The 57,671-nt window shown below is 39.5% G+C and carries 51 protein-coding genes (2 of these 51 cut by a window edge); 30 read left to right on the top strand and 21 right to left on the bottom strand.

From position 1 onward, the window contains the following. Window positions 1-1,255, bottom strand: partial view of a carboxylesterase family protein gene (locus L2567_RS19130; RefSeq protein WP_235299464.1) — the 5' portion only. It extends 1,328 nt beyond the left edge of the window; 1,255 of the gene's 2,583 nt are visible here — the first part of the coding sequence; its start codon is at window positions 1,253-1,255; its stop codon lies off the left edge, out of view. Window positions 1,256-1,396: 141 nt separating this feature from the next. Between L2567_RS19130 and L2567_RS19125 the strand changes: the two genes are divergently transcribed. The 4 genes from L2567_RS19125 to L2567_RS19110 all read left to right on the top strand — a co-directional run bounded on the left by L2567_RS19125 (window position 1,397) and on the right by L2567_RS19110 (window position 8,769). Next, window positions 1,397-3,085, top strand: a complete 1,689-nt coding sequence (locus L2567_RS19125; RefSeq protein ID WP_235299463.1) for a CehA/McbA family metallohydrolase — start codon at window positions 1,397-1,399, stop codon at window positions 3,083-3,085. A gap of 123 nt (window positions 3,086-3,208) precedes the next feature. Further along, window positions 3,209-6,178 (top strand): sensor histidine kinase, encoded by a 2,970-nt coding sequence (locus L2567_RS19120; protein WP_235299462.1) that lies wholly within the window; start codon window positions 3,209-3,211, stop codon window positions 6,176-6,178. Further along, window positions 6,168-6,926 (top strand): LytR/AlgR family response regulator transcription factor, encoded by a 759-nt coding sequence (locus L2567_RS19115; RefSeq protein ID WP_235299461.1) that lies wholly within the window; start codon window positions 6,168-6,170, stop codon window positions 6,924-6,926. The genes L2567_RS19120 and L2567_RS19115 overlap by 11 nt, the downstream gene beginning before the upstream one ends. A gap of 91 nt (window positions 6,927-7,017) precedes the next feature. Next, window positions 7,018-8,769 carry an FG-GAP repeat protein gene (locus L2567_RS19110; RefSeq protein ID WP_235299460.1) on the top strand — a complete coding sequence of 584 codons (1,752 nt, stop codon included), beginning with the start codon at window positions 7,018-7,020 and terminating at the stop codon, window positions 8,767-8,769. On the opposite strand, the gene L2567_RS19105 is transcribed toward L2567_RS19110, so the two are convergent. After that, window positions 8,770-9,831: a pyridoxal-phosphate dependent enzyme gene (locus L2567_RS19105; RefSeq protein ID WP_235299459.1), complete on the bottom strand. Its 1,062-nt coding sequence runs from the start codon at window positions 9,829-9,831 to the stop codon at window positions 8,770-8,772. Between the two features lie 248 nt (window positions 9,832-10,079). Here L2567_RS19105 and L2567_RS19100 point away from each other — a divergent pair, with 248 nt between their 5' ends. Together L2567_RS19100 and L2567_RS19095 are read left to right on the top strand one after the other, a co-directional pair. Further along, complete coding sequence (locus L2567_RS19100; protein WP_235299458.1) at window positions 10,080-11,147, top strand: DUF1611 domain-containing protein; 1,068 nt, start codon at window positions 10,080-10,082, stop codon at window positions 11,145-11,147. Further along, entirely contained in the window at window positions 11,144-12,226 is a 1,083-nt protein-coding gene (locus L2567_RS19095; protein ID WP_235299457.1) for a mandelate racemase/muconate lactonizing enzyme family protein, read from the top strand. Before L2567_RS19100 ends, L2567_RS19095 begins: the two co-directional genes overlap by 4 nt. 34 nt (window positions 12,227-12,260) lie before the next feature. Here L2567_RS19095 and L2567_RS19090 read toward each other — a convergent pair whose 3' ends face one another. Together L2567_RS19090 and L2567_RS19085 are read right to left on the bottom strand one after the other, a co-directional pair. Beyond that, window positions 12,261-13,448 carry a cation:proton antiporter gene (locus tag L2567_RS19090; protein WP_235299456.1) on the bottom strand — a complete coding sequence of 396 codons (1,188 nt, stop codon included), beginning with the start codon at window positions 13,446-13,448 and terminating at the stop codon, window positions 12,261-12,263. 100 nt (window positions 13,449-13,548) lie between these two features. Then, the gene (locus tag L2567_RS19085) at window positions 13,549-14,601 is read right to left on the bottom strand and encodes a zinc-binding metallopeptidase family protein (RefSeq protein ID WP_235299455.1); all 1,053 of its coding nucleotides are present in this window, start codon (window positions 14,599-14,601) and stop codon (window positions 13,549-13,551) included. Window positions 14,602-14,900: 299 nt separating this feature from the next. On the opposite strand from L2567_RS19085, the gene L2567_RS19080 reads away from it, so the two are divergent. Continuing rightward, the gene (locus tag L2567_RS19080; protein WP_235299454.1) at window positions 14,901-15,440 is read left to right on the top strand and encodes a DUF1697 domain-containing protein; all 540 of its coding nucleotides are present in this window, start codon (window positions 14,901-14,903) and stop codon (window positions 15,438-15,440) included. 231 nt (window positions 15,441-15,671) lie between these two features. Here the strand turns inward: L2567_RS19080 and L2567_RS19075 are convergent, their stop codons facing one another. Beyond that, window positions 15,672-16,151 (bottom strand): DUF697 domain-containing protein, encoded by a 480-nt coding sequence (locus L2567_RS19075; RefSeq protein WP_235299453.1) that lies wholly within the window; start codon window positions 16,149-16,151, stop codon window positions 15,672-15,674. A 43-nt stretch (window positions 16,152-16,194) separates the two neighbouring features. Here L2567_RS19075 and L2567_RS19070 point away from each other — a divergent pair, with 43 nt between their 5' ends. Together L2567_RS19070 and L2567_RS19065 are read left to right on the top strand one after the other, a co-directional pair. Further along, window positions 16,195-17,190 (top strand): sensor histidine kinase, encoded by a 996-nt coding sequence (locus L2567_RS19070; RefSeq protein WP_235299452.1) that lies wholly within the window; start codon window positions 16,195-16,197, stop codon window positions 17,188-17,190. Further along, the gene (locus L2567_RS19065; protein WP_235299451.1) at window positions 17,183-17,821 is read left to right on the top strand and encodes a response regulator; all 639 of its coding nucleotides are present in this window, start codon (window positions 17,183-17,185) and stop codon (window positions 17,819-17,821) included. The genes L2567_RS19070 and L2567_RS19065 overlap by 8 nt, the downstream gene beginning before the upstream one ends. 55 nt (window positions 17,822-17,876) lie before the next feature. Here L2567_RS19065 and L2567_RS19060 read toward each other — a convergent pair whose 3' ends face one another. The 5 genes from L2567_RS19060 to L2567_RS19040 all read right to left on the bottom strand — a co-directional run bounded on the left by L2567_RS19060 (window position 17,877) and on the right by L2567_RS19040 (window position 22,996). After that, on the bottom strand, window positions 17,877-18,035 hold the full coding sequence (locus tag L2567_RS19060) for a hypothetical protein (RefSeq protein WP_235299450.1): 159 nt from the start codon (window positions 18,033-18,035) through the stop codon (window positions 17,877-17,879). Window positions 18,036-18,299: 264 nt separating this feature from the next. Continuing rightward, entirely contained in the window at window positions 18,300-20,135 is a 1,836-nt protein-coding gene (locus tag L2567_RS19055; RefSeq protein WP_235299449.1) for a DUF6923 family protein, read from the bottom strand. An 85-nt stretch (window positions 20,136-20,220) separates the two neighbouring features. Continuing rightward, window positions 20,221-20,832, bottom strand: coding sequence for a hypothetical protein (locus tag L2567_RS19050; RefSeq protein ID WP_235299448.1), 612 nt, complete (start codon window positions 20,830-20,832; stop codon window positions 20,221-20,223). Between the two features lie 65 nt (window positions 20,833-20,897). Beyond that, window positions 20,898-21,311 carry an SRPBCC family protein gene (locus tag L2567_RS19045; protein ID WP_235299447.1) on the bottom strand — a complete coding sequence of 138 codons (414 nt, stop codon included), beginning with the start codon at window positions 21,309-21,311 and terminating at the stop codon, window positions 20,898-20,900. Window positions 21,312-21,955: 644 nt separating this feature from the next. After that, window positions 21,956-22,996 (bottom strand): aldo/keto reductase, encoded by a 1,041-nt coding sequence (locus L2567_RS19040; RefSeq protein ID WP_235299446.1) that lies wholly within the window; start codon window positions 22,994-22,996, stop codon window positions 21,956-21,958. A gap of 118 nt (window positions 22,997-23,114) precedes the next feature. On the opposite strand from L2567_RS19040, the gene holA reads away from it, so the two are divergent. From holA to L2567_RS19025, 3 genes are all read left to right on the top strand, one after another. Further along, window positions 23,115-24,116, top strand: a complete 1,002-nt coding sequence (gene holA / locus L2567_RS19035) for a DNA polymerase III subunit delta (RefSeq protein WP_235299445.1) — start codon at window positions 23,115-23,117, stop codon at window positions 24,114-24,116. Window positions 24,117-24,199: 83 nt separating this feature from the next. Next, entirely contained in the window at window positions 24,200-25,690 is a 1,491-nt protein-coding gene (locus tag L2567_RS19030) for a sulfatase (RefSeq protein ID WP_235299444.1), read from the top strand. 47 nt (window positions 25,691-25,737) lie between these two features. After that, window positions 25,738-26,280 carry a DUF4287 domain-containing protein gene (locus tag L2567_RS19025; RefSeq protein ID WP_235299443.1) on the top strand — a complete coding sequence of 181 codons (543 nt, stop codon included), beginning with the start codon at window positions 25,738-25,740 and terminating at the stop codon, window positions 26,278-26,280. A gap of 21 nt (window positions 26,281-26,301) precedes the next feature. On the opposite strand, the gene L2567_RS19020 is transcribed toward L2567_RS19025, so the two are convergent. Next, window positions 26,302-26,727 (bottom strand): hypothetical protein, encoded by a 426-nt coding sequence (locus tag L2567_RS19020; RefSeq protein ID WP_235299442.1) that lies wholly within the window; start codon window positions 26,725-26,727, stop codon window positions 26,302-26,304. A gap of 57 nt (window positions 26,728-26,784) precedes the next feature. On the opposite strand from L2567_RS19020, the gene L2567_RS19015 reads away from it, so the two are divergent. After that, complete coding sequence (locus L2567_RS19015) at window positions 26,785-27,777, top strand: Gfo/Idh/MocA family protein (RefSeq protein WP_235299441.1); 993 nt, start codon at window positions 26,785-26,787, stop codon at window positions 27,775-27,777. A gap of 3 nt (window positions 27,778-27,780) precedes the next feature. Here L2567_RS19015 and L2567_RS19010 read toward each other — a convergent pair whose 3' ends face one another. Both L2567_RS19010 and L2567_RS19005 read right to left on the bottom strand, forming a co-directional pair. Beyond that, complete coding sequence (locus L2567_RS19010) at window positions 27,781-28,155, bottom strand: 2TM domain-containing protein (RefSeq protein ID WP_235299440.1); 375 nt, start codon at window positions 28,153-28,155, stop codon at window positions 27,781-27,783. Between the two features lie 190 nt (window positions 28,156-28,345). Further along, entirely contained in the window at window positions 28,346-28,894 is a 549-nt protein-coding gene (locus L2567_RS19005) for a DUF1572 family protein (protein ID WP_235299439.1), read from the bottom strand. Window positions 28,895-29,136: 242 nt separating this feature from the next. Between L2567_RS19005 and L2567_RS19000 the strand changes: the two genes are divergently transcribed. Continuing rightward, entirely contained in the window at window positions 29,137-30,582 is a 1,446-nt protein-coding gene (locus L2567_RS19000) for a Gfo/Idh/MocA family protein (protein WP_235299438.1), read from the top strand. Between the two features lie 91 nt (window positions 30,583-30,673). After that, a complete protein-coding gene (locus L2567_RS18995; RefSeq protein WP_235299437.1) occupies window positions 30,674-31,102 on the top strand; it encodes a DUF1761 domain-containing protein in 429 nt (142 codons plus the stop codon). Between the two features lie 223 nt (window positions 31,103-31,325). Here the strand turns inward: L2567_RS18995 and L2567_RS18990 are convergent, their stop codons facing one another. The 3 genes from L2567_RS18990 to L2567_RS18980 form a co-directional block, all read right to left on the bottom strand. Beyond that, the gene (locus tag L2567_RS18990) at window positions 31,326-31,682 is read right to left on the bottom strand and encodes a DUF6970 domain-containing protein (protein WP_235299436.1); all 357 of its coding nucleotides are present in this window, start codon (window positions 31,680-31,682) and stop codon (window positions 31,326-31,328) included. 64 nt (window positions 31,683-31,746) lie between these two features. Next, window positions 31,747-32,541 carry a hypothetical protein gene (locus L2567_RS18985; protein WP_235299435.1) on the bottom strand — a complete coding sequence of 265 codons (795 nt, stop codon included), beginning with the start codon at window positions 32,539-32,541 and terminating at the stop codon, window positions 31,747-31,749. Window positions 32,542-32,680: 139 nt separating this feature from the next. Further along, window positions 32,681-33,316 carry a peroxiredoxin gene (locus L2567_RS18980; protein WP_235299434.1) on the bottom strand — a complete coding sequence of 212 codons (636 nt, stop codon included), beginning with the start codon at window positions 33,314-33,316 and terminating at the stop codon, window positions 32,681-32,683. Between the two features lie 581 nt (window positions 33,317-33,897). Here L2567_RS18980 and L2567_RS18975 point away from each other — a divergent pair. The 11 genes from L2567_RS18975 to L2567_RS18925 all read left to right on the top strand — a co-directional run bounded on the left by L2567_RS18975 (window position 33,898) and on the right by L2567_RS18925 (window position 46,640). Then, a complete protein-coding gene (locus L2567_RS18975) occupies window positions 33,898-34,233 on the top strand; it encodes a hypothetical protein (protein WP_235299433.1) in 336 nt (111 codons plus the stop codon). A gap of 138 nt (window positions 34,234-34,371) precedes the next feature. Beyond that, window positions 34,372-35,190, top strand: a complete 819-nt coding sequence (locus tag L2567_RS18970) for a helix-turn-helix domain-containing protein (RefSeq protein WP_235299432.1) — start codon at window positions 34,372-34,374, stop codon at window positions 35,188-35,190. Between the two features lie 273 nt (window positions 35,191-35,463). After that, window positions 35,464-39,033, top strand: coding sequence for an ATP-binding protein (locus tag L2567_RS18965; RefSeq protein ID WP_235299431.1), 3,570 nt, complete (start codon window positions 35,464-35,466; stop codon window positions 39,031-39,033). Then, window positions 39,030-39,689, top strand: coding sequence for a hypothetical protein (locus L2567_RS18960; protein WP_235299430.1), 660 nt, complete (start codon window positions 39,030-39,032; stop codon window positions 39,687-39,689). Before L2567_RS18965 ends, L2567_RS18960 begins: the two co-directional genes overlap by 4 nt. 39 nt (window positions 39,690-39,728) lie before the next feature. Further along, on the top strand, window positions 39,729-41,159 hold the full coding sequence (locus L2567_RS18955) for a sensor histidine kinase (protein ID WP_235299429.1): 1,431 nt from the start codon (window positions 39,729-39,731) through the stop codon (window positions 41,157-41,159). Window positions 41,160-41,165: 6 nt separating this feature from the next. Continuing rightward, on the top strand, window positions 41,166-41,543 hold the full coding sequence (locus L2567_RS18950) for a response regulator (protein WP_235299428.1): 378 nt from the start codon (window positions 41,166-41,168) through the stop codon (window positions 41,541-41,543). Next, entirely contained in the window at window positions 41,540-42,583 is a 1,044-nt protein-coding gene (locus L2567_RS18945) for an adenylate/guanylate cyclase domain-containing protein (protein ID WP_406626728.1), read from the top strand. The genes L2567_RS18950 and L2567_RS18945 overlap by 4 nt, the downstream gene beginning before the upstream one ends. Before the next feature lie 66 nt (window positions 42,584-42,649). Further along, complete coding sequence (locus L2567_RS18940) at window positions 42,650-43,810, top strand: aminotransferase class V-fold PLP-dependent enzyme (RefSeq protein WP_235299426.1); 1,161 nt, start codon at window positions 42,650-42,652, stop codon at window positions 43,808-43,810. 39 nt (window positions 43,811-43,849) lie between these two features. Continuing rightward, window positions 43,850-45,520 carry an energy-dependent translational throttle protein EttA gene (ettA, locus tag L2567_RS18935; protein ID WP_235299425.1) on the top strand — a complete coding sequence of 557 codons (1,671 nt, stop codon included), beginning with the start codon at window positions 43,850-43,852 and terminating at the stop codon, window positions 45,518-45,520. A gap of 149 nt (window positions 45,521-45,669) precedes the next feature. Further along, entirely contained in the window at window positions 45,670-45,987 is a 318-nt protein-coding gene (locus tag L2567_RS18930; protein ID WP_235299424.1) for a cupin domain-containing protein, read from the top strand. After that, window positions 45,951-46,640 carry an ankyrin repeat domain-containing protein gene (locus L2567_RS18925; RefSeq protein WP_235299423.1) on the top strand — a complete coding sequence of 230 codons (690 nt, stop codon included), beginning with the start codon at window positions 45,951-45,953 and terminating at the stop codon, window positions 46,638-46,640. Before L2567_RS18930 ends, L2567_RS18925 begins: the two co-directional genes overlap by 37 nt. Window positions 46,641-46,656: 16 nt before the next feature. Here L2567_RS18925 and L2567_RS18920 read toward each other — a convergent pair whose 3' ends face one another. The 5 genes from L2567_RS18920 to L2567_RS18900 are packed head-to-tail and all read right to left on the bottom strand — an operon-like array spanning window position 46,657 to window position 50,732. Then, window positions 46,657-46,815, bottom strand: coding sequence for a hypothetical protein (locus L2567_RS18920; RefSeq protein WP_235299422.1), 159 nt, complete (start codon window positions 46,813-46,815; stop codon window positions 46,657-46,659). 28 nt (window positions 46,816-46,843) lie between these two features. After that, a complete protein-coding gene (locus tag L2567_RS18915; protein WP_235299421.1) occupies window positions 46,844-48,532 on the bottom strand; it encodes a GMC oxidoreductase in 1,689 nt (562 codons plus the stop codon). A 2-nt stretch (window positions 48,533-48,534) separates the two neighbouring features. After that, entirely contained in the window at window positions 48,535-48,996 is a 462-nt protein-coding gene (locus L2567_RS18910; RefSeq protein ID WP_235299420.1) for a hypothetical protein, read from the bottom strand. Between the two features lie 57 nt (window positions 48,997-49,053). Beyond that, window positions 49,054-49,686 (bottom strand): copper homeostasis protein CutC, encoded by a 633-nt coding sequence (locus tag L2567_RS18905; RefSeq protein WP_235299419.1) that lies wholly within the window; start codon window positions 49,684-49,686, stop codon window positions 49,054-49,056. After that, a complete protein-coding gene (locus tag L2567_RS18900) occupies window positions 49,671-50,732 on the bottom strand; it encodes a PorP/SprF family type IX secretion system membrane protein (RefSeq protein ID WP_235299418.1) in 1,062 nt (353 codons plus the stop codon). Before L2567_RS18900 ends, L2567_RS18905 begins: the two co-directional genes overlap by 16 nt. A gap of 105 nt (window positions 50,733-50,837) precedes the next feature. Between L2567_RS18900 and L2567_RS18895 the strand changes: the two genes are divergently transcribed. The 4 genes from L2567_RS18895 to L2567_RS18880 all read left to right on the top strand — a co-directional run. Further along, window positions 50,838-51,704: a C40 family peptidase gene (locus tag L2567_RS18895; RefSeq protein WP_235299417.1), complete on the top strand. Its 867-nt coding sequence runs from the start codon at window positions 50,838-50,840 to the stop codon at window positions 51,702-51,704. A 6-nt stretch (window positions 51,705-51,710) separates the two neighbouring features. Further along, window positions 51,711-52,475, top strand: coding sequence for a class I SAM-dependent methyltransferase (locus L2567_RS18890; protein ID WP_235299416.1), 765 nt, complete (start codon window positions 51,711-51,713; stop codon window positions 52,473-52,475). Window positions 52,476-52,860: 385 nt separating this feature from the next. Beyond that, window positions 52,861-56,844, top strand: coding sequence for a PVC-type heme-binding CxxCH protein (locus tag L2567_RS18885; RefSeq protein WP_235299415.1), 3,984 nt, complete (start codon window positions 52,861-52,863; stop codon window positions 56,842-56,844). A gap of 56 nt (window positions 56,845-56,900) precedes the next feature. Beyond that, on the top strand, window positions 56,901-57,671 hold the 5' portion of the coding sequence (locus L2567_RS18880; protein WP_235299414.1) for an HAD family hydrolase. Its footprint extends 90 nt past the window's final position; only the first 771 of its 861 coding nucleotides appear in the window; it begins with the start codon at window positions 56,901-56,903; its stop codon lies off the right edge, out of view.

The following is a 57,671-nucleotide window of genomic DNA, read 5'->3' as shown; positions in this document are numbered from 1 at the left end:
TGAGATACCAGGTTCCATGCCCACCCATCGAATGACCAGTCAAATAGATGCGCTGTGGATCAGGCTGATAAATGCTCTTCGCATCCGCTAGTACTTCCAATGCATCCATTCTGCCCCAATCCTCCCAGGCAAAGCCAAAAGGTCGGCGATTAGTAGGAGCCACAAGTGTACCCCAGTCTTTTCTTTTGTATGCCCGTGCTTGATTTGTGGCCTCAACCGAAGCACCATGGACAGATAGAAACAATGCCTGGGTAGAAGAATCTTTGTTCAGAGAAGGTGCAACGCTGTAATATTGAACACTTCGATCAATATTACTGACAAAAGTCTTTTTATGATGTTCATATTTTGATTTGACATTTAGGGTGACTGTAGTTGAAGCAAGCTTTTGAGCATTATCATCCACTAATGTGAGGTCTATGTCAATGGTATCCTGGGTCATCCCGGAAATGGAAGGAGTCTCGAACGGAATCTTGGTCACTGATAAGGGAGCTAGGCTGATGACTTCAGATTCATTTTTCTTTTGACCAAGCACAGCAATAATGATTGGTGTATCAATAAAGGATTCACTGGCGTTGACCACTCTGATGGCGCCGTAATATCGCGCATTATCCTCACTTGAAACATCAGGAAGTGTCATATCTCTGGAAGTGAAGAGTAGGGGAGAACTTGGCTCAATAAGTCTGGCTCTTACCCTTGGAAACCTACCAATTTTGAGGACAAAGGTGTTTTGACCTTTTCGCAATTTAATGGGAATTAAGGAATAACCGAAGTCATAGTGGTCTCCTTCATGGGGATAACCGTTGATTAGGGCAATAGAATGACCAGATGCTTCAAAAAGTACCACTTTTTCCTCCGGCGATGGATAGGTCAGATATACATAAGCGGATCTCAAACTTCTTTGGCTAAAAGTCCCCGTGCTGTCAACTACGATTGGCTTCCAGGTGACAGGACGACCTTGACTGTCAATATCAAAAACGTCACTAGGTAGAGGTTGGTAATCGGGATGATTCAGGAATTGATTGAAGATTGGTTCGATGGGAAAATCAATGGGGGCATTAAAACCCTGATTAATTGAAACAGCTAAACCATCCTGGAAAACGTGAATCAGTTGACCTTCACTGATTTCATTTACTTTTTCTTTTCCAAAGTATTCGACGATATTGCCCTGTCGGTTCTGAGTTCGAGCTGACTGAAGAGCTAATACCATGAAGGAGATCGTGACTAATATGAATCTAATTGAATTGAATAATTTCATGATTGAGTATTTGACGAGAACTTCTGATGAATGGCTAAAAATAGATCATTTAAGGAGATGTGTTGGTTCGCTGATGAAAAAAACTGCTATATTGACAGAGCTAGTATTGGAATACCCCTTTAAACGAAATCAACTTCATCAATGGTCAAACCCTTATCATTAAGCATTACGAGCTGGATAATCATTCTGTTTTCTTTACCTAGTCTTTATGGCCAGAACAGTGAATTACAACTTAGTATTCTCGATTTGACCACTGGATTAGAGACGCCAGCACGTGTTGAAATAAAAGACAAAGCAAATAACTTTTACATCGCAGAAGATGCGCTCCCGGCAGGAGGTGATTGCGATATGAGTGACATTGGTGCCCAATTGACCGATCTCGAATCCGCATTACCTCTATTTAACAAGGAAATATTTAACCCTTATTTTAATTCAATTCAGTTCTATTCTGATGGTTCCTCTTTTATTTCAGAATTGCCAGACACCATTTACCTCACGATCATGAAAGGTTCCGAGTATCAAATTGCGATGGACACCTTATTTCTGAAGTCAGGATCAGTCAGCAATCATACCATCCGATTAGAAAGGTGGGTCAATATGCGAGAGGATCAATGGTATAGTTCGGATCTTCATTTACACATTCCACGGCCCACTGAAGAATTGAATCCATATATTTCGAAAATGATGCAAGCAGAAGACATACATGTGGGCAATTTGCTACAGTCAGGAAAAGTAAAAAACTTCAAAATGGCAGAACAATATGCATTTGGTAAAAGAAGTGTCTATGAAGAGAATGGGTATCTTTTAGCGGCGGGTCAGGAAAATCCAAGAACCCATGTTTTTGGACATACCATTACATTGGGGTCTGAAGTTCCAGTCTTTAATGAAGAAAAATACCTGGTGTATCGATTAATTTGGGAGCAAACAACTACTCATGGTGGACTGAACGGATTTGCACATGCCTGGCAAGATGAACCTGATGGCCCTTCTCCACAAAATGGAATGGCCCTTGTATTACCTCACGACCTCATGCATTTTATTGAAGTTTTACAGTTTAATCGGGCAGGATATAATGCCTGGTATGATGTACTTAATCTGGGCTTTGAAGTTGCTCCGACTGCTGGTTCTGACTATCCTTGCGCCGATCAAAGTATACCAGGTCACGAACGATTTTATACCCATGTTTCGGGAGAATTTAATTATGAAAACTGGCTGGAATCTATAGAATTAGGTAAAACATTCGTGACTACAGGTCCCGTACTGCAGTTTACCATAAATGATCAACAGTTGGGCAGTAAGTTGGAGCTTACCAACAGAGACTCCATTACGATTTCAGGCATGGTTAAGTTTGATCCTCATGCCGATAATATTAAATTTCTGGAAATTGTCAATAACGGGCAGGTGATCAAAAAGATTTCAAGAACGGACCATTCTGATTCTCTGGTCTTTAAGTTTAAACACCACATCGAGCATACCGGTTGGTTTGCTTTACGAGGATATGGAGATAAGCGATTTGAAAACGTATTTAACCAACCCATCCATTTTAATTTTTTAAAAGCTAGTACCAATTTTCATTCTGCCCCTATTTATGTCAATGTTGCAGGGAGCAAGAATCCTGAAACAAAACGGGTTGCCCATGCTTACCTTGCTAGAATTCATGATATCAGAAATCAACTAGATCTTAGAAATCTGGAATACCTTGCGGACCAGATTATGAATCCCTTTGATGGGGTCCCAAGGGAAGTGCTCATTAAAAGTAGAACATCATTGCTTAAAGAATTAGAACATGCTGAAGGCTATTTCGAGGATTTGATCCTTGGAAGGGAATAGGTCGGCTGAAGTTGACGCCGTTTACTTTATCATATTCCCATTGCTTCATTGCAAAGTACAAATCACTCATCTTCTCCTATATTTACGGAGATATATACCATATTACGAAATAAATTAGGGTGAATGAATAATTCTTCGCCTTTGAAGACATTTACACTGAAAGTCCTTTTATACATATCAATTTATCTCAGTACAGCACTTTTCACTGCATCAAACGCTCAATATGATTTCATCAGCTATGATTACACGAGTGGTCTTCCACTTGTAGAGGTAAATGTCATTGCTGAAGATAGTATGGGATTCATTTGGTTAGGGGGACCTGAAGGCCTGGTTCGTTTTGATGGTTCAAATTTTACACACTTTAGAAAAGGAAACGATCATTTATCATTGGCGGGCACTGCGGTTATGGACATTGAGATCACGCCTTCAGGTAATGTCTTTGTTCTTCATCAGGACAATGGTGTTAGTCTTTATAATCACGAAACAAATACTTTTAGGCGACGAAATTATGAACCTGAAGATGGTGATAAATTCCCTAAACAAGTTTTATATAAATCGCTGATCGTAAATGATTCTTTAGCTTACCTTTCATCTTACAATGAGGGTTTATATGTTTTGAATCTCAATACTTTTGTTTCCAGGCGACTACCAGTAAAGCTTTCTCCTAAAGATATGATTAAGGTGCCTGGTGAGAATAATCAATTGTATTTAGTCGATGAAGGTGTATTTCAGTTCAACACAGATACTTATGAAATAAATAGCTTAACGGAAGTGGGCTTCTACGGTCTTCAATGGTTGGACGGTGATTTATGGTTTAGTGATTATAGCCAATACCTGTATCGATATCATCCTGATAACAAAGACTTGGTTCAATACGCATCAACCATCAAGGGTGTCATTAGGGGATGGGAAAGGATTGGTGAAAATTTATGGCTGGCCATGTATTATGGTTTGGAAATCATCGATGCCAAAACAGGGGAAGTAGTTAAGATTCTTACCGCAGGTCCTGGTAAACAAAATCTGAACGGCAATTTTATTTATGACATTTTCAAAGATTCAAAGCAAAGAGTCTGGGTTTCCACAGATGGTGGACTCAATCTGTATGATCCCCACCAAGTTTCGGTTCAGAAAGCTGAAATGCTAAAACAACAAACCAGTTCTCTACATGAGCTAAATTCTGGTGCACTGCTTTCCCTGGACTTTTATAATCATACTGTCGTTTTGCATCCTCAAGACCAACCATCCTTTTCTTTAGCATTGCCAAAAGAGCTGCGAAACCCAATCAAAGTAATTGAACAAGAAAATGATCTCATCATAGTGTGCTATAACGGTATTGGTCGATTAGATCTGAAAAATCAAATGATTTCATATCTAGAAATACCTTTTAATAATGAGTTCAGAAAAGGCCTCTATGACTACACCATAGTTGAGGATCGGCATTTCGCAATGTATAGGCCTCAGCAACAATTCATTACCTGGAACAGTTCCAGTGATCAACAAGACACCTTCGAACTTCAAACAGTTCCGTTGTCCATTTTTGCAGACACAGAATATTTGTGGATTTATGGTGAAAACTCACTCGACAGATACGATATTATAAATGAAATAGTACATAGCTTTTCTCTCCTAGAAGGCACATTATCTAAAACACTGGGCAAAATCGTTGGAATTCAAAGATCAGGAAAGCACTACTGGATTTCTTCCGAGAAAAATGGATTATTCAAAGCGAGGCAAGTGGATGGTGAGTTTATTTTAGATAGGAATTATGGTATTGAAGAAGGTCTTGGTTACAGCTTGATAAGACAAATCGTAAAGGATTCTTATGAAGGTATATTGGTCTTGAGTAGAGATGGCATTTATCATTATAATGCAGAATTAGATCGTTTTTTAAGAATTGATCCTAAATATACTTTGAATCATCAAAAGATTGAATCCATTGAACTGGTTGACGAGCACTTATACCTTTTGGGATTTCAAAACTACAAGATTGACCTAAACTTTAATTATAAAAACCGAGAAGTACCGAAAGTTTATTTACATGAATTGTTGGTTAACAATCATAGAGTTGACCTTAGCCTAAAAGAAGAATTGATGTTTTCTCACAAGAACAACAACATTGAAATCAGATACAATACCATTTATTTTTCTGAGCCTTCCGCAGTTTCTATTCGTTATCGGTTAAAAGATGATCAACCATGGATGTATGTTTCTAACAGTAGTGAGCCTTTATTTTTAACATCACTTTCACCTGGTAATTATAGTTTTACTATGCAAAGTACTGTCGGATATATTCCGTGGAAAGACGAGATTTATTTGAAGTTCATGATTAAAAATCCATACTGGAAATCATGGTGGTTTTTCGTACTGGCATTGGCTATGCTTTTTTTTATTTTGTATATATTCTTTCAATATAGGATCCGTCAGGTCAGAAAACTTAACGACCTTAAGATAAAACTTGCCGAATTAGAGAGCGAAACTTTGAGAGCCCAGATGAATCCGCATTTTATTTTTAATTCTATGAATTCCATTAAGTCTTACATCATTAAGAATGATAAAGAAAATGCTGCAGACTACCTCACCATTTTTTCAGAACTGATCAGATCTGTATTGCGAAACAGCATGATGAAGGAGATATCGCTTTCTGATGAATTGGAAGCGCTTGAACTCTATATGCGTCTGGAAAATATTAGACTTAAAGATAAATTTACATATTGTATTGAAATAGGTGAGGATTTGAATCCAAACCAAGTGGCATTTCCACCGCTCATAATCCAGCCATTTGTAGAAAATAGCATTTGGCATGGCTTTATTAACAAAGTAGGTAAAGGGCATTTAAGAATTAAGGTCAGTCGTGAAGCAAATGTTATTCATGTTATGGTGAAAGATGATGGTATTGGAAGGATAGCCAGCAGAAAAATTGAAAATGTAAGAAAGCGAAAAAGGTCATTTGGAATATCAATCACTGAAACAAGATTACAAAACATTATGCAAAATTGTCACATTGATATTGAAGACTTAGAAGCAGAAAATGGAGGGACAGGAACGATAGTTAGAATGTCCTTACCTTTCAAAAAGATAACAAATGGAAAGTAAACTAACGGCCATCGCAGTCGATGATGAAGAGCACTGTCTAGAAACTTTGCGTTGGGAACTTGAAAGAAGTTGTCCACAAGTAGACCTGGTAGCCACAGCTTCTGATGAATTAGAGGCTAGACGTCTTATTAAGCGTAACCATTTCGATTTGTTATTTATGGACATCCATCTACAGTCTGCTTCTGGAATCGAGATGGTAAAAGAACTCCAGCCTTTGGATGGGGATGTTATTTTCGTTACCGCCTATGATCAATATGCACTTCAGGCTTTTGAAGCCGAAGCCACAAACTATCTTTTAAAGCCAATAAGCAGAGATCAACTTCGAAGAACGATAGAAAGAATTGAATTGCAGAGGCAAAGGCAAGCGAAAGCATCCGCAGAGATGATCGTTAATGCCATGTCTAAGCTATCAATAAATAAAAGGAGGATACCGATCAATGTGCATGCTTCCATAGAGTTCGTTGATCCCTCTGAAATCGTTTACGTGAAAGGTGATAGCAATTATTCCACTTTGTATTTCACTTCTGGGGAAAAACTTATTGTGAGTAAAACTTTAGGTACAGTTGAGGAATTGCTTGCCGATTATGCATTTTACAGGACACATAAATCATACTTGGCCAATCTTCAGCATGTCATCAGGTACGTTAAAACCAATGGAGGCTATCTTGAAATGAAGGGTGGTCACAATGTGGCAGTTAGTCGAGCGAAGAAGACCAATATACAGGAGATCTTTAAGTCGCATCAATAATTACACCATTTACTCATTCTATACTACCATTGCCTCAATGTTCATGGTCTGGTCATGAGATTAATCAGATATTTCATTAAAATCTGTATTTATGAAGCACTTAATAACAACACTATTGCTCATATCGCTGAATACCGTGGACGCGCAGAAGGTAGGTATCAACACCACTGATCCTCAGGCGAACTTTGATGTTCGAGCAGACCAAGAAACAGAGCAAGCAACCATACGCCTGGCTAATTCTTTAAATTCCATGTTCTTAGAATTCTCTAGTGGTGGAACTTCCTCCCCTAATCCATCGATCTTATTTCCATCATCTCAAAGCCTCCTTTTCGGTTCTGATGCGAATACTTTTACAGAGAGGATGCGTATTGGTGCAAATGGTAAAGTTGGAATAGGAGTAGTCAACCCTCAAGCCAATCTGGACCTATTAGGTGGTAATTGGGATTTAGCTGGCGGAAGCCAAGGGGATTTAAAAATTGGCAACGGACTCAACAACTTGCGAATAGGAGTTTCTACCGGTGGTAGTGGAGCAGGAGACACAAGAATTTATTCCTCTAACAATCTATTTTTGGGTGCCAATGGAGGCTTTCAGGTTTGGTTAGATAAGAGTGGTAATACTGGATTTGGCGCATCTAATCCCAGTCAAAAAGTACAGGTCAATGGAAAGATTAAAATTGGAGATGATGCAACTGCTCCATCCGCAGGCACCATCAGATTCAATACCTCAACTAAATCTTTCGAGGGCTATGATGGTGGGAAGTGGATTAATTTTGGGGGTAGTGGTGGAACAGGGGGGGCTTCCGCAGTGAGGCTGCCTGATAATAATTTCTCGCCCAGCGACTTGTTAACATCTTTTAGTAAGCTCAAAAGTATGGTCGCGGCGGGCCCTTTCCTAGCATTGAAATTTTTGATTGATGATGTTGGAAGCACTGATTATGCTTTTATTGTCCTGTACGAAGATATTGGTTCTGGCCAATGGCAGAGAAGGCTAACTTTGCAGTCGGAAGTTGCAGGATTTTCACCAAGTCTCGGAGACGATATGGCTTTATCAACAAATAGACTTCTTATTGGAGCTTACGAAGAAAGTAAAGCTTTAGAATACATTCCTTCTGGAGGATCTATGTGGACGCTAGGTCACACCTATAGTTCACCAAATGGCAGTACCAGTGATCGATTCGGTTTTTCAGTAGACCTTGACGGTGATCAGACCATTATAGGAGCTCCATTGGCCACTGAAAATACAGTTCAATCAGGAGCAGCATATATATTCAATGACATGAAAGCTTTACAAGCCAGACTGACCGGTCCGGCGCCAGCGTTTGGTCACCAATTTGGTAAAAGTGTAGCCATAAACACTACCAGAGCCATTGTCGGGGCACCTACAGATGAATCTGCTACGGTTTTTAACAAAGTCGGTAATTTTTGGTCTACCAATACTACTTTTAGAAATCAAAATCCGGGGTCAACCTTTGAATATGGAAGGAAAGTCGATATCCAAGGTGTAGACTTTATATATATCAGTGACTTAGATAGAAATATTGAATCATATGCAGTTGAAGATAGCTTTTGGGAATTGAAAGAAGTGATTTCTGCGACAGACCCCGATGAAGTTATTTTTGACTTTGAGAATGAAGGCAGCCAAACACTGCTAACGCTAAACATAGAGTCGCTTGCGAGTGAACCGGACTACATTAGGCTTTTCTCCAGAGCTGCAGACAATACATTTTCCGCCAGCGACATCATAATTGACGGTTTCGGGACCCTGAAAATGCTTTCTGTTTCTGCTTCAAGAATCTACTACGGCTCAGAAAACGGCGTTTTTTTTATCGATCTCAAAAAATAATTAATCTCGTGCTGTCAATATGGCTACAAATCGATCAGGTTCCAATGCATTTTCTTCATTGGCCTTTAGTAAACCAATCAAACCAGCAGTGGAGGCAGGTAAAATCTTTGAGCCTTCAGTTTTAAGTAGGAGTTGGCTCATTTCTCTCATTTCCTTGTCAGTGATATTATACGCAAACCCATTGGACTCATAAAGCGCTTGCAAAGCTTCCTCACCGTCGAAACTATGCCAATTTATTAGAGGTTCGTTCACGGAGGTCTCCTTAATCTTTGCAGGATTGAGATCTGCACAGTGGTTTAATCTTTTCTTAAAGGATTGTATGATTGGGTTTTTATTGGTGGAAGAAGCCGCGATCATTTGAGGAATCCTGGAGGTCTTTCCTCGTTTGTAAAGATTACTAAATCCTCTAAAAATGCCAGCGAACAAGGTGCCATTAGAAACGGGAACTGCGCATATCTTCGGAGCGTCTCTCATTTCGTCATAAATTTCATAGGCTATTTGGGCATAAGCATTGATTTGGATGACTGTGTTGTCTCCTCCTGGATTGGCGTCGTACCATTCATTTTCTGCTGCAATGAGCGAACTTTTTTCGACGACCTCCTCATAACTACCAGGAATTCTTCGAATTTCCGCTCCTAATTCCTGCATTTCATTGATCCTTTCCGTATGATAGCGTTCAGGTATAAAGATGACACACTCAATATGCGCTAATTGGGCAGCTAAAGCAACGGCCACTCCATAGTTTCCGCAAGTGGCCAATACGATCTTACTGAAACCTCGACGGATGGCATCATAAACTTGTGCAAAGGCAATTCGATCTTTTTGGGTACCGGTGGGATTGTGCCCCTCAAATTTAATGTAGATTTGGCGAAAATTAAATTGGCGCTCAAGTGATCTGGCTCTGGAGAGAGAGGTGTCACCTACTTCGAGGTTGATGATGTCTTCGTAAAAATCAAGACCTTTATATTCATCAGTTCTTTGGTCAAGAATATATTGGCTAAGTACGGAAGCTTCTTTACCCACGCGATTTTGTGCTGATTTTACGTTATCTCTCAGGTTCATTGGTTCGAAATTAATCTTTTTTTCTATAGTATTTTCAGGGCGTGGATTTTTTGATGATTTTTAGTTTGCTTAGTGCAAAGCACAATGGGCTGAGTGCAGGACTAGTTGGATATATCTCGAGTATTTTATGTAACTCGGAAGTATCTAATATAATATCAGCGATTAAAAATTCCTTAATTTGTATCATAATTATTGGTTAACTCGCATGCAAATAAAAACACACCTTAACAATTGAAATAAGAAATAACATGTCAAAAAAAATAAGTGGTAAGGCCATCGTCTATTGCGATGGTGCCTTTAATACGCCGGAAGGAAAAACAGCTCATGGTCTCGTCAGATTCACAGATCGATATGAAGTCATGGGAATCATCGACGAAAGGCATGCAGGTAAGGATGCAGGAATGGTACTAGACGGAAAACACAAAGGCATCCCTGTCTTCGAAAGTTTTGAAAAAGCTTTAGAACAAAATCGCGATAAAGGGGTCCAATATTTTGTGATTGGTTTGGCACCAGACGGTGGAAGGCTGCCTAAAGAAGCATTGGAAGTAATTAAGAATGCAATCAAAGCTGGGTTGAATATCGATAGCGGTCTTCATGATTTTATATGCAACAATTCAGAAATTTCCAAGTTAGCTGAGGACCGAGGTGTTAAAATCCGAGATGTTAGAAAAACTCCAGACCGGGATCAACTGCATTTTTTTACTGGAGAGATAGAGAAAGTGACCGCACTTAAATTGGCGGTATTAGGCACTGATTCAGCAATTGGAAAAAGAACCACTGCCTGGTTAATCGTTCATGGATTGAGGTCCAGAAATAAGTCTGCTGAGATGATCGGCACAGGTCAGACGGCCTGGATGCAGGGCGCAGAATTTTCCATGATTATGGACAGTTGTATTAACGACTTCGTATCGGGAGAAATTGAACATGCGGTGGTCAGTGCATATAAGGCCAAAAAACCGGACGTCATTGTTATCGAAGGGCAGGGAAGTCTGATGAATCCTGCGTATCCAGGAGGATTTGAAATTTTAGCAGCCGGGAGACCTGATTATGTCATCTTGCAACATGCTCCCATGAGAAAAGAATATGACGGCTTTCCGGGTTATAGGCTCCATTCGCTGCCTGAACAAATCCACGCAATTCAGACCATTTCTGGCAAGGAAGTTATAGCCATTACTGTGAATCATGAAGGAATAGAACCTGAGCAAATTGAAGCCGCGTGCCGCAGCATTGAAGAAGAAGTCAATCTTCCGGCATTTGACGTTCTGGCTCATGGAGCAGAAGGCTTGGTGGACCTGATTATTAAAAATTACCTATGATCATTGAGAAAGTAGAGTTTGCAGAGTTGCATCTCATGATGAGAAAACCTTACACCATCGCTTATGAAACCATTTCTGAAGCGACCAATTTCATCCTGAGAATCACCACCGTTAATGGTCTTCAAGGATATGGCTGTGCAGCGCCCGATTTAATTATTACTGGTGAGAATCCTGAAGATGTCAAATCTAATATTGAAAACATGCTCATTCCCTACCTGGAAGGTAAAAATCCGTTTATGAGAGAACAGCTCATGAATGAGATGAGGATGATGACACCTGGGTGTAAATCAACCCTGGCTATGGTGGACATTGCGCTTTATGATCTCTTGGCAAGAAGGGCTAAACTCCCTCTCTATATGTTGCTTGGTGGAAATCGAAAAAGCATTCCCACCTGTGTGACCATCGGAATTATGACTGTTGATGAAACACTGAGAGAAGCTAGAGAGATTCTCCAACAGGGATTTAATATTTTGAAAATCAAGGGGGGCATTAGTGTGGACATGGATATCGAACGCATTATTAAGATTAGAGAGCACTTTGGTCAACAAATCATTTTGAGATTCGATGGAAATCAAGGTTACTCTGCAGATGATACGATTAAATTCATTAAGGAATTACATCCATATGGCGTTGAAATCCTGGAACAACCCATGGGTTTGAATTCCGAAATTCCCCATATATTGCAAGGCCCCATGACAAAAGTTCCAATCATGGCTGACGAAAGCCTGAAACACCTTGGCGATGCCTTTCGCATTGCTAAAAACCAAGCCATCGACATGGTGAACATAAAGATTCAAAAAGTAGGTGGATTAGAACAGGCTTTACACATCAATAGTGTTGCAAAGGCCGCAGGTAATGAGGTGATGGTGGGCTGCATGGATGAGTGTAAACTAGGCATAGCCAGTGGTTTGCACTTTGCCCTTAGTCGTCCAAATGTTCAATATGCAGACCTTGATGCTCATTTGGATTTTGTGAATGACCCCTTCAAAGGACTATTTAAAATCGAAAAGGGCGTAATGTATCCTTATTTGCAGAGTGGTTTGGGTGAGATCAATGAAGAAGTTTTGGACCGCTTTTAAGTGTTTCATTTTGAAATCACGACCGATTTCTTAATTACTCTAGCTGAAATTTATCTCCCCTATAAAATACCCTTAACACAAATTCTGTCAGGGCAACCCAAAAAGGACTGATAATCATGGTCATACTGATTAAACTAATGGTAAATTTATAACCATAGGATTGTAAAATTCCCAGATTAAACGCTGATAAACTGATTAGGAAACTCAGCTCTCCAATTTGACCTAAAAGTGAACCACCAACTATGGCCTCCCTCCAGGAATCTCCGAATAATCTAAGGACGACCGAATTAATCACATGGTTGGTCAGATAAACCAGGACCAACATGAAAAGTATCTCTCTAATATTTTCCCAGATGAATGAAAAATCAATCTGAAGCCCAATACCAATGAAGAAAAAGGCAACAAATATGACGCGAAGTGAGTGCAAAACATCATGAATCCAATCCGTTGAACGACCAGCGTGCATTATCATGCCACCTATGAAAGCTCCCAGGGCAGCTGACAGTCCAAACAATGAGGTCATCAATGCACAACCGAAACAGCTTAAGATGGCAACGAAAACCTGCAATTCATGGTCTTCTTCCAGACCATTACTAAAGGGCAGTTTGATTTCGCGCTTAAAATAGATGTAGGCTAAAATAAAAGTGATAAACACTCCTCCAGCAATCATGAGCACCATACTGGAGATTGAGGGAGTGTCACCCCCCAGAAAAGAAGTGACGATCAATAGTGGCACAATAATAATGTCCTGTGTGAGCAATATGCTTAACACATCCTGTCCCACTTTGGTGTCCAGTATACCTTTGTCGGCCAATAATTTAATGACAATCGCAGAACTACTCAATGAGATGACAAATCCCAGAATCACACTTCTGGATAAGCTCCATTCAAACCAATATCCCATGGCAATAACCAATAGAACGCTAAGCGAAACTTGCATCATTGTTCCCAAAATGGCCACCTTCCACTTGTTGACCAGATCAGGCAAATTGATTTCCATCCCTATAAAGAACATCAGTAGGATAATTCCCAATTCTCCTAGATTGTGAACCAAGTCACCATCCTGAATAAGTCCCGTTCTGCCCAAGATTATACCAATGATAATATACCCAATGATGAATGGTTGCTTCGCTTTTTTTAATACGAAGCTGACCATGATCACAAAGATGGTAACTACAGCAATGAGTGCTACCAAAGGGTCGAATGATGCCAGATAAAACATGGGACGAAAATAGGTTAAATTAATCTATAAATGTGACAAATAAGATTTACAACCTTGATTCAAAATTAATGATTCTGATGAATTTTACAACATCGAGAGCTTAACCACTGGTAGTCATAATCTTATGGACAAATCTCAATTTTTCAACTACGGATGGGTTGAAAACGAAGGGGTAAAGGTCAGGCTGTCCCATACTTCGATTAATACTATTAACAGCAAAAGCAAGAGGAGCGCTTGCTTCGATAATACGATCGAAATTGTCCTGGTAATATGGATTAAACCCCGCTTGCATGTTCATGGTTGAAACCTTTTGTAAATTGGGATTTAGACTCAAACCAAAAGCATATGCTGTTTCCAATGTGTCTATCAGGTGAAAATAGTGTGCCCAAGTTTCAGCCCAGTCTTCCCATGAATGCATGGTCGCATACTCACTAATATAATTAGATTCCCAGTGATCCGGAGCCCCTTGATCGTAATAACGCTGTAATGCTTGCCCATAATCTTCCCGCTCATCTCCAAAAAGCTTCCGATATTGTTCGAGTAATTCAATGTTCCGATATATGAGTTGATCCCAGTAATAGTGGCCCACTTCATGTCGAAGATGGCCAATGAGCGTTCTGTAAGGTTCGTCCATTTTTTTTCGCATGTATTCGCGATGCACAGAATCAGCTTCTTCGATGTTTATAGTGATCACACCATTGGCATGCCCCGTCCTAACTGCCGGCTTTTCAGGATTGCGATCGGTGGGGCTTAAAAAATCAAATGCTAAACCATTTTCGGGATCATCCAACTTGTTTTTTAAAGGTAAATCAAATCTCTGTAAACTATATACCAGTCGATGTTTGGCACTTTCAATTTTTCGCCATTTTTCGAAGTTTTCGTCATCATTCAGATTTGGGATCACTCTGTTTAAGGAACAAGCTTTGCACAATTGTCCTTCATTTTTTTTTGAAATCAACCAATTACATGCGTCCAATTGATGATTGGCACAGTAAACATATTTCACATCCTCACTAGAGAAATCGTTGCTGTTCGATGAAGAAATGACCTCAAATTTAAAATCGAGATATCCCAATTTGCTGCCGCATGTTGTACAGAAGGTATTTTCGAAAAAGAGAGGTTGGTTACAAGCCGTACATTGGAATAGTTTCATGTTTATATGTCAAAGCAAATAGCCCAAATAATTGTTCAATTTAGCTAACTTGGAAGGCATGTGACATCTTCAAAGCATTTTCAGATCGTTCATAGGGCTTACCTCCGCGTTAGTCATTAGAATTATTGCATTAAAATGGTCATATTAAGATTTAGCTTGCATATTAACCTCACATGGTGATAGTAAATAAAGATTGGTTTTCACACCCTTTATTGGTTGTCAATGTGAAAAAGTCCTTTTGATACTTACCAATGTTATACTATCCATTAACTTGCATTATCTTAAAATTTGTGAAACCAATGAAATATATTGCATTGCTTCGAGGAATTAATGTGGGCGGACATCATAAGGTTCCAATGGCGGAACTCAAGAAAACATTGACCTCCATTGGCTTCGATCATCCTGTTACACTTTTAAACTCAGGAAATATTATTTTTGAGAGAGATGAACAGGCACCAGAAGAGCTGGAAGCCATATTAGAGAATGAATTGCAAAGTACTTTTGGTTTTTCGGTTCCCACTATCATCAGAACAGAAGAAACTTTGAGGGAGATGTTGAGAACTAATCCCTTTCAAGAAGTCAAAATGCATAAAAACATCAGACGCTATGTGACATTTCTGAAAAAGAACAAGGAAATCGACTTACAGATACCCTGGTACAGCGATGATCGTACTTTCATGATTGTGAGAAAGGATAAAAGTACGATATTTAGTGTATTAGATGTTTCCCTTTTAAAGACTCCTAAAGCAATGCAAATTTTGGAAGAGTTATCTGATCAAAACATCACCACCCGAAATTGGAATACCATAGAAAAAATAGGAAAAAAGCTTGACTCATAAATGTTTGCTCGATTAGGTTTGCAAGTACATTCATTAAGCTTTTGCCTGATGCTGATCATCTAATAATGTATGGTTGATCAAATCCAATAGTCGAAGGTTCTACCTTCCTGAATGGATACCAAAATACATGATGTTAATTGTGAATCTTCGCGAGCTAAAACAACGCCTACCCAGGGATTCTTGAAAATAAATTCGGTAAAGTCGGACTTTACGCCACACCAATAAAAAGTTTTAATCGGTAAATTCTTCGATACCTTTCATAAAATCATCTGTCAGATTACTTAATGACCAACGGTCACTGCGAAACTGACTTTCTAGATATCCAGCGAATGAATTCAGAGTGATATCATCTAGTGTTCCTCCATTTTTAAAGTGGAGTTCGTATGCTTCTCCAATGATGGTGGTCAAAAATCCTGAAATTGAGGCTCTGATGAGCGAATCTTTTAACATCTTGTCTAACTTGGTTCGGGAGGCTAGATTTTCAAGACCTGTAGCTACTAATTTAGAGATTAGTGACGAAAGCAGAGATGATATGATCATGCTTCTGGTATTATCTACTTCTAAATGATGTTCTTCAGCTAGTCTTTTGACCATATGGTATTGAAAATAAGTCATGGCAGCCACATCCAGAAAAGGAATCGGAAGGGCTGAAATAGCTGAAACTTTTGCAGTGGTATCAGCGATTATTTTTTGCGTATCGGAAATTTCCATTAAGTTTTTATTTCGTAAGTTGCTAGGGTAAATAAATGTTCGAATGAAGGACTTTGTGAGATTCATGAAATTCAATGAAACAGTGCTTTATCAGGTACCTTTTGGCATTTTGACATGCGATCTGAATGGAGACATCATTACCATGAATAAGCTAGCAAAGCAGCTATTATGTCTGGAAAGATCAATTTCGGAATTAGAAGGAAAAACGCTTTCAGAAGTGGTTAATATTGAGAAGTTGATCAATGTGGTCCGCAGGATATTGGAAGGAAAACGCAAATCTTTCAATTTGCAAAGGATTCCCATAGGTAGACTTTTTATCAATATAAGAGGTAAAAAGCTGGAAGATAGAATACTAATCACTTTGCTGGACACCACAGAAAGTGTTAAAGCTATGGATGTTGCTACTCAAAGTATCATTTTAGGACAGGAACAAGAAAGAGCCCGACTTGCGAGGGAATTACATGATGGAATAGGGCCGATGATGTCTTCCATCCGACTACAGATTGACGCGCTCTCAAGTCTGGCTTCCAATGATAAAGTGAAGTTAAGACTGAGTTATATCAATGAGATGATTTCAGAAACCTCAAAGGATATACGGCTGATTTCGCACGATTTAATGCCTCAGAGTTTAAAAGATTTTGGATTAAATACGGCAGTTTCTAATCTGGTTAAGAGATTAAATGACAGAGAGGATCATGCCTTCCAGGCTTACTACTCATATGGAGTGAAAAATGTCATATGGAACCACCAGTTAGAGATTAATCTCTACCGAATCATTCAGGAATTGATCAATAATGCCATAAAATACGCACAGTGTTCTGAAATTCAAATCCAGATTAGAAATTTTGATGATCAGATACAATTGACAGTAGAAGACAATGGCAAAGGTGCTACAGATGAAGAAATGAAATCTGGAATGGGACTGAATAATATTGCTACAAGAGTGAAAACATTGCAAGGAACTCTGGAGGTGGAAACCAGGCCCAATGATGGATTCTCTGTACAAATACTGGTACCTGTAAATGTGAAAAATGATTAGGATCGGAATCGTAGATGACCATAAGATATTCCGGGATGGTGTCGCTTCCATACTTGATGACATAGAGGATCTATCTGTAATATGGAGTACCAGTAATTTTAAAACCACTTTGCAAGCTCTGGAAGAAAATGGAGTGGATGTTATTCTCATGGATATCACATTGGGAGACGAAAGTGGAATCGTTTTGAGCAAAGTCATTTTGGAAAAAGATCCCGACATTAAAATATTGGCCATTTCTATGCATCACGAAGATGATTATATCTTGAAGATATTGGAAGTGGGAGCGAAGGGTTACTTACTAAAAGATGCGGGCAGCGAAGAAATGATAAAAGCCATCAAAACAGTTGCAGGAGGCGATACTTATTACAGCAATGAAGTTTCAAAAATACTGATCAGAAACTTAACCAACAACGGGTTAAGAAAGAAAAGCCCTCCAGTACAATTGACCAGGAGGGAGATTGAAATATTGAAACTGATCGCTGATGAATACTCGAATCCTGAAATTGCAGACAAACTCTTCATCAGCATTAGAACAGTGGATTCACATCGAAGAAATCTTCTGGATAAATTAGATGTTAAAAATACTGCTGGTTTGGTCAAGTTCGCCATTCAGCATGGCTTGATACAATAAAAAAGCCGATACAGATTTTTGGGTTGTATCGGCTGTTCAAATCGCTTAAATAATGCTACTTCTTCTTTGTTTGTGGAATGGTTGATTTAGCCTTCTTAGCATTAGAAGCTAAACCGGTTTGGCCTTTTGCCATTCTATCCGCTTTTTTCTTAGCTGCTGTTTGCTCAGCCACTTTCTTAGCTTGGTTTCTTTTTTCAGATTTTGTCTGTGCCATTTGATTTTAAATTTCTTTGTTAATGTTAATTGTTATTTGAAGATTAAGCACTAAGTTTTATCACTTTGCGCATAATCTTTATTTTTTTGGATTTAGTATTCACACGAATTCGGTTTTCGAGCACCCCTTTCTGTAGCTTACCTCTCTTTTTCAAGAACCTTTTAATCTTTATCATTTCGTTTCAATTCCAACACAAATATCAGCAAGCTTATTCCTTCATGAATCCTGTAAAACACCTATTTTAGACTAGGTATTTCACCTATTTTATGGCTTAATCAGTTTATCAGTCTGCAAGATGGTTTGTCTTTGATCTACGATGGTATAGTAATAAATGCCTTTTTGTAACTTTGATACGTCAACCGCATTCTCACCTTCAAAAATACGTTCGCTACCCACCATTCGGCCGGTTAAATCATACAATTTGAAGGTGTGTTCTGAAGTGCTGTCAAATGGATCATTAAAGTAGATCGTGAGCAAATCTGAAAAAAGAGTGGGTTGCACGGTTATCGACTGATTAATTTTCCTGTGGATGGAGATTACATTGCTATACATAATAGATCCATCGATATCTACTTGCTTCAACCTATAATATGCGATTTTACTGGTAACGACATTGCGATCTATTAACTCATATTTTGTACCAGCGTAGACCTTACCGATGGTCTTAAAATCTAAATTATTCGTACTCTTTTGAATCTCAAAAAAATCATTGTTTAACTCATTTTCCGTAGTCCATGAAAGTAAAACATATTGATCACTTAATTTCCCTGTAAATGATGTAAAGTCTAACGGCACTGTTACAGCCATGTCAATACCAAAATTCACTTCACTAACATCTGATCCAGAGGCGATGGTGACGCCAAGTCTGCCATCTGGTGTTCCGTCATTCCCTACGCCGGCTCCTATATTATCACCGACCCACTCATGACTTGAAGGTAGGTTTTGTGCTGGAGGCGCTTGCCCAATGGTGCCTTGAGAACTGCTGATCTCTACAGTGTAAGTCCCACTAAATAGGCCTAAAAATTGAAAAGTTCCATCAGGCAATATCTCCGAAGATTTATCTACAAGACCACCAATAATCAAATTCGCATACATTTTAGTTGAGCCAGCCTTGTCAGTACCTGTTCCGTTCACAGTACCATCGGTCAACCTGTTTGAGTCAAGATAAAGATGACCTGAAATGGATGGTGGAGCATAACAGCCGGAGGCCGCATCTGCATTTCTGCTTCTAAAGTCAGATACGGTAGAAATTAGCGTAAATGTGCCGGTTGTCGCATTGACATTGTAGATCTGACCAGCTTCAGTGATGGCTCTGATCATCCCGTCTTTATTTTTATACATGCCTAAAACTGGTGAAGTCAAACCCGTTCCAGATGAGGGAGTTATCGGAGTCAAAACTCCAGTAGAAGCATTTATTTTATACAGTCTTTTATTAATAAAGTTATGGCCAAGCAGACTATTGCTGGCTTCATCAAAAATGATATCCGTAATCCGTAGTTCTCCTGTGCAAGATGCACAAGTTAAAGTCTGAGTGGATAGCACTGTGGCACCTGTTGAACTGATTCTAATTATTTGAATCTTATTGGTAAAGCCAGTGGATGCCTGGTTAGTAAAGGAGGTGTTCACATAGTAATTATTGTCAAGATCAAAGGTTCCTGAACCTATGTTGCCACCTGCAGCATCTATTGTTGCTTTGTCATTGGTGTCGAATTTAATGATGGAGCCTGTAACCGATACTTCTTGGAGCTGACAGTTGGAGCCAATTCTATAAAGTCGACCAGATTTACCCGTAGTCAAATTTGGATCATAGCGAGAAACCGCATATAGAAAATTGTCATGTGGATTAAAAGCCAGTCCATTGAGTGATCTGCCCATTTGTGTAGGTGTACATACAGTGGTTCTTGTTCCGGTCGACGTAGTAATTCTACTCAATCGTGAATTAGAATACGAAAGTGTTGTTGGAGTATTATTCTCTGTTTCGGAAGCTATGTAATAACCAAATCCCTGGCTGGAACCACTGCAATTAAAAGGAGTGGGAGATTGAGCATAAGTCCATACACTTAAGAGAATACAGGCCAGTGAAATAAGCAATTTGAACATCTGAATTAATTTTAAATGGTTTCATAATCTGGTTTTTCAGAGCTGATTATTAAGTTAGAATGGCTGGAAATGGAATAATTTCAAACTAATATTTACGGTCTTGTTTTCGAATAAAGTGACCTTCATTAGCTAGTTTTTCTTTACAAAACTTTTTGACATTTTTAATATCAGGGTAGGCTTCCCCTCTATAAATGACCACGGGAATCCTTGCCTCTTTCTTGTCAATTCCTCTTCTTGTAAGCATCCGTTCATACATTGCCTTTGTATCACCATTGTAAGAAGTATTGATTTCGTTGTAGGCGATACCATTTTGATTGAGGTAGATCAATAATTGAGTAGATCTTTTATCCTTGTTTTTTGTGTAAATGGTTAGGTTAGGCTCATAAGTTAAATCAAGTGGTTGGTTCGCTGATGACCTATAATTGATCAAATATTTTCCAGGTTGTTCGCTGGTAGGCGTTAGTTTTGCCAATGGCATGGTAGTTCCAGCTGCAATTTCGACTGTTATTGGTAATTTTTTATCACAGGTCATTTTTTCTAATTCCATATTGATAGTCACGGAATAGTCTATGCCCGAATGGTTGATCACACTAAGGTCAACTGTTCGATCAGGATTTTTCACTTTAATGAACTGCAATGGTTTTTGAGCTGATATTTTGAGGCTAACTAATAGGATTAATATTAGCGATGGTTTCATTCTATTTAAATTGAGCCACAAATATCAGCAGGAATAAATCCATTTTTATAGGTGAATCACCTATTTTATCTGTGCTCTACATAATTTTTGAAATTATTCAAGATGGCTTGCCATCCATTTTGTTGAAGCTCTTCAGAATTCTGATCTTCCGCTTCAAATGTAGAATTAATAATTGTCTGATCATTTTTTTCAGTGAAATGGACTTCAACATGTCGCTGGTCAGCCAGATCATAAGCAATTAATTGGTGTTTTTCAACAGCAGTATATACACCTTCCAGGTCGAAACCAAAACTGCCATCTTTAGCTTCCATTCGGTTATTGAATTTTCCTCCGACCCTTAGATCGTTATTGGAGGAAGGACAGTGCCATTCGTCAGTAGCGAAGTTCCATTGAATAATGTGTGCTTCTTGAGTCCATTTTTCCCAGACTTCTTTTAGCGGAGCATCGATGGTGGCGGATATTTTTAATTTATTTCCCATGACTTTTGAATAAGATTGAACAATATAATCGAATTGCGCCGATATTTATAAGGCAAATGGTTGCCATTTTTTGTTTGCTGTTTGCTGTTCCCTTTGAGAGCTGCAGCATTGCGTTGGAGTTTAGCGTGCTCTCTAAGGGATCTAACCTTTTTTCACGCTCAGCTCTCAAAGAGAAAGCTTACTGAGAACTAGCAACTGAAGACTAACAACTAACAACTAACAACTTACAATTAACAACTAACAACTTACCTCTCCCATATCTCTTAGAGAGCTTCCCACGCTCTCAGCTCCCGCTCAGCTCTCAAAGAGAAAGCAGATACTCCCGCTCAGCTCTCAAAGAGAAATCAGATAACCCACGCTCTAAGCTCACACTCAACTCTCAAAGAGAAAGCAGACCGCTGACTAGCAACTGAGGACTTACAACTTACATCTCACAACTAACAACTAACAACTAACAACTAACAACTTACAATTAACAACTAACAACTTACCTCTCCCATATCTCTTAGAGAGCTTCCCACGCTCTCAGCTCCCGCTCAGCTCTCAAAGAGAAAGCAGATACTTCCGCTCAGCTCTCAAAGAGAAAGCTGACTGAGGACTTACAACTTACATCTCACAACTAAGAACTAACGACTACTCTCACCTCACGGCGCAGGATTTGAATACTTCTTGTGCACTTGATCAATTTTTCGAATGGTATCCTCATCTAACTCCACATCTATGGAAGCAATGTTTTCTCTCAACTGATCCATTCGTGTGGCACCTATAATATTAGAGGTTAGAAAAGGTTGTTGATTGATAAAGGCCAAAGCAAGAGTAGTGACGCTCATGCCTGCTTCATTCGCGATCTTCATATATGCTGAAGTAGCTTCGCGACATTCAGCACTATTGTACCTATCCATCACCTTGAATTGATAAAGCCGGGCATCAGGTCTCGCAGTTTTCGTATGGTACTTTCCTGTCAGCAAACCAAATGCTAAGGGAGAATAAGCGAGTAATCCAACCTTCTCCCGGATAGCCATTTCAGCCAGGCCAACCTCAAACGATCGATTCAGCAGGTTGTAAGGATTCTGAATAGAAACGATCCTGGACTTTCCAGTAATGGCTGACATTTGCAAATGATGCATCATCCCCCAGGGCGTTTCATTGGAAATTCCCCAATGCCTGATTTTACCATCCTTAACCAATCCATCCATCGTTTCTAAAATGGACATGAAGTTATCCTCCCACTTTTCATCAGGGTCGTGTTTGTAATCTAATTTGCCAAAAAAATTGGTATTCCTTTCCGGCCAATGCAGCTGATACAAATCCACATAATCCGTTTGCAGCCTCTTTAATGAGCCTTCGATTGCGAGATGGATTTGCTCTTTACTGAAATTGAGTTCAGGTCGAATGTATTTCATATTGGCTGAAGGGCCTGTAATCTTGGTTGCAAGAATTACTTCATCTCTTTTGCCATTTTTATTAAACCAGGAACCAATGATTTCCTCAGTTTTACCTTGATAATCCTGGTGAGCAGGAACGGCATACATCTCCGCAGTATCCCAAAAATTTACACCTTGATCCAGGGCATAATCCATCTGTTGGTGACCTTCTTCCTCAGTGTTTTGATTGCCCCAGGTCATGGTCCCCAGACAAATTCTGCTCACATCAATATCCGTTGTTCCTAGTTTGCTGTATTTCATATCAATAATTTAAGGATGTCGAATTTATGAATATAATTTAATAATTCATGAATGGTTTGATTATGGATCTTATAAATTGAAAATCCAATAAGTATATTTGCACACTTAATCTGAATGTATGGATGCCTCACATATTTTGAAGGAGCTGAAGGATGAAAAGTTTCATCCCATTTATTTTTTGTCTGGGGAAGAACCTTTCTATATCGATCAAGTGAGTAATTACATTGAAAACAATGTTCTCGATGAAGCTGCCAAGGCCTTCAATCAAGTTATTTTATATGGAAAAGAAATTGAGTTTAAAGCGGTAATTGACAATGCAAGACAATTTCCCATGATGGCCAGTCGCAGGGTGATAATCGTCAAAGAAGCTCAGGAAATGAGATCGATCCAACAGTTGCAATCATACGTAGAGTCACCTTCCCCCACTTCCATTCTGGTTTTATGCTACAAACATAAAAAATTAGACAAAAGGACCACTTTCCACAAAGCCCTTAAAAAAAATGCAGTTGTTTTGGAGACCAAAAAAGTTTACGATAATCAATTGCCTGCTCACATACAGCAAATGGTGGCTGCAGAATCTTTAAAAATTGAGCCAAAAGCCGTTAGCTTGCTTGCTGAATTTGTGGGAACGGACCTTTCTAAACTCAATAATGAGGTCAAAAAACTTGGTATGAGGCTGGATGTTGGGCAAACGATTACTAGTCGACATATTCAGGAATTCGTAGGGATTTCAAAGGACTATAATATTTTTGAATTGCAGAATGCTTTGGGAAAAAGAGATAAAGTAAAAGCATTTAGAATCGTTGAATATTTTGCTGCTAACGAAAAGAAAAATCCAATCATTATAAGTATAAATTCGCTTTATAGCTATTTCACTAAAGTCTGGCAGACTCAATCCATGGGAAGTTTAGATGACAGGACATTGGCAAGTAAGATTGGTGTTTTTTCAAGCTACTTTATGAAGGACTATCGAATCGCAGCTAGGAACTATCAAAGTGACAAAATCAGACAAATCTTACTCGATTTGCAAGAATATGACGGTTATAGTAAAGGCATCAATCGAAAGAATATCGATCAGGGAGATTTACTACGAGAACTGACCTTTAAAATTTTGAATTAGATTTGTCCCAATTGTATTTCTTGCAAAAAAAATCATTAGTCTCAAAGCCATTGCATGTCGCACCAGATACGTAGATTAGCAGGATGAGACTTTATATCATTACTTTTTTGGTTGGAACCTTTTGTTATAGCTGCAAGAATTCAACAAATGAAAGCTTGCCCCCTAACATCGTTTTCTTTTTTGTCGATGATATGGGATGGCAGGATACATCCTTGCCCTTCCATACAGAAGTGACTCAACTAAACGAGAATTATTATACTCCTAATATGGTACAATTAGCAGAGGATGGGGTGAAGTTTACCCAGGCCTATGCTACGGCAGTTTGCTCACCATCTAGAATCAGTCTGATGACCGGTATGAATGCTGCAAGGCATATGGTGACCAATTGGACACTAAGAAAAGATCAATCGCCGGATCCGGAGCATAGCATCATACAACCTCCTGAATGGAATATGAATGGATTGAGTAACCAAAAAGGTGATTCCCTGACCTATTTTGCAACTACTTTACCACAGATTTTACAGCAAAATGGATATCAGACCATTCATGTTGGAAAAGCGCATTTCGGAGCTAAAGATACTCCGGGTTCGGATCCCCGAAATCTTGGTTTTGATGTCAATATTGCCGGTCATGCAGCAGGTGGCCCTGGAAGTTACTTAGGAAAATATAATTACAGTGCTGATTGGAGGCAGCCCGGTAATTTGATCTGGGATGTGCCAGGACTGGATAAATATCATGGAACGGATGTTTTTTTAACTGAGGCATTGACCATTGAGGCCAAAGAAGCGGTCTCAGAAGCAGTAGAAGATGGTTCGCCATTCTATCTGTATATGTCACATTATGCCATTCACGCACCTTGGGAGAAGGATGAGCGATTCTACACAAAGTATGAGGGGGGAGGCTTAAGTCAATTTGATGCCGTTTTTGCAGCTATGATCGAGGGAATGGATAAATCTCTTGGAGACATTAGGGAGCACTTGAACAATTTGGGGGTGTCTGACAACACCATTATCGTATTTATGTCAGATAACGGTTCTCCTAAGCAAGCCACCCGAAATTTACCATTGAGGGGACATAAATTGCTTCCTTATGAAGGTGGTGTCAGGGTACCAATGGTAGTTTACTGGCCAGGGGTTTCTCAGGCTGGAACAACAGAGGATCAATATGTCATCATTGAGGATGTATTTCCCACTTTTCTGGAAATGGCAGGGGTAGCATCTAAGCAAATTCCCGAGACTGACGGGATAAGTTTTGTGCCCATGTTAAAAGGGGAGGAAGTTGATGAGCAGGAACGCCCCATTTTTTGGCACTTTCCGCATACCTATGATCAATTTCCTTATAGTGCAATGAGGAAAGGAAAATGGAAATTGATTTACCGTCATACGGAAAGAGCACTTGAATTATATGACATTGAAAACGATTTGGGTGAGTCAACAAATTTAGTCGAATCCGAAACACAGAAAACCGAAGAACTGGCTAAAATTCTCACTTCGTACTTATTAGAAACCAGAGCATTGATGCCTATCGATAATCGCACTGGAAAAGCGATTGAGATGCCTTCCGAACACATTTGAAGGTAAGATTTCTATTTTGTATCTTGACTGGAACTTAAAGAAAATCTATGGACAAGGCTCTTCAAACGATGATTGATAATATGCCGGAAAAAACAGGTAAGTCTCTGGCTGAGTGGAAAAAAATTCTCAAACACAAAAATTTTGCTAAGCACGGTGAAGCCATGAAATTTCTTAAAGGCGAACACGGTGTAACCCATGGATTTGCCAATACCATTATTTTATTGAGCAAGGAAAATCAAATGGAAGATTCGGACCTTGTGGATGCACAATACCAGGGTAAGGAAGCTCTATTGCCCATATACAATGAATTAATCAAAATCGTTGAGGGTTTTGGAAACGATGTTAAAATCGTACCCAAGAAAAGCAGTGTTAGTATCATCCGGGCTAAACAGTTTGCCCTGATCAAACCGGCCACGAAAACACGAATAGATCTGGGTTTAAAAATCAAAGATCAGGAAAATGATGGAAGACTTCAGGGATCAGGACCTTTTGGAACCATGTGTACCCATCGAATCACCATTTCATCGTTAGCAGAAGTGGATGCTGAAGTAAAAAAGTGGCTGAAAAAAGCTTATGAACAATCTACATAAATCGGTTTCAGATCATAGAAGTTAAGGCCATATTTTACTCCTTAGCATGTTTCCCAATAATGCCATCGGTGTAAATAGAATAACGTCAACGATACTGAACCAAAGCGGATGCGGTATGGAAATCAAATTTAATACGCCGGCCAAAAGTAATATAAGGCCCGTATACAAAGCAGCTCCACGTTTCTCTACCTTGGCCATTTTAGAAGCCACAAAGCCACCAGTTAAGGCACCAATAGCATGTGCAGTAAGAACAATAAGAAATGCAGAAATAGGCAAAGTGCTGATGTGTTCTTTGATGACAGCCGGATCGGAAAGATCAGCACCGGTAGGGAAGGGATACATTGAATTGCTGATCATTTCCAGCATGCCCATAACAATTGCACCTGCAACCACGCCTGTCAAAATGGCGAAAATCCGGTTTAATATCAACTTGGTAGTTTCCTTCATTTCTAAGACTTTAATGGCAAATTTAAGAGTTATTTGAATTCAAGCTATATTTAGAGAATGAAAACAATTAATTGGGGCATCATGGGCCTCGGAAAGATCGCCCACAAGTTTGCCAAAGATCTAAAAGAAACTGAGAGCGCAACTTTACTTGGAGTAGCCTCCAGAAGTGAAAGTAAAGCAAAGGAATTTGCAAGTCAGTATCAATCAAAATGGGCTTATGGTAGCTATGAGGATTTGTTGGACAACAAAGAAATTGACATCATCTACGTAGCCACACCTCATTCGCATCATTATGAGAATGTGATGATGTGTTTTGATGCTGGTAAAAATGTGCTCTGTGAAAAAGCGTTTGCTGTCAATGCAAAGCAAGTAAGAGCGATGGTGGACAAGGCGCGTCAAGAAGGATTATTTTTAATGGAGGGCATGTGGTCCAGATTTAATCCCGCCTTACAGGATGCTAAGAACGATATTGAATCCGGGTTGATCGGTACATTGCAGGCTGTGAAAGCAGATTTTTGTTTTCATCAACCTTATGACTTGACAAGCAGACTATGCAACAAAAAATTGGCTGGTGGCGCTCTTCTCGATATCGGTATTTACCCCATTTTTCTTTCGTATTATATGTTGGGTAAGCCAGTCAGAATGAATGTAGAGGCTGAGTATTATCCCAATGGCACAGATAAGAATTTAGTCATGTTATTCGATTATGAAAATGGCAGGGAGGCCATCCTAAATTGCAGTCTGCAGTATTTTTCGCCTTGCGATGGATTTCTATATGGAGAAAATGGCTGTATCAGGATACATGGAAGGTGGCATGAAGCCAATACTTATACCAGATTTGTTAAAAGTATGGATTTTCCTGTCACAAAGGGATATGGGCATAAACCGCTTAGTTTTAAGTTTGAAATAGAAGAAGTCAATTCCTGTTTGCTCAATGGTCAGCTTGAAAGTAAAAAATGGACTTTACAGAATAGCATTGAATTGATGGAAATTCTGGATGAGGTAAGGTCTGAAATCAAATTGGATTATGGCGGATTAGAGGCACTATAATCATTACACAAAATCAGAGTCCTTGTGAGCTCTCCTGATCTCTTTTAAATCCTCGAGATCCAGTTGTTCAATTTCTCCGTATTCTTTTTCAAACGCATTCAAAACTTTCCTTCTTCTCTCGATCTCTTTCTGAATTTCTTCTTTTTCCCATTTTTCACCCATACCCATGAAATCAAAGGCATAAAACCATTGAATCAAAACCCCCATTCCCCATGGAATTAAAGGATAGAAAGCCCATTCGATGCTTCTGGAACCATCATTGATGTCTGCCAGCATGAAAAAACAGAAAAATGATAACCATACAATAAGGCTCACAAAGGCTGCCTTTTTCTTCCTCGTTCTTTTTCTAGCTCTGTGATAAATAGTAGGATCTTCCATCACTTGAAATTACATATTTTAAATTATTTATAAACTTCGAATCGACTAATGGCCTTCCCTCTACCACTAATTTAACAGATCAGATGAATAATAATCATTCAAAGTATACATTCTTGTTTTCTGTTGTAACAGTCATTAAAGCCACTAATTGCTGTGATCACTAAGGTAGCATAAACCATCTATATTGAACCTAAATCTTATCAGTGAAATGACCTTTATGTTTGCCCTTGGTAAACTTGCTTTCATTGAAGTGTTTTGATGCTCCTTTTGCTATAGATAAACTTACCCAATCATCACCCTTGATCGATTTTCCGATATAAACAATTTGGCCGATATGGTAGGCGTAGTGTGCCAATTGGCGGTTTAACGCTTCATAAACAGTGTGTTCTTGATTTCTAATGTAGACCAGTGATTTAATATCTTTAATTTGATCAATAGCTTGAAAAACCAAGGACCAACCCTCCGTCCATGCCTGCTCCATGGAATCCCTATTACGAAACAATGGCACAAATTCCTGATCTCGATTCCTCCACTCCTTTTCACCATCTGTTGTTAAGAAGTCTGTAAACCTGCTTTTCATATTACCACTCAAGTGCTGGACAATGAGTGCGATGCTATGGCTTGATGGGCTGAGTTCAGTAAATAAGTAATGGTCCTCCAGTTGGTCAAACGTGCGTTCACCAAGGGTTTTATAATAATAAAATTGCTTCTTAATGCCTTCGAGGTATCTATTTTCCATTGACATAAAAATAAGCGTTTAAATACTGGAGTCATAGGCGTAATCACGTCTTTTTTGACAGATTTAATCAATTTGCAATTCAAAATGCTGATATGTATGGATTCTAAAAGTTGAAAATGAAGGGAATTGTAGATATATATTTATAAAAATAGCTATGAATTTTGTCTGTTTGGTCCAAGGCAGCCATTTATTATTTTAAAGATTGGCAGGTAATTAATATCTTAACGAGACAATATTAAAATATGCAAAAGAGAAACAGTAGGAGAAAATTTATTAAGAATACCGGATTAAGTGTAGGAGGTGTCATGATTGTCCCAAGAGATATTCTGGGTGGAGTCGGTTATACCGCGGCAAATGATCGGATTAATTTAGCAGCGGTTGGAGCTGGTGGAAAGGGTTTTAGTGACATCAGAGATGCTGCCGGATATGATAAAATGAGCAGAAAAGGAAAGGAAAATGTCGTTGCTTTGTGTGATGTTAGTACGAAGGAGGCCTCCAGGGCATTCGAAATGTTTCCGAAAGCCAAAAGGTATGAGGACTACAGGATTATGTTTGAAGAAATGAGTGATGACATTGATGCGGTGACCATTTCAACGCCTGACCACATGCATGCGCCGCCAGCTATGATGGCGATGAAAGCAGGAAAGCATGTCTACGTTCAGAAGCCTTTAACACATGATGTTTATGAAGCCAGAATGTTGACTGAAGCTGCCAATAAATATGATATAGTTTCTCAAATGGGTAACCAGGGATCAAGTGGTGATGATATCCGTAGAATTACGGAATGGATTCAGGCTGGAACCATTGGGGATGTCAGTGAAGTACATTGCTGGACGAATCGACCCGTTTGGGAGCAAGGAATGAAGATGCCGGAAGGGTCTGTGCCAGTACCTGATTATCTGAATTGGGACCTTTGGCTTGGGACAGCTCCAAAGCTCCCGTATCATGAAGGTTATCAACCATTTAATTGGAGAGGTTGGTGGGATTTTGGGACCGGAGCCTTAGGTGACATGGCCTGCCATGTCATGGATCCCGCAGTAAGGGCACTGAAATTAAAATATCCGACAGCAGTGCAAGCTTTTGCACCATTTAAGGTGGTCAATTGGAGTAGGGTAGGATCACATGTAAGTCCTCCGGTAGCTAGTATGGTCTACTATGAATTTCCAGCCAGAGAGGGCATGCCTGAAGTAAAATTGACCTGGTATGATGGTGGATTGATGCCTCCAAGACCGGAAGAACTCGGCGATGACGAAGCCATGGGGAATTGGGATGGTGGCGTTTTATTTGTTGGTTCAGAGGGTAAATTGATGTGTGATTGTTATGGCGCCAACCCTCGATTGTTACCTCAATCTGCCAATGAGGCCTTTGTCGAGCCGGAGCCCACTTTAACCAGAGTGAAGGAACGAAATCACCAGCGTAATTGGATCGCTGCGATTAGAGGTGAGGCCGAAGCCAGTTCAGATTTTGACTATGCAGGTCCATTTAGTGAGATCGTGCTGATGGGAAATCTGGCGATCAGGAGTCTTTATACGCAAGAAGAGGTAAAGAATAATAACGGTGAAAAATCAATGGCTTATACTGGAACGGGAAAGAAGCTGAGGTGGGATGGTGAGAATATGAAAATTACCAACTATGAGCCGGCTAATCAATTTGTGAAGAGAGATTATCGAGATGGTTTTGTGTTGTAAAACTGTTTTGGGACTGGCCAATTGATTTACAAAAAGTATAAACTTAAAGAAGTATATGTAAACTAAATTTCTAACCCTAAACAAACTAATTATGAGTGCGCTTAAAATTAATCATGCTGCCGTATGGGTAGCGATTGTGATTGCACATGCCTTAGGTTTTCTGTGGTATGGTTTCTTATTTCAGGAGGCATGGATGGATGCTGCAGGACTCACGATGGCAGATATAGAAGCAGCTCCTGCAGGTGCTGGCCATTGGATTTCCAATACAATCGCGACTATTCTTCCCATCTATTTACTTGCATGGATGTTTGTAAAAATGGACATTAGATCCGGTGTGCAAGGAGCAATTATCGGTCTATTAATCTCCTTCTGCTTTGTCCTATGTACCATGATCACTACTGGTATGTTTGAGGGAGAACCATATGGTCTAGCATGGATCAATGGCGGTTCAACGATGTTAGTGATAACAGTAGCAGGATTTATCTTGGGTGCGTGGACGAAGACCAGTTCAGCGGATTAGAACTATCTATTGGTATGCCTACTGATCCTAGTTTCTTGTAATTTGTCGATGTTGAAGTCTTCATAGCCATCACCATAGTAGGGTCCTGCAATATTCAGATATCCTATTACAACTTAGCAATCGTGGGTCAACAACTGCATTCCTGATGAAGGAGTTGACTCACGACTTGGATCTATAAATTCCCTTCCACATCACAGATTTAGTGTCAATAAAAATCAAAGAGTTAATCTTGCCATAGAACTTCAATTTGCACGGCATTGTCAGCGAAGTTTTCTCCTCTGCATTCTACCAACCCCAGGATAGTACCTAGATTGCATAATTCTTCACACTCTTCATCCACAACCTGTGCCCCTCCATCTGCCACACATTGCCCTTGAGAAAACACATACACCACCTCACCCTGGAAGTTGTAGCTGATCACATTTGGACCTACCTGATTTCCATCGCATGAAGTCACTCCTTGCTTAAATTCCTCGATTTTATCAACTATACACTTGGGGACCTCGTCGTCATATTGAGGTTGCTTTTCGCATTGGCACAAAACCAATAAAGCAAAAATCAAAACCATTGCATTTTTCATATTCAAATTTTCACTAAAGACGGTGATATATTTATAAACGTTGGTCTGGAGGGATGTTCTTGATCTATTTTATCCTTTTTTTAACTTTTCGCTCGGCATTGATCTTATGTCCATTTTTAAAAGATACATGGTAGATAGTAGAAATCTGAAAGTTGATGGATTTTTGATGGATCGATTCATTTGAAAACCCGACGACTTCCTCCACAAATGCAGTAAATGGATAGAAAGCTTTGGCTTGAATATAAAATGGGCTGTGCACTAAAAAATTTAAATGAACGTCCATGCCATATAGAAGCCTGTTGACGGTGAATGCGTTATCTTCTTCCGGATTTGCCCGATTGTAGACCTGTCTTCTTTTCGAAAAGAAACGATATTGCACACGCTTCCCAGAGATCATTGAATGCCCTTCGTCGCTTTGGAATCTGGTTCCGTACCCATTAGATTGTGCCAAAACTGAGATTTCAGGATTTACCCCTAACTGGATGTATTTTAGGTCAATGGTTATGCCTGTTGAAAAATTAAAAGCGGTATGATTGATGACCAATTCCTCATAAAGTAAATGTTCACTGGCCCGTGAATCATACTTTGTAAAAGAAGTGTGATCCATCTCAAAGGTAGAATTGACATATGCAAATTCCGCATTGAAGTTGAGACCTTTAAAAAGTCGGATACCCGCATAAGCCCCACCTTGATATCCGTTGCCAAACCGCTCATGCTCGGATCTATCTCCGGATTTACTTTTAAGAGTGGAACTGTAATTGCCATTGATCCCAACTTTTACACCAACGAATGTAGATTGTGCCGGAATTTCTATCAGCAAGACTAAAGACATAAATGTCCATAGAAAAGTCTTTTTCATTTTAAAATCGATGATTGGGTTTTAATTGATTCTTCGACAAAAGGACACACGAGCAGCACATGTCCCGAAAAGAAAAGCCCTGTAAGTTTTCCTTACAGGGCTTTGTGTAACCTATTTTACAGTATTCTTTATCGAAAGATCACAAATTTGGTTGCGGTGTAATCCTAAGGTAAGGCTTCACCTTTGTATGACCCTTGGGGAATTTTTCAGGAATCTGATCATCAGAAATAGAAGGTGAAATCACCACATCCTCTCCATGTTTCCAATCTGCCGGCGTGGCTACGGAATGATAGGCTGTAAGTTGTAAAGAATCGATGACCCTTAGAATTTCCTGAAAATTTCTACCCGTAGATGGAGGGTAGGTTAGTGTCAATTTCACTTTTTTATCAGGTCCCACGACAAATACCGACCTGACTGTTGCTTTTTCCGTCGCTTCAGGATGGATCATATCATACATTTCCGCGATTTTTCGGTCTTTGTCTGCGATCAAAGGATAGTTTACATGCGTATTCTGAGTTTCATTAATGTCTTTTACCCACTCATTATGATCCTCAATAGGGTCGACACTGAGTGCGATCACCTTTGTATTTCTCTTAGCGAATTCGTCCTTGAGCTTCGCCACCATGCCCAGTTCCGTTGTGCAAACCGGTGTGAAGTCTGCAGGATGTGAAAAAAGTACAGCCCATCCATCACCGATATACTCATGAAAGTCAATTGTTCCTTCTGTAGTTTCAGCTTTAAAGTTTGGAGCTGTTTCTCCTAATCTGATTGCCATAATTGTTCTATTTATGTGTTAACAAATAAGTTTTGTCGATGTCCTAATTAATAAATCATAGTTGATACAAAGATAAACAACAAGCGTGAAGTGATAAAGTTTCTCTGATCGAGGACACTCAGACCTTTTGATCTCAATGTTCTGGTTTTGTGTGTGCCAATGTTTTTAAACCTTAAGTTTTCTTTACAAGCCAATATCTGATCAGTGCTCGCAATTTCAAGTATTGAATGCCTTTACTTGGGGAAGCTGTTTACGATTTCTCAACAATTTCTTATTGTTATTTACGCTACTCATCAGTCCACTGGTATATCTCATGGTTTTGTTTCTTTTATTAACAAAAATTAACAATTGAGGAATCAAATGAGAAATAATTGTCGTCTTATTTCTACTTCCGTTGGTAGTTTTTTTATGTCAGTTCATAGAATATGATGGTCATCAGAGCAACTTATTGAAAGAATCTCCGTCTTTAAAGTGTATTCGATATGGCCATATTGATCAACACAAAAAAAGAAACAAGTAATTGAAAGTCAATTGCTTAACTTCAAAAATCTTATTTATTAAACTTTTTAAAAATATCTGTAATGAGAAATTCAAAATTATTTTTCGCAGCAATCATATGCGCCTTATTTACCAGCTTTTCAACTTTTGCTAATGACCTTGATGTAAACCCTGATGAAATCAGAAAAGAAATCGTCGATATGGTGAAAACAATTGACATTAGTGACATGGAAAAGCAGTATGAGAGAACATACGTACAATTTATTGTGAATTCTAAGAATGAAATCGTAGTCGTCAATGTATCTAAGAGAGAATTCGCTGAAAGAATTAAAAACAAACTGAATTACAAGAAATTAAAAACAGAGGATGTACAGAGAAATGAAATCTACACTGTTCCTCTAGTTTTCAAGAAGCAATAGTCTTAGTAGTAAAGTGAGAATTTTTTCTCTGGAGTCCGTTGGTTAGAGCGGACTCCTTTTTTTTGCATAGAAGTCAATGAAACTAATTTACAAATAAGCAGTGAACAAAAATCGCTTATTTTCTTATTTTTGGCTTCAATGAGTCAGCCATCTAACTACCTTCCCCCACCAAACCTGCGTAGTTTCATTGCTAATTATGGTGTCCTTGAGGTTCCAGAAGGGGTGAAAGAGCCATACCTATCCCCTCCAATTGGCTTAAGTGGTTTCATCATTCAAGTTATCAATTCACAAAATATAGTCATTGCAAAAATAGGTAACAGGGATTTCTTTTCTGAATCAGCTGTGGTCACAGGGCAAGTTACACTTCCCGTTTATGGCGAATTGTTAGGACACACTAAATCTCTTTTGGTTTTCTTCCAACCTACTGGTATGCATCGTCTGTTTAGGAATGACATGTCTAAATTGACCAATCATGCCATTCCGCTCCAGGCACTTATCGGTAAAGAAGCCTCCAATCATTTGTTGGAAAAATTAAAAATGGACCAAAATACAGAACGCCAAATAGGCGTATTAAATCAATTTTTTGTAGGATGCTTACCAGCCCAGAAGGAGGATGGGCGATTTGAGGAGGTTTTGGCCATGATTCATGAGCGGCAAGGCGGAATTACGGTCAAGGAAATAGAAAAGCAATGTCATTATCAGAGAAAAACCTTAGAACGACACTTTCAAAAAATGATTGGGCTAAGCCCCAAAGTTTACATTCAAATCTATCAGTTTAAGTGCCTTCTCAACTTTTTGCAATCTAATCCAAAGATCACCTGGACGGAGTTAGCCAACAAAACTGGTTATTATGATCAGTCCCATATGTCCAGATATTTCAAAGAATATCTGCAGACATCTCCCAATAGCATTGTGAAATTAGATATGGATCTAATCCATTACTTGCTCCGTCACTAAAAGTAGAGATATCATCAGATTTGTCTTTTAGGTTTAGCCATCATTTTGTCGTATCTGTACAATACATTGAGGAAGTTGGATGGTAGATTTGTCCCAGGTAAAACCAATTAAAATCCTGCATTTTCCCCAATAAATAGTGCCAACAAGGATTATGAATTTCACATAGCTCTCGGCTATGTGTAAGAAATTTGTACAAATAGTGAGTAAGTTGTTCTAATTAATAACATTGACGTATATTTAGTATAGTGCCTGTACTGACAAACTGAATAATCTATGTCCCAAACCAATGATCTTATTGTTGAAATCAAACATGTAATGGATGATTATTGGTCTTCATACTTCGAAGGAGATCTGGAAAGGTGGGCCGAATATCTGGACCAAGACTATAGGAATATAGGAAGTTCTGAGGAAGAAATCTGGAATAGTAAGGCTGAAATTGTTGATTATTCGTACCGTGTCATAGATCAAATGAAGGGAGTGGTTGAATTGAGAAACAAGGTATCTGATGTTATAAAATATGACCCTTACTTTATGGTCCACGAGTATGGGGATATGTTTGTCCAACTGAATGGAAAATGGAATTTTTATCAGAAATTCAGGTTGTCCACACTAATGCAAAAAAGTGATGACCGTTGGATTATTTTGCAGCAACACGGATCATTTCCGGACTCGAAAATCCAAGAAGGGGAAGCTATAGGCAAGGACGCTCTAAAGGCTGAAAACGAGAGATTAAGAAGAGCCGTGGAAGAACGAACTTTTGAGCTCGAGCGGAGGAATAAAATGCTTGAAATCGAAGGTGCTCTACAAAGAATAAGAGCGCAAGCCACAGGCATGAAAAAATCTGAGGATCTACTCGATGTGGTAGTTGCCATGAGGTCAGAATTCATTGCACTTGGTCATGAAGCGCACTATTTCTGGCATATGCTTTGGTCTCCTAACCACTACGAGAAAGCGATGACCTCCGGAGATGGAAGGCGCATCGGTTTCGTTATGAAATTACCCAGGCATATACATGGTGATATTCCTTTACTTTCAGAGTGGGAAGTAGGTGATGAACAGACTGTCGTTTATGCTATGGATGCAGAAGAAGCTATTGATTATGTCCATAAAATGGTGACATTGGGTGATTTTCAACACATCGATCCGAATGCACCTACAGCGGACGATATCAGAAGTATAGGAGGATTGACATTTATAATGGCACGCACTACTCATGGGGAAATAGGATATAGTCTTCCAGGAGTTGTAAAGCATCCTCCACAAAGTGACCTGGAGATTTTAGTGCAATTTGCTGAAGCTTTTGATCTTGCACATTTGCGATTTCTCGACCTCAAAAAAGCTGAAAATCAAGCTCTTGAAGTTCAAGTACAACTAGGACTGGAGAAAGTAAGGAGCAGGACCATGGCGATGACGAAAAGTGAAGAATTGCCAGATGCTGCTAATGTGCTATTTCTGGAGATTCAGAGTCTAGGAATACCTGCATGGAGTTGTGGATACAATATCTTATCTCCGGATATGAAGTCTACTACCTGCATCATGAGTAGTGAAGGAAAACTCCAACATCCATTTATTTTACCATTGATGGGTGAAACTTCCTTCTTAGAGTGGTATGATTTCGTTCAGAATGATCAAGAAATTTTGGTTCAGGAATTAGGTGGAACTGATCTGGAAGAGCACTACGACTATATGAAATCTTTGCCTGACCTGGAAGCAACTTTCCAACAAATCAAGGATTATGGATTAGCATTACCTACCTATCAGATCAATCACTTGGTGAAATGTTCATTCGGATTCTTATTGTTTATCACTTATGAAAAAGTACCCAATGCCATAGATATCTTTCGCCGTTTTGCAGCGGTTTTTGAACAAACTTATGTGCGTTTTCTGGATTTAAAGAAAGCGGAAGCACAAGCAAGAGAAGCACAAATAGAGGCAGCCTTGGAAAGAGTGCGTTCTAAAGCCATCGGAATGAGGTCTGGAGAAGATATCGGAGCAGCTACTAATATTATGTTCAATGAGATAGAAAATCTGGGAATCGAAACCATGAGGTGTGGAGTATTAATAATCCATGAAAACATGAAAATGGATGTCTGGACTACCTCAGCAACTGATGAGGACACCATCATCAATGTCTCAGGACACATTGATATGACTGCTCATTCTTTATTTGAAAATATTTACCTGGCCTGGAAAGCACAGGATGACCACATTCAATTTGAACTTTCAGGCGAGTATTCGAAAGCTTACTACCAAGCCATGAGAGAGGGTAGGGGCTATAACCTCCCTGCTGCAAGTGAGGTTTTCGGGACGCACTATAATACGGTCTTTATCTTCAAAGAAGGCGCCCTGTTTTTTTTCACAAGGAATGTGCTAAGTACTAAAGCAATCAAGACCTTACAACGGTTTGCCAAGGTATTCGGATTGACTTACCAGAGGTATAGGGAATTATTGGAATCAGAGAAAAGAGAAAATGAAGCAAAAAAACAGTCGTCGTTAGATCGCGTACGTGGAGAAATTGCAAGTATGAGATCTACGGAAGATCTCAATCGCATAACACCAATCGTTTGGCAAGAGTTAACCAACCTGGGCGTACCATTTTTCCGTTGTGGTATTTTCATTATGAATGAAGAAACGAAGGGAATTGATGTTTACTTGTCTGCACCGGACGGCAAATCTCTGGGAGTGATGATTCTAAATTACGAAACCAACGACATTACTAAAAATTCCGTTGAGTTTTGGAGAAATGAAAAAGTCTATAAAGTCCATTGGAACAAAGCTGAATTTATGGATTGGACCAATTTGCTCATCAAGCTAGATAAAATTGAAAATAAATTAGGATACCAGGGAGGGCATGATGCCCCTGAGTCATTGTATTTGCATTTTATTCCTTTTTTGCAGGGCATGTTGTATGTTGGGCATCGAAATCCCTTAAATGAAGAACAAATTGAACTGGTCAAAAATCTCTCTGAATCGTTTTCAGTGGCTTACAGTAGATATGAGGACTTTGTTAAATTGGAAAAAGCCAAATTGAAGGTCGAAGAAACATTGACCAATCTTAAATCCACTCAAAATCAACTCATTCAGTCTGAAAAGATGGCTTCACTGGGAGAACTGACAGCGGGAATAGCTCATGAAATTCAAAATCCACTCAATTTCGTCAATAATTTCGCAGAGCTAAGCACGGAACTATTACAAGAAATGAACGAGGAAATCAAAAGCGGTGAGTTTGAGGAGGCGAAAGCAATCGCCAAAGATATTGAACAGAACCTTCAAAAGATTTCGCACCACGGAAAGCGAGCCGATGGCATTGTCAAAGGAATGTTGCAGCACAGTCGTAAGAGCACTGCCACAAAAGAGCTTGTTCACATCAATAAATTAACCGATGAATTTTTACGTTTAGCCTATCATGGACTCAGAGCTAAAGACAAATCTTTCAATGCAAAGTTGATTACTGAGTACGATGACACAGTAGGCAATGTTCCTGTTATAGCTCAAGATATGGGTCGTGTCATTTTAAATATCATTACCAATGCATTTCATGCAGTCAATGAAAAGAAGTTGGAACAATCCTTTGATTTTGAACCAACAGTTTCTGTTTCTACATCTAAATCAAATGGCCATGTGGTCATTGACATCGCGGACAATGGTAAAGGCATACCTGATGAAATCAAGGATAAAATATTTCAACCCTTTTTTACGACAAAACCTACCGGAGAGGGAACCGGATTGGGATTATCTTTAGCATTTGACATTGTAACAAAAGGACATGGTGGCCTTCTCAATGTGGAAACCAAAGACGGAAATGGTAGCAAATTCTCGATCCTAATTCCATGTGAATCATGAAAAGAAGAGGATTGATTATATTAGTTGTATTCTGCTGTATTTCAATACTTCATGGTCAGGAAAAACCTGTCGTATTATCGACTTCACAATTCCAATCCTATCAAAGACTATTTCTCGCCCCTCTAGATGGATGGATCTACAAGGCTGGAGATGATAAGAAGTGGGCTGAACCTGGAATAGATGTGAGTGATTGGGAAAAGCTGAAACCTACTGAGCTAAGTGCATCGATGGAAGATTCTGTTGGCAGATTAGAGGGCTGGTTTAGATTAGCCTTTACACTGGATAGTTCATTTGAAAATATGCCGCTGTACCTTAGTCGTAATCTTTGGGCTGCAACCGATATTTATCTAGATGGGGTTTTGATTCATTCATTCGGTAAAACGGGCAATCCATATGAGGCATACAATCCGATTCTAAAAGAACCCATACCCATCAGACTCCAACCAAACAAGGAATACCTGCTCGCTATGCACCTGGTAGCGTATGAGACCACTTTTACCCAAAGAGAAATTCGCTTCAAACCAGAAAACCTTCAAAATTTTATCAATTTAAATGGTCCACGATACCTGGATCGAATTGAAAACGATCTGAGACAAACGCATATTTATGGGGCTTTATGCATGGGGATATCATTTCTGCTTTTCTTTCTTTTTTAGTTAATGGTTTATTTAAATCCCAGGGAGAAGATTTTCAAATTGATAGCTATATTAACCACTTTGACCTTGATATCAGCGATATGCTTATTTTACAATACTTTCTACGAAATATCATATCCAGAGGAGAAACTTAGATTTGTATTCACTGTAAGTTTGCAGCCCGCCATTTTTTCATTTTCATTGATCATTCTTGAATGGGTTTTGACCAAACGCACCACCTGGATATCTATTGGTATTTTAATTACGCTGACCATCACCAGTGCTATTGCACATCTTTTCTCAATCTCTCTGCCTTTTGGAATTGTATTTACGCTGATGGTTGCATACATCACTTATCTCCTGTATACGAATTGGGATTCTATCACTAAAGGACAATGGGCGGTAGTTGCAGCCCTTGTACTTCCTGTAATAGGAGCATTCACATATATTTATTTGCATAAATATTCACTAGATCTTTACTATGAATATGAAAAGCCTATTAATTCATTGACTGTATTAATAGCACCTATCCTTTTGCTGGTTTATGTTTCGGTGAGGTTTAAGGAAATCCTTGTGGCCATATCGCAAGAATCTCAAAAAGTAATAAGAATAACGGAAGAAAAGAAGGAAATACTTGCCAATCAAAATATCAAACTGGAACAGCAAGTGAAAGAGCGAACAGCAGAACTGAAAAATTCAATTGAACATTTAAAGGCCACCCAAGATCAATTAATACAAAGTGAGAAGATGGCTTCTTTGGGCGAGTTAACGGCAGGAATTGCTCATGAGATCCAAAATCCACTCAATTTCGTCAATAACTTTTCAGAATTGAGTAGCGAGCTTATCGATGAAATGAATACCGAACTTTCTTCCGGGGAATTAGAAGAGGCGAAGTTAATCGCAGAAGATATTAAAGACAATTTGGGAAAAATTAATTTTCATGGCAAAAGAGCGGAGAATATAGTTAAGGCAATGCTTCAACATAGTAGGAAAAGCACCGCAGAAAAAGAATCAACAGACATTAATCAACTCGCAGAAGAATATCTCCGACTTGCGTATCATGGATTAAGAGCAAAGGATAAATCATTCAATGCCACACTTATAACCGATTTAGATGAAAGCGTGCCACAAATCAAGGTGGTACCACAAGATCTCGGAAGAGTAATACTGAACTTGATTACCAATGCTTTCTATGCAGTTAATGAGAAAGGCCAATTGAATCTACCAAATTATGCACCTACGGTCACAGTATCCACTAAAAATTTAGACGAAAATATAATTATAAAGGTAAGTGATAATGGAAATGGAATTTCGGACGAAGCCAGGAGTAAAATATTTCAGCCATTTTTCACGACCAAACCCACTGGACAGGGCACTGGTTTAGGCCTATCCATGAGTTACGATATCATTAAATCTCACGGAGGTTCGATAAGTGTGAAAACTGAAAACGGAGCGTATACAGAATTCACGATTCAACTTCCAAAAAAGTAAAATAAAATGAAAAAAATCTTAGTAGTAGACGATGAAAAAGATGTGAAGGATTTATTTCTTCAGCGTTTTAGAAAAGAAATAAGAAAGGGCGAATACACATTTGATTTTGCTTATTCAGGAGAAGAAGCACTGCAATTGCTGAGTACGATGGATCAGGGCGCTGTTTTAATTTTGAGCGATATTAACATGCCCGGTATGAACGGGTTTGAATTGCTCGAAAAAATAAAATCTAAATACATCGTACCTCCACCGGTTGTTATGATGATAACCGCGTATGGAGATCAGGAAAACCTTACTACAGCTAAATCACTAGGAGCCGACGACTTTTTAACCAAACCTTTGGACTTCAAACTCTTAAAGGACAAACTTAATACCCAGTCATGATGTCAAGAATATTAGTGGTAGACGACGAGGAGGATTTACAGACTCTCATTCGACAGAAATTCCGCAAGCAAATACGAGAACAGAAGTATGAATTTCATTTCGCAGATAATGGTGTAAGTGCACTGGAAAAATTGAACGAAGTACCTGAAATTGACATCGTCATGAGTGATATCAACATGCCAGAAATGGATGGTTTGACACTTTTGACCAAACTGGCTGATGTAAGTCCATTGATAAAAGCTGTCATCGTTTCAGCTTATGGTGATATGCAGAATATTCGAACAGCAATGAATCGGGGTGCTTTTGATTTCATTACTAAACCCATCAACTTTGCAGATCTAACCTTGACCATGGAGAAAACATTACAACACACCAAGCATCTGAAGGAGACCATAAAAGCTATCAAAGAAAATGATATTCTAAAGATGTATGTAGATGAGAGCGTGCTTAATTTTATGGGTAAGAGAGAATTCGAAAGCACATTGCTGGCCATTGAAACGATAGAAGCAACAGTGGTTTTTATTGATATCTGTGGTTTTACATCATTTGCGGAAAATGAGCCTGCGGATACGGTTGTAAAGTTATTAAATGAATATTTCGATGAGATGGTTAAAATCATTATTGAAAACGATGGATTCATCGATAAATTCATTGGTGATGCAATCATGGCTGTTTTTAAAGACGACTATCATTTAGACAGAGCTGTAGATGCAGCCATAGCTATACGTGATAAAATCAACAAACTGTCCACTTCAAAAACGCCTGACCAATATCAGCCCAAGGTTTCCATTGGCATTAAAAGTGGGGAAATGATTTCAGGGAATATAGGATCATCCACCCTTAAGCGCTTAGATTATACCGTAATTGGTGACACCGTGAATACTGCTGCACGATTACAGGATGTCGCTAAAGAAAATCAGATCATCATCACTGAAGCCTGTTATGATCAAATTAAGTCATCCTTTCAATGTGAGAAAGTGGGTTCCATTGAAGTGAAGAACAAGGCCAAACCTATGTTAATCTATCAAGTACTAGAGTAAGATTTCAGAGTCTTTACTACATATAAACGCTTACTCTTCTTACATTTAAGGTATATAATTTTGCAAATGTTAAAGTGCGGCAGACATCTATTTTCAATTGAAGATCATATTCATTATTTGAACAACGCATACATGTCTCCCAATTTGAAATCCGTTGAAGTTTCAGGAATAGTTGGAGTCAGGGCAAAATCTCAACCCTACAGGGTCATTTCTCAAGACTTTTTTGAGCCGGTAGACAAATTGAAGCAGGCATTTTCAAACCTCATCAATTGTACAAATCATCATCATATTGCTATAGTGCCCTCAGCCTCCTATGGACTGGCCAATGTTGCTGCCAATCTTACCATTGGGAAAAAAAAGAAAATCATTGTACCAGGTGAGCAATTTCCGTCCAATTACTATGTCTGGGAAAGGCTTGCTAAAGAAAATAACCTAGCCCTGGAGGTTATCTCTCCACCTTCATACGGAGACAGGCGATCAAGTGAATGGAATGAAGCAATTTTGAACGCAATCGATAAAGATACGCTACTGGTGGCATGTGGTCATGTGCATTGGGCAGACGGCACCTTGTTCAATCTTCAGGCTTTCAGATCTGCTTGTGATGAAAATGATGCTTATCTCATTATTGATGGTTCGCAATCAATCGGGGCGCTTGCATTTGATGTGCAAAAAATAAAGCCCGACGCTCTAGTAACTGTGGGTTATAAATGGTTATTCGGTCCTTATGGTATCGGATTTGCCTATTACAATGACAAATTCCTGAAAGGCCTACCCATTGAAGAAAACTGGACCATTCGAAAACGTAGCGACGATTTTAAAAATCTGGTCAATTATAATTCTGAATACAGGCCTGGTGCAGCAAGATACTCTGTGGGTGAGCATAGTAATTTTATTCTAGTTCCGATGATGCATACCGCTTTGACCCAACTCCAGGTATGGACGGTGGAAGGATTGCAGGCCTATTCCACAAACCTCATCGATGATTACTTGAATGCATTCAAAGCCAATGGCTGTTTCATTGAGGAATCATCCGGAAGGTGCAATCATATCCTTGGTGTGAAACTTCCTGACCATTTTGATATGAAAAAACTTAGCCTGGCATTAAAGGAGCGAAACGTTCACATTTCTTTGCGAGGAAAGGTCATCCGTCTGGCTACCAGTATTTATAATTCTCGGAGTGATTTGGATGCATTTTTATCAGCGATGCATAGCAGTGTAATGGTCTAAAGCACTATATTTGAGCCTTCAAAACAAAAGCATATTATTATGTCAGACAAGAAGGTGATTTTTGCCATGGAAGGCGTCACAAAGATATATCCACCTAATAAAACAGTCCTTAAGAACATATGGTTATCATTTTATTATGGTGCCAAAATCGGAGTTTTGGGATTAAACGGTTCCGGGAAGTCTTCTTTACTTAAAATTATCGCTGGTCTGGATACGAATTTTCAGGGGAAAGTGACTTTTGATAGAGAATATAAGATCGGTTATCTTGAACAGGAACCGGATCTCGATCCGGATAAGACGGTAAAACAAGTGGTTCAGGAAGGAGTTCAACACATTGTAGATGTGGTTAATGAATATGAGGCGATCAATGCGAAATTTGCTGAACCTATGAGTGATGAGGAGATGAATGATTTAATAGTGAAGCAGGGAGAAGTTGGTGAAAAAATGGAGCAACTGGATGCATGGAATCTGGATCACACGCTGGAAATAGCCATGGACTCCTTAAGATGTCCACCCGATGATGCGAAAGTTTCTGTTTTGTCAGGTGGTGAGCGAAGAAGGGTAGCTTTGTGCCGATTGTTACTGAGTAGACCAGATATTTTGTTGTTGGATGAGCCTACGAATCACCTGGATGCAGAGAGTGTACACTGGTTGGAGCAATATCTCAAAAGCTTTCCCGGAACAGTGATTGCAGTGACCCACGATCGTTATTTTCTGGATAATGTTGCAGGTTGGATTCTAGAGCTGGACAGAGGTGAAGGGATACCATGGGAAGGTAACTATAGTTCCTGGTTGGAACAAAAAGCCAATCGTCTTGCAAATGAAGAAAAAGCAGAAAGCAAAAGGCAAAAAGCCTTGAAAAAGGAGTTAGAGTGGGTGCGACAAGGACCTAAAGGACGGCAGTCAAAAGGGAAAGCCAGATTGAATGCATACGAGTCGATGTCCAATGCTGATGTTAAAGAGAAGGAAGCTCGTCTGGAGTTGATCATTCCCAAAGGACCGAGATTAGGTGATACGGTTATCAATGTCGATGGAGTAACAAAGGCATTTGACAATAGGGTTTTGATTGAAAATTTGAGCTTTTCCATACCTAAAAATGCAATCGTAGGAATTATTGGCGCAAATGGAGTTGGAAAGTCGACGTTGTTTCGGATGATCATGGGAGAGGAAGAACCTGATTCAGGCAAGGTGGAGATCGGAGAAACCGTAAAATTAGCCTATGTAGACCAATCTCATGAGGATTTAAAACCAGAGAAGACCATTTTTCAAGTAGTTGGAGATGGAAATGATTTTATTGAAGTGGAAGGTCGTGAGGTCAATGTCAGGGCCTATATCTCTAAATTTAATTTCTCCGGATCAGACCAACAGAAGAAGGTTGGTGTACTTTCAGGAGGGGAGAGGAATCGTTTACACATGGCCATTACGCTCAAAGAAGGCGGAAATGTAATTTTATTGGATGAGCCTACGAATGATATCGATGTCAATACATTGAGAGCACTTGAGGAGGCCATTGATAATTTTGCCGGATGTGTTTTGGTGATTTCGCATGATCGATGGTTTATAGATCGCTTAGCAACGCATATCATTTCTTTTGAGGATGAAGGAGAGGTTGTGTTTTTTGAAGGAAATTATTCAGCCTACGAGGCAAGCAAAAGGGAGCGTTTAGGCGATGTGACACCGAAAAGACCGAGATTTAAAAGTCTATTGTAGGTAGGTATTCTGCCCCGGGACTTGTAATCTGCCGTGGGACTGGCAAATTCCATTTGCCAGCAAATAGTTGCCTTCACAAAGCGTTATCAAAGCTTGGGCATTATTTCCTATCTTCACGCTTCATTCAACCCAAACGAACTTATGTTCATATGAATCATATCACTGTAAATCAGGCACTCCAAAAACTATCCACTACCAAAAATCCATTCGTGGAAATTTTCACGCATGGTACATTGGCAGTCGAAATATACAAACCTCATCTGGTAGACTTGCAAGAACCCCATACCAGAGATGAAGTATATATCATTGCCCAAGGGAAGGGTGAATTTCAACATAATGATCAAGCCACACATGTCAATAAAGGTGATTTCTTGTTTGTACCAGCCGGAGATAAACATCGATTTTTCAATTTAAGTGATGACTTTTCTACATGGGTATTGTTTTACGGACCAGAGGGTGGCGAGTAGTGCATACACTACAAAACTATATCATTAAAGGCCAACTCGAGCATCTTAATGCTGATCCAGCACTTGTTGCGAAATTGGCCAACAGAGCCATTTTTGTGGGCGAAAACGCGGATCATAAACTTCATCCTTTGCAATATGTAAGTGATTGTCTTCATGCTGGAAAATTTTCAGATTCAATTGCTCTGGGTATCATGGGAGTGCTTATTGAAAATGGAGCGAATATCAATGGTTATGGAGGTTGGAAAGAAGACACTCCATTACTTGCTGCTATAGGATATTATCAAACAGATATTGCCCATTTCTTACTTGATAAAGGTGCCGACTATACCCAAGTGGGCTTTCATGGAGCGACTGCATTGCACTGGGCAGCCTGGACAGGGCAGGATTCGTTGGTTTCTGCCTTGTTGCAATTTCCAGTAGACTATGATGTACCAGATCATGATTTCGGTGCCACTCCACTTCTTTATGGAATTCATGGATACTTCAGAGGAGGAGAAATGAACGAGCGAAATCAGATTCAGTGTATTCGGATTTTGCTTTCAAAAGGTGCCAATCCTTATCATAAGGACAAAGAAGGAAATGACGCCTGGCAATACATTAAGGGAAGGCAAGGCCATGAAATATTCGACCTTTTGCCTAAACAAATGCCTTAGTCACTATTTGCCTTTTTCAATTCTTTAACATCATCCAGGTGGCTACTGCAGCAAATACAATAGCCAGCACATTTAAGGAAATGGTCAGAGACTGATGTTTACTTTTCTTTAAAGCTTTTGAGACAACAAATAAAACCACAGCTACAAACCAATATAGAACCCAAGATTTGATCATATTAAATCTGAATTTATAATTTAAAAGCCTACAGTTCCCCTTTTTTGAGCTCTCTTACTGCATGATCTACCGCACGAACCGTCAGTGCCATAAAGGTCAGAGATGGATTTTGGGTGGCCACGGATGTCATACATGCGCCATCTGTTACCAATACATTTTTACAGGTATGCATCTGATTCCATTTGTTAAGTAAAGAAGTCTGAGGATCGTTGCCCATTCTTACACCACCCATTTCATGGATGTCCAGACCTGGAGCCTGTTTGGTATCTCTGGTTTTTATTTCTACAAAGCCCGCTTTTTCATACATTTCTGTAAACTGTTCGAAAAAATCCAGGAGCATCTTCTCATCATTATCGTCATAGTCAATCGAAAGATTAATCAACGGCACTCCCCATTCATCAGTAGATTCCTTACTTAAAGCAATGTAATTGGTGGCCTTTGGAATGGTTTCACCCATCATATGAGATCCTACTCTCCATTCACCATATTCGCCTTTTACATTCATATTGGTCAATAGCGTTTCTCCTACACCTTCCAAATTGCTCTTGCGGTAGCGGTTGTTGCTGAAGCCAGCTGCATAACCTCTAAGAAAATCAGTTTCCTGTTTTTCAACATTTCTAAATCTTGGAATGTAACCGGAAGTAGGTCTTCTCCCTTCGGAAACAAATTCCTTATGCCCCTCATGAATGGCATTGATCTTTCCTCGGTAATTGTGAAATGCAACATATTTACCAAGAATACCATTGTCATTGCCCAATCCATCGGGAAATCTGTCACTCGTCGAATTGAGTAAGATGGCGTTGGTATTGATGGTGGCTGCATTGACAAAAATAATATCAGCAAAAAACTCTTTGCTCTCTTTAGTAAGCGCATCGATGACCCGAACCCCTGTAGCCTTGCCTCTTTCTTCGTCATAAATGATGGAATGAACAACAGAGTGGGGGCGCAAAGTCATGTTGCCCGTTCGCATGGCCCATGGGATTAAGGTGGAATTCGCATTGAAATAACCACCGAAAGGACAGCCTCGCTGGCAGATCGTTCTACTTTGACAGAGTGTTCTGCCTTGCTGTTTGAAAATATCTTTCATTTCGGTGATATGCGCACACCTTCCATAGATCACATGCCGGCCTTGATAATTTTCATTCAATACCTCTTTAAAATATTCGTCAACACACGTGGAGTCAAAGGCCTTTAAGAATTCGCCATCCGGCAATACATCCAAACCGTCTCGATTACCGGAAACGCCAATAAATTTTTCAACTTCTGAATAATATGGAGCAAGATCTGCATATCTGATCGGCCAGTCCACTGCAAAACCATCTCTGGCTGGGCCTTCAAAATCGTAATCACTCCACCTCTGCACCTGTCTTGCCCACATAATTGATTTGCCACCCACCTGATAGCCGCGAATCCAATCAAAAGGCTTCTTCTGAATATAAGGATGTTCAGTATCCTTAACGAAGAAGTGTTTCGCATCTTCTTTATAGGCATAACACCTCCCGATCACCGGATTCTCATCTAAAACATCTTGCCTGATTTGTCCTCTGTGGGTAAATTCCCAGGGTTGCATATTGGTAGTAGGGTAGTCCACATTATGTTTGACATCTCTTCCTCTTTCCAGCACAAGCGTCTTAATGCCTTTATCACATAATTCTTTTGCTGCATAAGCACCTGACATGCCGGCACCAATGACTATCGCTTCAAATTTATTTTCCATTTTTACACTTTTGCACACCCTATAAACCGAGCAGGGATAAATTCATAATCGGTAAAGCTATTTAAATAGGTTTCTAGACCTTGATAATACCAAACATTGTAGCCTTTTACCTTTTGCAGGAAATCATTTTCTTCCAACATAGCACTTAACTGCTCTTCATTGATTTCATCCACTTCGTACTCTTCAAAGAATTGAGTCATTCCCGAGGTAAACTTATCAATTGCTTCAACCGTATTACAATCATCCATCATAATTAAGACGAAATCTGCGGGACTCATATTTTCCAGAATTTGCTCTTCAGGTATAGGCAGTATCTTTGAGCTTAAAGTAACTAATTTTTTATAGGTGGATTTATCGATCTGTAAATGGTCAAGAGTAGGTACTTTTGTAAATTGACAAGAGGGGAAAAGGGTCATTCCACCGGCAGCTAAAGCCATTAACCCCATGGCCTTCCTTCTATTCATGCTTTTATTTTAGGTCATTGAATCGACATGAAAATAGCAAGTTTTATCTATTTATCATTATTTTACCACGATGCTTCTTCCGTGATACTCAATTGCATTTAGCTTTTGATGTAACAGGTCAATGTTTTCAGGTCTAATTTTTCCGGCAGGCATAATGGAAATTTTCCCACTTGCGGTGTCGATCATTTGCTGCAAAGTTCCTATACCTTTCTCAGCAGTCGATGCTCCCCCTGAAGTAAGAATTCTTGTAATCTGCTTGATGTCTGCTAATTGCTCCACGGCTTCTATGATATCTTCTACCTCATCTATGGCTTTGTGAAAGCATATCTCAAAGGGAGATGCGAGCTCTGCTAAGCTTCTTGTACGTCCAATATCAATGTGTTGACTGCTTAATACTCCAAAAACAAATCCTGCAATATTCAAATTTTTGAAAGCTACTATTTCCCTTTTCATCTCATCCAATTCCTGTTCTGAATATTCAAAGTCACCAGCTCTTGGTCTGATCATGACCATTACAGGTATGGAAACATTATCCAACACTTGCCTTACTAAATTAAAGGAGGGCGTCAGTCCATCAAGATCAAGTCTGGAACATAATTCTAGTCGATCCGCACCTTGCTTTTCCGCCTGAATAGCTTCTGCTAAATTCTCGACACATGCTTCCCGCAAATACATTAGAAAGTCGGGCAAAAGTTGAAATCATTCTCGTATTCCCCAATGTAAGAAATGGAAAATTCAAATATGCCAATCCCTTGTCTGTCTGTCAATAGATCACGAAGATTTAAATCATAACTGAACCCGATCAACATATTATCATATTCGAAGCCAGCAAGCAGGATTAAAGCATCAAGGGCATATGCATCCTCATCTCTCACACCTCGCAAAAACGTTCCTATATGAAAAGCCTGGCGGGCGGCTTCGTTTCTTGCCAGTCTTATACCGCTACCCACATTAAGCTCCTGGTGTGGGCCTTGATTCAAGAATAATGCTCTTGGCGTTAGGCGCACCTGCTCTGATACTCTGAATTCCGTATTAAAGTAGGCAGCATGTTTCATATACAATTCATTCTCCCTTTCCAGGTCTGGATTGACAACGTCAAGATTTTCAAAAAATGAAATATTCGGCGTATGAAAATGAGCGAGTGAATATCCTGCATTAAAGTTGAAAAAGTCAGAAGGGGTAATCGTATAGTGCAATCCTATTCCATAGTCTCCGTATGCAAAATTATTCACCGGCAATAATTCTGAAGTAGGTTGATCATAGGCGTTTAGATTGTTAAATTGATCGCCAAAAGTAAGATCTTCGTAGTTGATATTTCTTTGAGCGATACCCAGCTGAAATCCAACGCTAAGATATTGCCGCGTTCTTTTGTCCAGTGCTTTATGATAAGCAAAAAACAAGGAAATCTGGTTTGTATTAAGATCGTAGAGGGCTGCATTGTCACCAAAAAACTGGAAACCAATAGAAGCTGCATCTGGATTTTTAGCATCAGAAAAAGGCATATTGTATCGCAGATCACCTCCCACACCATAAGTAGAAATGGGATGATCCAGCACCGTTCTCCACTGATCTCTGTAAATTGCACCTACGCGGTAAGAACCTTCGTAAGCTCCAGCCAACGCAGGATTAAGATTCAATGGAGCCGCAAAAAATTGGGAAAAATGTTGGTCTTGAGCTTGAATACTTTGACAGCTAATCACAATAAGACCTAATATTATCGAATACACCAGTTTCATCCATGCAAAAATAGTTTTTTCAACCGTTTTATTGTGTTTGCTTATGAATTATTGATGGTTTTGGAATCATTCTTGTTTTATGTTTAGGTCAATGTTTTAGCTTTAATGCCGAAGAAAAAAGGAAATAAAATCATACAAAGTGAAGATCCTTATGCGATCTGCACCGTGGCCGTTGCGTCCTTGCGTTCAAAGCCTTCTCATGCAGAAGAGCAAGTGTCGCAATTACTATTTGGAGAACAAGCTCATATTCTGGACAGAAAAGGCAAACAATGGCTAAAGGTGAGTACTGAATGGGGCGGATATATCGGATGGGTTCCGGCTCTGCAACTTTATCGAATCGACAAAAAGGATTTTGAAAAGAATCTCGAAGGACAAGCGATGGCATTGGAGTTGGTCCAGGGAGCTCTGGGGAGAAACCATAGTGTTCCTATTTGCATTGGTTCTACCTTGAATCGATTTGATGGAATGAGTTTTAGAATGCCAGATGGGAAAATGACCTATAGTGGTCAAGCCCTATTGAGAGATGCTGTGGAAATGAACAATGAACGATTGGTAAAATTGGGTATGAAGTACATTCATGCTCCATACCAGTGGGGAGGAAGATCGCCTTTTGGGATTGATGGATCCGGACTAATTCAGATGATTTATAAATTGGCTGGAATTCGTATTCCTCGTGATGCCAGCGGTCAGATTAGAGCAGGTGAAATAGTCGATTTTCCTTCGGATGCTATGCCAGGAGACCTTGCTTTTTTCGAGAACGCTAAAGGCCAGATAGTCCATGTAGGACTGATTACCGAGGAATCTCAAATCCTACATGCTTTTGGTAAAGTTCGACTCGACTATTTTGATCATCATGGAATATATAATAGTGAGCTTGGAAAATACACGCACAAGCTGAGGATCATAAAGCGAATCGATGTTGGTAGTGAAAGACCATCTGAATCATTTAGGGCATTGCAAAGTTCAGATTGAAGTGGAATGCAGAGAACATACATCGTTCGATTGTTGTTCATGAAGAAAAAGCTTATGCATTTCATTCTAAAGATTACTTTTTACATTCTCATAGTGACTTCAGTAGTGACCTGCAAAGCGCAGCCGAAAACCACAGACGCAGTCTATACCTACAAAGTGGGAGATCGCAATGGCATTGGTAAATGGTTTTTAGGAAGAGAGATAGCGCACGTCATGGGATATCAAGCCATGGACTGGTTAGATCGGGACTCTAGAGAAGCCGAAGAAAATACCTCAAGATTAATTAAGAATATGGATCTCGAGTCAGAGGATATCGTAGCTGATATCGGGGCTGGATCGGGATATCATGTGCTCAAGATGGCACCAAAAGTAAAACAAGTCTATGCCGTTGATATTCAGGATGAAATGTTGAATGCCATTCAAGTTAAGCTTGATAATGAGCATTTAACTAATGTCCAACTGATTCATAGCATTGAAGAAAGTACTAAGCTACCCGTCAATTCAGTAGATAAAGTACTGATGGTGGATGTGTACCATGAGTTTAAATTTCCTTTGGAAATGTTGGCATCGATAAAAAAGGCGCTCAAGCCTGGAGGAGAAGTATACTTAATTGAATATAGAGGAGAGGATCCAAAAGTTCCGATAAAGGAAGTACATAAAATGACGGAGCAGCAGGCCAAAAAAGAGATGAGGCTAGCGGGTTTTAAACTTAAGAAGAACATCGACAATTTACCCTGGCAGCATTGCATGATTTTTGGGATTGATATTTAAAAAAGCCGCCATGTGGGTGAACATAGCGGCTTTGAAAAATTAAAGGTGTTTTTATTTTAGGTACTTATTATGTTGCTTTTTGCAACCGGGTAATAAGCGTTATATGATTATCACTTCTATACTTATATACTTGATTTTCACTGATTTTGGTTTTCCTCTTGTAAGAGATTTGTCAAGTAGCTTACATAAATCGTAGTCGACAGTAATTTTAGAATAGTATTTTTATTCTAAGTCTTTTCTTTCTTATAAAATAAAAATTGGATTAATTTACCATCTTAAGCTTATAAAAAGTATCTACTGCCACTTGATCAGAATTTTACAAATACTCATAATCATCTCAATATTCTTGATGTCATGTGAGCAAAATGACGGTAATCCGTCATTTTTGAGTAACAAAGAAATAGAAAATATAGTCTTCGTCGGAGGCTCTTTCATTGCCAATATGGAAGATCATCCTGTTTTGGAGGTGGAGATGACTAAGTATTACTATCCAAAAGAAGTAAGTTTTAAAAACATAGGTTGGGCCGCGGACGATGTTTTCGGTAAGGCTCGTTCACAGTTTGGCTCAGCCCAAAACACGAGGTCCTGGCTGCCGCCCTCTGCAGAGGAGGGATATGGTTCTGAGGCATTGTTCAATCATATCAAAGAAGCCAATCCTACTACTCTTTTCATCGGCTATGGTGGAGAGGGTGTATTTTTTGATGATGAAACAGATTTCGGGTTATTTGAGTCTGGCTATCTCAGGCTATTGGACAGAGTAGATTCTTTAGATGCCAGGATCATTTTATTGACACCTCCTCCAGTCAACCTAGATTTAACACAAGCTAATAAGGCTTTATCTGTAGTCAGTGATTTTATAATTCAACAGGCTGAAACACGCCAATATGTTTACATTGACCTCAATCAAAGCCTTAAGGAGATTAGGCAATTTGCAAAGAATGGACTTCACCTCAATGCTGAAGGACATCAAAAGGTGGCTGAAGTGATACTTAAACATCTGCAAATTCAACCTGACCAAGCATTTGAATTGACCCTGGATGAGAACGGGATAGTCGAACATTGCCTTCAATGTGATATTATGTCTCAAAAGAATACGGTCAATGGCACCTATTTTAAGTTCAAGCCAGATCATGGGATTTATAAGGGTCGAATCCATACACCCAAACCTGCATCTGTTCATGTCAATGGACGTCTGATATCTAAAGCTGGTCGAGAAAATCATGTAGTTCTAGCGCTGGATTCTATGAAACATGAAAGATTGGTGACTACTATCCGGGAAAAAAATCGCTTATGGCGGTCTAGAATGAGACCATTGAATGAGGCCTACATCTACTTATTCAGGCGTCATGAGATGGGACATCTGGCTTATGAAATGGACGATCTTTTAAGACTGGTTGAAGAGAAAGAAGAGGAAATACGACGCTTGATGAATGGTTATGAATATGACCTGGAAGTGGAAATGGAAAAGCCCTATGAAGCACCAAAAAAGTATGCAGATGATGAAATTCCTGCTTTCATACCTGAACCGGATGTTGTCGCTGAGCAAAAGGCATTTCGGGTGCCTGAGGGATTCGAAGTTCAATTGTTTGCAAAGGATCCGATGATAGCAAATCCCATTAATATCAATTGGGATACCAGGGGTCGCGCCTGGGTGGCGACAAGCAGTACTTATCCACACATTGTACCTGGCAGAGAGCCTAATGATAAGATTGTGATTCTTGAAGATACGGATGGTGATGGCGTGGCCGACAAGCACATCGTCTTTGCTGAAAATCTCTTGGTTCCGCACTCGGTCATGCCTGTGAAGGGCGGAGCCTATGTCACTGCAACCACTCAATTACTTTTCCTGGCAGATTATAATGGGGATGATCAGGCAGACGAAACTTTCGTCGTGTATGATGGTTTTGGAAATGCAGATGTACACCACACTATTCATGGTTTAAAATGGATGCCATGGGGTGATTTACATTTCACTCAAGGAATTTACATCAATTCATACATTGAAACTAAAGATGGAATAAAGTCATTAAATGGAGCAGGAATATGGTCTTATAATCCACTACATCAAAAATTAGAGGTATTCAGCAGAGGATTGATCAATCCATGGGGTGAGGCACTGAATGAGTGGGGACAATCCTTTTCAACTGATGGTGCGAGCTACGCAGGAATAAGCTATATTTTTCCGGGGTCAGCGCACATGCAGGCTGTAGGGTCTCGGCGCATACTGCCTGGTCTCAATACAGGCAAACCCAAATATACGGGCGCTGCAATGGTCTATTCCTCTAATTTTCCAGGAGAATGGAAAGGTCACTTGATCACCAATGATTTCAGAGCCAATCGGACCATAAGGTATGCATTGAGTCCTCAAAATAGTGCCTATGAGGCCGAAGAATTACAAACTCTTTTGGTTTCAGAGAACCGATCATACCGACCGGTCGATACAAAGTTTGGTCCAGACGGTGCGCTCTATATTGTAGATTGGTACAATCCCATAATCGATCATGGCGAAGTAGACTTTCATCACCCACTGAGGGATAAGACGCATGGTAGAATTTGGAAGTTGGTCAATAAAAAAAATGCGCTGGCACCCCAGAAGAACATAAGAGAACTAAGCTTGGAGAATCAATTCAGCTTACTGAAGTCAGAAATACAAGTCGTCAGAATATTAGCCAACCGAGCATTGGTAGAGAGACAAATTGAGCCTTCTGAGATAAAATCCTGGATGGTAAGCCTCAAGCCGTCAGAGTCGAAAAGTAGAATCGAGGGACTTTGGTTACTGGCAGCCATCGGACACTTTGATAAAGGGCATTTAGAGAGAAGTTTACAGTCAGATGATCATAGAGAACGTGCTGCAGCCATTAGATTAATATCGCACTATGATCAGGAAAGCCAGTATGTCAACGAATTCCGCAGATTGATCAGAGATCCTCATGCACAGGTGCGTCTGGAAACCCTACACGCGTTGAGAAATGCAGGAACATATGAAGCCGTGGAAGTAGGCATCAAGGTAAGAGTTCACGAAATGGATGAATACCTTGAGTTTGCGTTATCCTTATTACTACAAAAAACAGAGGATCTTTGGCTAGAGAAGTTTGCAGACGGCGAGGATCTGTTTGATGGCGACACCGATGCTCAGGTATTCGCATTATTGACTTCAGAAGAACCTCAAGTTGCACAATATCTTTATGATCACAAAGATGATAAAGATCTGAAAGAAGAGACCAGAGAGGAAATTTGGGAGCATTTGGCCCTTATTGGTGTTGGTCCGATATTTCAAGAAGTAATCGAAAAGTCCCGTCAGGAACATAGTGCAAAACTCCTCTCAATAGTGAATGATTCCCCTTTAGAGCGTAAATTAAGTACAGAAATATTAGATGAACTGCACCTACTGATCAAAGATGATTCACTAAAAGTGCAAAAAGAGGCCGTCAAGTTAGTGGGCAAGTGGCAAGCCAATGGATTTGAAAATGATCTTGCGTCGGTGATTGATAATGCAGATGATGATGAACTTTTGTTGCAATGCAGCAGAGCACTGATCGAAATCGGAACGCAGGAGAAGGTCAGGAAAATGGCCAGTACACCTGGACCAATTCAGAACAGACTAGCAGCTAACATTGCATGGATAGAACATGATCCAGAAGCAGCTGTCAATAATGCCGTTGATTTACTGAAAGAGCTTGAAAAAGCGGACCACATAGAATCCCTGATTCGTGCATTTGTCAGAACCAACCAAGGTCCCGAAATATTAGTAAACGCATTAAGAAAAGAAGCATTACCTGAAATGGTAGCAAGTGCAAGTTTACGTACGGTTCAGACAGCAGGACTTAACCTTTTGGAACTGGAACAAGTCGTCAAAGAAGCAGGAGGAATCTCATCTATTGGGTTGGAAATGTCCGAAGAAGAGAAAAGTGAACTGATAGTTGCTGCGCAAAATGAGGGTGATCAGTACAGAGGAAGATTGGTGTATCGCAGACAGGAATTGATGTGTGGATCCTGCCATATGGTGGACAAATTAGGTGGCCTTAGTGGTCCGCATCTGGGAAAGATAGGAAGTTTTATGACTCCAGCAGCAATCTTGGAAGCAGTGATCAACCCGAATGCAGACATCAAACAAAACTACGAGACCATGATCATTACTAATAAAGATGATGAGAAAGTCATCGGTATTTTAGATCGTAAAACTGATCAATCAATGCGTATTCGTCAGGCCAATGGTCAGGTTATTGAAATTCGAAATTCAGAGATAAAAAAAACTGAAATTGGCAGTAATTCCCTCATGCCAGTTGGCTTAACAGCCCATTTACATAAAGATGAGTTAAGGGATTTGTTGGCCTATCTCATGAGTTTAGGAGTAGATAGTACAGAATGACCTAAAAGCGAACAATTCCAATTGAATCAGCACTTCGAGAGACAAAACGCATTTTTATGTCTACTTCAGCGACTAGAATATTAAGAGAAAAAGTTGTATTGGTATTCGACTTTGATGGAACTTTAGGTCCCAGTACAACTGAAAAACTGTTCGATCACCTCGATTTGGATTATGAAACTTTTTCTGAAGAAGTCAATTCAAGGATGAAGGATGAGATGTGGCAATACGCTCTTGCAAAGGCGGAGGCTTTTAGAGAGTGGAGCCACAAAGACAACAGTCCTTTGAGAAAACAATCTATGGAAGAGTTAGGTGCTAGCTATCCTTTGTTCGATGGAGTTCAGGATTTCATTCCCAGGCTAAAAGCGCACTTACAACAAAAAGACGAAGAGATAGAACTTGAATTTGTGATGTTGACTGCTGGTTTTAAAACCATTCCTGAAGCTTCACCTATTGCTGATCACTTCGATAGAATTTATGGTGGCGAGCTTTTATTCGATACCGAAGGTCGGATTCTCGGTGCTAAGAGAATCATTACCCATGTTGACAAAGTACACTACATCAAACAATTGAAAGAAGGTTTGGATTTGGACTCGCCTAGTGAACTTGAAAATACCTATATTGATCATGACCCGGAAAATGATTATGTTCCCATGTCGCAGATCATTTATGTAGGCGATGGAGCTAGCGATATGTCCGCCTTTCAGATCGTGGAAAAGGGTGGGGGAATAGCCATTGCAATAGATCCTGATAAGGATGAAGAATGGGAAGGCTATGACCAAATGGCGGAAGATCGAAGGGTGCACAACGTTGCATCCGCCAACTATGAA

It is taken from the genome of Portibacter marinus, from assembly GCF_021533195.1.
GTDB lineage: Bacteria > Bacteroidota > Bacteroidia > Chitinophagales > Saprospiraceae > Portibacter > Portibacter marinus.
Note: the sequence above shows the minus strand (reverse complement) of the source record. Positions and strands in the feature narration are given on the sequence as shown.

Bases quoted from the DNA above. Each gene is read 5' to 3' on its own strand.
- L2567_RS18945 (WP_406626728.1), top strand. From the start codon at position 41,540: ATGATGTCAAGAATATTAGTGGTAGACGACGAGGAGGATTTACAGACT.
- L2567_RS18920 (WP_235299422.1), bottom strand. From the start codon at position 46,815: ATGATCAAATCTTGGGTTCTATATTGGTTTGTAGCTGTGGTTTTATTT.
- L2567_RS18965 (WP_235299431.1), top strand. From the start codon at position 35,464: ATGTCCCAAACCAATGATCTTATTGTTGAAATCAAACATGTAATGGAT.
- L2567_RS18915 (WP_235299421.1), bottom strand. From the start codon at position 48,532: ATGGAAAATAAATTTGAAGCGATAGTCATTGGTGCCGGCATGTCAGGT.
- L2567_RS19045 (WP_235299447.1), bottom strand. From the start codon at position 21,311: ATGGGAAATAAATTAAAAATATCCGCCACCATCGATGCTCCGCTAAAA.
- L2567_RS18980 (WP_235299434.1), bottom strand. From the start codon at position 33,316: ATGGCAATCAGATTAGGAGAAACAGCTCCAAACTTTAAAGCTGAAACT.
- L2567_RS19015 (WP_235299441.1), top strand. From the start codon at position 26,785: ATGAAAACAATTAATTGGGGCATCATGGGCCTCGGAAAGATCGCCCAC.
- L2567_RS19040 (WP_235299446.1), bottom strand. From the start codon at position 22,996: ATGAAATACAGCAAACTAGGAACAACGGATATTGATGTGAGCAGAATT.
- L2567_RS19125 (WP_235299463.1), top strand. From the start codon at position 1,397: ATGGTCAAACCCTTATCATTAAGCATTACGAGCTGGATAATCATTCTG.
- L2567_RS18940 (WP_235299426.1), top strand. From the start codon at position 42,650: ATGTTAAAGTGCGGCAGACATCTATTTTCAATTGAAGATCATATTCAT.
- L2567_RS18950 (WP_235299428.1), top strand. From the start codon at position 41,166: ATGAAAAAAATCTTAGTAGTAGACGATGAAAAAGATGTGAAGGATTTA.
- L2567_RS19115 (WP_235299461.1), top strand. From the start codon at position 6,168: ATGGAAAGTAAACTAACGGCCATCGCAGTCGATGATGAAGAGCACTGT.
- L2567_RS18900 (WP_235299418.1), bottom strand. From the start codon at position 50,732: ATGAAACTGGTGTATTCGATAATATTAGGTCTTATTGTGATTAGCTGT.
- L2567_RS18985 (WP_235299435.1), bottom strand. From the start codon at position 32,541: ATGAAAAAGACTTTTCTATGGACATTTATGTCTTTAGTCTTGCTGATA.
- L2567_RS19025 (WP_235299443.1), top strand. From the start codon at position 25,738: ATGGACAAGGCTCTTCAAACGATGATTGATAATATGCCGGAAAAAACA.
- L2567_RS18890 (WP_235299416.1), top strand. From the start codon at position 51,711: ATGCAGAGAACATACATCGTTCGATTGTTGTTCATGAAGAAAAAGCTT.
- L2567_RS19050 (WP_235299448.1), bottom strand. From the start codon at position 20,832: ATGAAACCATCGCTAATATTAATCCTATTAGTTAGCCTCAAAATATCA.
- L2567_RS19000 (WP_235299438.1), top strand. From the start codon at position 29,137: ATGCAAAAGAGAAACAGTAGGAGAAAATTTATTAAGAATACCGGATTA.
- L2567_RS19085 (WP_235299455.1), bottom strand. From the start codon at position 14,601: ATGAAACTATTCCAATGTACGGCTTGTAACCAACCTCTCTTTTTCGAA.
- L2567_RS18960 (WP_235299430.1), top strand. From the start codon at position 39,030: ATGAAAAGAAGAGGATTGATTATATTAGTTGTATTCTGCTGTATTTCA.
- L2567_RS19030 (WP_235299444.1), top strand. From the start codon at position 24,200: ATGAGACTTTATATCATTACTTTTTTGGTTGGAACCTTTTGTTATAGC.
- L2567_RS19060 (WP_235299450.1), bottom strand. From the start codon at position 18,035: ATGGCACAGACAAAATCTGAAAAAAGAAACCAAGCTAAGAAAGTGGCT.
- L2567_RS19070 (WP_235299452.1), top strand. From the start codon at position 16,195: ATGAAGGACTTTGTGAGATTCATGAAATTCAATGAAACAGTGCTTTAT.
- L2567_RS18930 (WP_235299424.1), top strand. From the start codon at position 45,670: ATGAATCATATCACTGTAAATCAGGCACTCCAAAAACTATCCACTACC.
- L2567_RS19055 (WP_235299449.1), bottom strand. From the start codon at position 20,135: ATGTTCAAATTGCTTATTTCACTGGCCTGTATTCTCTTAAGTGTATGG.
- L2567_RS19020 (WP_235299442.1), bottom strand. From the start codon at position 26,727: ATGAAGGAAACTACCAAGTTGATATTAAACCGGATTTTCGCCATTTTG.
- L2567_RS19075 (WP_235299453.1), bottom strand. From the start codon at position 16,151: ATGGAAATTTCCGATACGCAAAAAATAATCGCTGATACCACTGCAAAA.
- L2567_RS19120 (WP_235299462.1), top strand. From the start codon at position 3,209: ATGAATAATTCTTCGCCTTTGAAGACATTTACACTGAAAGTCCTTTTA.
- L2567_RS18910 (WP_235299420.1), bottom strand. From the start codon at position 48,996: ATGAATAGAAGGAAGGCCATGGGGTTAATGGCTTTAGCTGCCGGTGGA.
- L2567_RS19065 (WP_235299451.1), top strand. From the start codon at position 17,183: ATGATTAGGATCGGAATCGTAGATGACCATAAGATATTCCGGGATGGT.
- L2567_RS19100 (WP_235299458.1), top strand. From the start codon at position 10,080: ATGTCAAAAAAAATAAGTGGTAAGGCCATCGTCTATTGCGATGGTGCC.
- L2567_RS18895 (WP_235299417.1), top strand. From the start codon at position 50,838: ATGCCGAAGAAAAAAGGAAATAAAATCATACAAAGTGAAGATCCTTAT.
- L2567_RS18975 (WP_235299433.1), top strand. From the start codon at position 33,898: ATGAGAAATTCAAAATTATTTTTCGCAGCAATCATATGCGCCTTATTT.
- L2567_RS18990 (WP_235299436.1), bottom strand. From the start codon at position 31,682: ATGAAAAATGCAATGGTTTTGATTTTTGCTTTATTGGTTTTGTGCCAA.
- L2567_RS19095 (WP_235299457.1), top strand. From the start codon at position 11,144: ATGATCATTGAGAAAGTAGAGTTTGCAGAGTTGCATCTCATGATGAGA.
- L2567_RS19090 (WP_235299456.1), bottom strand. From the start codon at position 13,448: ATGTTTTATCTGGCATCATTCGACCCTTTGGTAGCACTCATTGCTGTA.
- L2567_RS19080 (WP_235299454.1), top strand. From the start codon at position 14,901: ATGAAATATATTGCATTGCTTCGAGGAATTAATGTGGGCGGACATCAT.
- L2567_RS19005 (WP_235299439.1), bottom strand. From the start codon at position 28,894: ATGGAAAATAGATACCTCGAAGGCATTAAGAAGCAATTTTATTATTAT.
- holA (WP_235299445.1), top strand. From the start codon at position 23,115: ATGGATGCCTCACATATTTTGAAGGAGCTGAAGGATGAAAAGTTTCAT.
- L2567_RS18995 (WP_235299437.1), top strand. From the start codon at position 30,674: ATGAGTGCGCTTAAAATTAATCATGCTGCCGTATGGGTAGCGATTGTG.
- L2567_RS18925 (WP_235299423.1), top strand. From the start codon at position 45,951: ATGGGTATTGTTTTACGGACCAGAGGGTGGCGAGTAGTGCATACACTA.
- L2567_RS19010 (WP_235299440.1), bottom strand. From the start codon at position 28,155: ATGGAAGATCCTACTATTTATCACAGAGCTAGAAAAAGAACGAGGAAG.
- L2567_RS19105 (WP_235299459.1), bottom strand. From the start codon at position 9,831: ATGAACCTGAGAGATAACGTAAAATCAGCACAAAATCGCGTGGGTAAA.
- ettA (WP_235299425.1), top strand. From the start codon at position 43,850: ATGTCAGACAAGAAGGTGATTTTTGCCATGGAAGGCGTCACAAAGATA.
- L2567_RS18970 (WP_235299432.1), top strand. From the start codon at position 34,372: ATGAGTCAGCCATCTAACTACCTTCCCCCACCAAACCTGCGTAGTTTC.
- L2567_RS19110 (WP_235299460.1), top strand. From the start codon at position 7,018: ATGAAGCACTTAATAACAACACTATTGCTCATATCGCTGAATACCGTG.